48 protein-coding genes, 2 tRNA genes and 1 pseudogene (1 of these 51 running past the window's edge) are annotated in these 57671 nt (G+C 66.6%); 32 read left to right on the top strand and 19 right to left on the bottom strand.

Going from position 1 to position 57671, the window contains the following annotated elements; genetic code table 11:
- Both acs and A37U_RS0113695 read right to left on the bottom strand, forming a co-directional pair.
- Window positions 1–1396, bottom strand: partial view of an acetate--CoA ligase gene (gene acs, locus A37U_RS0113700; protein ID WP_020497213.1) — the 5' portion only. 593 nt of this gene lie to the left of the window's left edge; the window shows 1396 of its 1989 coding nt (coding positions 1–1396); the start codon lies at window positions 1394–1396; the stop codon falls past the left edge of the window.
- Window positions 1397–1452: 56 nt separating this feature from the next.
- A complete protein-coding gene (locus A37U_RS0113695; RefSeq protein WP_020497212.1) occupies window positions 1453–2034 on the bottom strand; it encodes an acetate uptake transporter in 582 nt (193 codons plus the stop codon).
- Between the two features lie 159 nt (window positions 2035–2193).
- Between A37U_RS0113695 and A37U_RS0113690 the strand changes: the two genes are divergently transcribed.
- Both A37U_RS0113690 and A37U_RS0113685 read left to right on the top strand, forming a co-directional pair.
- On the top strand, window positions 2194–2934 hold the full coding sequence (locus tag A37U_RS0113690) for a Fic family protein (protein WP_020497211.1): 741 nt from the start codon (window positions 2194–2196) through the stop codon (window positions 2932–2934).
- A 67-nt stretch (window positions 2935–3001) separates the two neighbouring features.
- Window positions 3002–4060: a hypothetical protein gene (locus A37U_RS0113685; protein WP_020497210.1), complete on the top strand. Its 1059-nt coding sequence runs from the start codon at window positions 3002–3004 to the stop codon at window positions 4058–4060.
- A 21-nt stretch (window positions 4061–4081) separates the two neighbouring features.
- On the opposite strand, the gene murQ is transcribed toward A37U_RS0113685, so the two are convergent.
- From murQ to A37U_RS0113660, 5 genes are read right to left on the bottom strand one after another with little or no spacing between them, the layout of a single operon-like run.
- Entirely contained in the window at window positions 4082–4996 is a 915-nt protein-coding gene (gene murQ, locus A37U_RS0113680; RefSeq protein ID WP_040587611.1) for an N-acetylmuramic acid 6-phosphate etherase, read from the bottom strand.
- 2 nt (window positions 4997–4998) lie between these two features.
- Window positions 4999–5943: a MurR/RpiR family transcriptional regulator gene (locus tag A37U_RS0113675; protein WP_020497208.1), complete on the bottom strand. Its 945-nt coding sequence runs from the start codon at window positions 5941–5943 to the stop codon at window positions 4999–5001.
- A 31-nt stretch (window positions 5944–5974) separates the two neighbouring features.
- Window positions 5975–7750 (bottom strand): serine hydrolase domain-containing protein, encoded by a 1776-nt coding sequence (locus tag A37U_RS0113670; RefSeq protein WP_020497207.1) that lies wholly within the window; start codon window positions 7748–7750, stop codon window positions 5975–5977.
- A 26-nt stretch (window positions 7751–7776) separates the two neighbouring features.
- Complete coding sequence (locus A37U_RS0113665) at window positions 7777–9057, bottom strand: exo-beta-N-acetylmuramidase NamZ family protein (RefSeq protein ID WP_020497206.1); 1281 nt, start codon at window positions 9055–9057, stop codon at window positions 7777–7779.
- Entirely contained in the window at window positions 9054–10871 is a 1818-nt protein-coding gene (locus A37U_RS0113660) for a glycoside hydrolase family 3 protein (RefSeq protein WP_020497205.1), read from the bottom strand. Before A37U_RS0113660 ends, A37U_RS0113665 begins: the two co-directional genes overlap by 4 nt.
- A 1035-nt stretch (window positions 10872–11906) precedes the next feature.
- On the opposite strand from A37U_RS0113660, the gene ssd reads away from it, so the two are divergent.
- From ssd to A37U_RS0113620, 7 genes are all read left to right on the top strand, one after another.
- Window positions 11907–12977: a septum site-determining protein Ssd gene (gene ssd / locus A37U_RS43615; RefSeq protein WP_020497203.1), complete on the top strand. Its 1071-nt coding sequence runs from the start codon at window positions 11907–11909 to the stop codon at window positions 12975–12977.
- Window positions 12977–14155, top strand: a complete 1179-nt coding sequence (locus A37U_RS0113645) for a TadA family conjugal transfer-associated ATPase (RefSeq protein ID WP_157182817.1) — start codon at window positions 12977–12979, stop codon at window positions 14153–14155. The genes ssd and A37U_RS0113645 overlap by 1 nt, the downstream gene beginning before the upstream one ends.
- A complete protein-coding gene (locus A37U_RS43610) occupies window positions 14149–14961 on the top strand; it encodes a type II secretion system F family protein (RefSeq protein ID WP_020497201.1) in 813 nt (270 codons plus the stop codon). The genes A37U_RS0113645 and A37U_RS43610 overlap by 7 nt, the downstream gene beginning before the upstream one ends.
- Window positions 14955–15647: a type II secretion system F family protein gene (locus tag A37U_RS43605; RefSeq protein WP_020497200.1), complete on the top strand. Its 693-nt coding sequence runs from the start codon at window positions 14955–14957 to the stop codon at window positions 15645–15647. Before A37U_RS43610 ends, A37U_RS43605 begins: the two co-directional genes overlap by 7 nt.
- 62 nt (window positions 15648–15709) lie before the next feature.
- Window positions 15710–16051 carry a DUF4244 domain-containing protein gene (locus A37U_RS54860; RefSeq protein ID WP_020497199.1) on the top strand — a complete coding sequence of 114 codons (342 nt, stop codon included), beginning with the start codon at window positions 15710–15712 and terminating at the stop codon, window positions 16049–16051.
- Between the two features lie 17 nt (window positions 16052–16068).
- On the top strand, window positions 16069–16422 hold the full coding sequence (locus tag A37U_RS0113625) for a TadE family type IV pilus minor pilin (RefSeq protein ID WP_040587609.1): 354 nt from the start codon (window positions 16069–16071) through the stop codon (window positions 16420–16422).
- Window positions 16388–16780: an Rv3654c family TadE-like protein gene (locus A37U_RS0113620; RefSeq protein ID WP_026197197.1), complete on the top strand. Its 393-nt coding sequence runs from the start codon at window positions 16388–16390 to the stop codon at window positions 16778–16780. Before A37U_RS0113625 ends, A37U_RS0113620 begins: the two co-directional genes overlap by 35 nt.
- A gap of 9 nt (window positions 16781–16789) precedes the next feature.
- Here A37U_RS0113620 and gndA read toward each other — a convergent pair whose 3' ends face one another.
- Complete coding sequence (gene gndA, locus A37U_RS0113615; RefSeq protein WP_020497196.1) at window positions 16790–18229, bottom strand: NADP-dependent phosphogluconate dehydrogenase; 1440 nt, start codon at window positions 18227–18229, stop codon at window positions 16790–16792.
- A 253-nt stretch (window positions 18230–18482) separates the two neighbouring features.
- Between gndA and A37U_RS0113610 the strand changes: the two genes are divergently transcribed.
- Window positions 18483–19166, top strand: a complete 684-nt coding sequence (locus A37U_RS0113610) for a bifunctional DNA primase/polymerase (RefSeq protein ID WP_338055010.1) — start codon at window positions 18483–18485, stop codon at window positions 19164–19166.
- A gap of 158 nt (window positions 19167–19324) precedes the next feature.
- Here the strand turns inward: A37U_RS0113610 and A37U_RS0113605 are convergent, their stop codons facing one another.
- A complete protein-coding gene (locus tag A37U_RS0113605) occupies window positions 19325–21661 on the bottom strand; it encodes a DEAD/DEAH box helicase (protein ID WP_020497194.1) in 2337 nt (778 codons plus the stop codon).
- A gap of 206 nt (window positions 21662–21867) precedes the next feature.
- Here A37U_RS0113605 and A37U_RS0113600 point away from each other — a divergent pair, with 206 nt between their 5' ends.
- Complete coding sequence (locus A37U_RS0113600) at window positions 21868–24132, top strand: sodium-translocating pyrophosphatase (protein WP_020497193.1); 2265 nt, start codon at window positions 21868–21870, stop codon at window positions 24130–24132.
- 67 nt (window positions 24133–24199) lie between these two features.
- Complete coding sequence (locus A37U_RS0113595) at window positions 24200–24805, top strand: hypothetical protein (protein ID WP_026197196.1); 606 nt, start codon at window positions 24200–24202, stop codon at window positions 24803–24805.
- Here the strand turns inward: A37U_RS0113595 and A37U_RS0113590 are convergent.
- Window positions 24802–25332: a PadR family transcriptional regulator gene (locus A37U_RS0113590; protein WP_020497191.1), complete on the bottom strand. Its 531-nt coding sequence runs from the start codon at window positions 25330–25332 to the stop codon at window positions 24802–24804. The genes A37U_RS0113595 and A37U_RS0113590 overlap by 4 nt on opposite strands.
- Window positions 25333–25389: 57 nt before the next feature.
- Here A37U_RS0113590 and A37U_RS0113585 point away from each other — a divergent pair, with 57 nt between their 5' ends.
- The 6 genes from A37U_RS0113585 (at window position 25390) to A37U_RS51490 (ending at window position 30661) form a co-directional block, all read left to right on the top strand.
- On the top strand, window positions 25390–26694 hold the full coding sequence (locus tag A37U_RS0113585) for a carotenoid oxygenase family protein (RefSeq protein ID WP_026197195.1): 1305 nt from the start codon (window positions 25390–25392) through the stop codon (window positions 26692–26694).
- Window positions 26695–26698: 4 nt separating this feature from the next.
- Complete coding sequence (locus tag A37U_RS0113580) at window positions 26699–27361, top strand: VC0807 family protein (RefSeq protein WP_026197194.1); 663 nt, start codon at window positions 26699–26701, stop codon at window positions 27359–27361.
- Window positions 27362–27386: 25 nt separating this feature from the next.
- Window positions 27387–28346 (top strand): helix-turn-helix transcriptional regulator, encoded by a 960-nt coding sequence (locus A37U_RS43595; protein WP_020497188.1) that lies wholly within the window; start codon window positions 27387–27389, stop codon window positions 28344–28346.
- 96 nt (window positions 28347–28442) lie between these two features.
- On the top strand, window positions 28443–29240 hold the full coding sequence (locus A37U_RS0113570) for a DsbA family protein (protein ID WP_020497187.1): 798 nt from the start codon (window positions 28443–28445) through the stop codon (window positions 29238–29240).
- Window positions 29241–29319: 79 nt separating this feature from the next.
- Window positions 29320–29392 (top strand) — tRNA-Ala (locus tag A37U_RS0113565).
- A gap of 1032 nt (window positions 29393–30424) precedes the next feature.
- The gene (locus tag A37U_RS51490; protein WP_157182815.1) at window positions 30425–30661 is read left to right on the top strand and encodes a hypothetical protein; all 237 of its coding nucleotides are present in this window, start codon (window positions 30425–30427) and stop codon (window positions 30659–30661) included.
- Between the two features lie 419 nt (window positions 30662–31080).
- Here A37U_RS51490 and A37U_RS0113550 read toward each other — a convergent pair whose 3' ends face one another.
- Both A37U_RS0113550 and A37U_RS48305 read right to left on the bottom strand, forming a co-directional pair.
- Window positions 31081–34152, bottom strand: a complete 3072-nt coding sequence (locus tag A37U_RS0113550) for an SNF2-related protein (RefSeq protein ID WP_083933475.1) — start codon at window positions 34150–34152, stop codon at window positions 31081–31083.
- 15 nt (window positions 34153–34167) lie between these two features.
- Window positions 34168–35766 (bottom strand): hypothetical protein, encoded by a 1599-nt coding sequence (locus A37U_RS48305; protein WP_157182814.1) that lies wholly within the window; start codon window positions 35764–35766, stop codon window positions 34168–34170.
- Window positions 35767–36315: 549 nt separating this feature from the next.
- Here A37U_RS48305 and A37U_RS43585 point away from each other — a divergent pair.
- The 4 genes from A37U_RS43585 to A37U_RS0113525 all read left to right on the top strand — a co-directional run bounded on the left by A37U_RS43585 (window position 36316) and on the right by A37U_RS0113525 (window position 40402).
- Window positions 36316–37398 carry an exonuclease domain-containing protein gene (locus tag A37U_RS43585; protein ID WP_020497182.1) on the top strand — a complete coding sequence of 361 codons (1083 nt, stop codon included), beginning with the start codon at window positions 36316–36318 and terminating at the stop codon, window positions 37396–37398.
- 5 nt (window positions 37399–37403) lie between these two features.
- Entirely contained in the window at window positions 37404–38423 is a 1020-nt protein-coding gene (locus tag A37U_RS48300; protein WP_157182813.1) for a hypothetical protein, read from the top strand.
- A 725-nt stretch (window positions 38424–39148) separates the two neighbouring features.
- A tRNA-Lys gene (locus A37U_RS51485) sits at window positions 39149–39218 on the top strand.
- A 581-nt stretch (window positions 39219–39799) separates the two neighbouring features.
- Complete coding sequence (locus A37U_RS0113525; RefSeq protein ID WP_020497179.1) at window positions 39800–40402, top strand: hypothetical protein; 603 nt, start codon at window positions 39800–39802, stop codon at window positions 40400–40402.
- Here the strand turns inward: A37U_RS0113525 and A37U_RS43575 are convergent.
- The gene (locus A37U_RS43575) at window positions 40388–40849 is read right to left on the bottom strand and encodes a MerR family transcriptional regulator (protein ID WP_020497178.1); all 462 of its coding nucleotides are present in this window, start codon (window positions 40847–40849) and stop codon (window positions 40388–40390) included. The genes A37U_RS0113525 and A37U_RS43575 overlap by 15 nt on opposite strands.
- 53 nt (window positions 40850–40902) lie before the next feature.
- Between A37U_RS43575 and A37U_RS43570 the strand changes: the two genes are divergently transcribed.
- The 4 genes and pseudogenes from A37U_RS43570 (at window position 40903) to add (ending at window position 45660) form a co-directional block, all read left to right on the top strand.
- Window positions 40903–42159, top strand: a complete 1257-nt coding sequence (locus A37U_RS43570; RefSeq protein ID WP_063712788.1) for a multidrug effflux MFS transporter — start codon at window positions 40903–40905, stop codon at window positions 42157–42159.
- Window positions 42156–43071, top strand: a pseudogene (locus tag A37U_RS43565) (IS481 family transposase); the annotation flags it as partial. The gene A37U_RS43570 and the pseudogene A37U_RS43565, both read left to right, overlap by 4 nt.
- Before the next feature lie 220 nt (window positions 43072–43291).
- On the top strand, window positions 43292–44359 hold the full coding sequence (locus A37U_RS49650) for an IS110 family RNA-guided transposase (RefSeq protein ID WP_083933473.1): 1068 nt from the start codon (window positions 43292–43294) through the stop codon (window positions 44357–44359).
- 248 nt (window positions 44360–44607) lie between these two features.
- Window positions 44608–45660, top strand: a complete 1053-nt coding sequence (gene add / locus A37U_RS0113495; RefSeq protein ID WP_205622924.1) for an adenosine deaminase — start codon at window positions 44608–44610, stop codon at window positions 45658–45660.
- A gap of 189 nt (window positions 45661–45849) precedes the next feature.
- On the opposite strand, the gene A37U_RS0113490 is transcribed toward add, so the two are convergent.
- From A37U_RS0113490 to A37U_RS43555, 3 genes are all read right to left on the bottom strand, one after another.
- Window positions 45850–46179, bottom strand: coding sequence for a hypothetical protein (locus tag A37U_RS0113490; RefSeq protein WP_020497173.1), 330 nt, complete (start codon window positions 46177–46179; stop codon window positions 45850–45852).
- 608 nt (window positions 46180–46787) lie between these two features.
- On the bottom strand, window positions 46788–47999 hold the full coding sequence (locus tag A37U_RS43560; protein WP_083933472.1) for a lanthionine synthetase C family protein: 1212 nt from the start codon (window positions 47997–47999) through the stop codon (window positions 46788–46790).
- A complete protein-coding gene (locus tag A37U_RS43555; RefSeq protein WP_169526863.1) occupies window positions 47996–51058 on the bottom strand; it encodes a lantibiotic dehydratase in 3063 nt (1020 codons plus the stop codon). The genes A37U_RS43560 and A37U_RS43555 overlap by 4 nt, the downstream gene beginning before the upstream one ends.
- A 172-nt stretch (window positions 51059–51230) precedes the next feature.
- On the opposite strand from A37U_RS43555, the gene A37U_RS51480 reads away from it, so the two are divergent.
- Entirely contained in the window at window positions 51231–51407 is a 177-nt protein-coding gene (locus tag A37U_RS51480; protein ID WP_020497170.1) for a hypothetical protein, read from the top strand.
- 177 nt (window positions 51408–51584) lie between these two features.
- The gene (locus tag A37U_RS48295) at window positions 51585–52316 is read left to right on the top strand and encodes a GNAT family N-acetyltransferase (RefSeq protein WP_020497169.1); all 732 of its coding nucleotides are present in this window, start codon (window positions 51585–51587) and stop codon (window positions 52314–52316) included.
- Between the two features lie 536 nt (window positions 52317–52852).
- Here the strand turns inward: A37U_RS48295 and A37U_RS49645 are convergent.
- Entirely contained in the window at window positions 52853–53488 is a 636-nt protein-coding gene (locus A37U_RS49645) for a site-specific integrase (protein ID WP_083933470.1), read from the bottom strand.
- A gap of 586 nt (window positions 53489–54074) precedes the next feature.
- On the opposite strand from A37U_RS49645, the gene A37U_RS52890 reads away from it, so the two are divergent.
- The 4 genes from A37U_RS52890 (at window position 54075) to A37U_RS0113440 (ending at window position 56145) form a co-directional block, all read left to right on the top strand.
- Window positions 54075–54308, top strand: coding sequence for a plasmid pRiA4b ORF-3 family protein (locus A37U_RS52890; RefSeq protein ID WP_205622923.1), 234 nt, complete (start codon window positions 54075–54077; stop codon window positions 54306–54308).
- Window positions 54309–54655: 347 nt separating this feature from the next.
- Window positions 54656–55024 carry a VOC family protein gene (locus A37U_RS48290; protein ID WP_020497165.1) on the top strand — a complete coding sequence of 123 codons (369 nt, stop codon included), beginning with the start codon at window positions 54656–54658 and terminating at the stop codon, window positions 55022–55024.
- A complete protein-coding gene (locus tag A37U_RS0113445) occupies window positions 55024–55506 on the top strand; it encodes a GNAT family N-acetyltransferase (protein ID WP_020497164.1) in 483 nt (160 codons plus the stop codon). Before A37U_RS48290 ends, A37U_RS0113445 begins: the two co-directional genes overlap by 1 nt.
- A 54-nt stretch (window positions 55507–55560) precedes the next feature.
- The gene (locus A37U_RS0113440) at window positions 55561–56145 is read left to right on the top strand and encodes a P-loop nucleotide/nucleoside kinase family protein (protein ID WP_020497163.1); all 585 of its coding nucleotides are present in this window, start codon (window positions 55561–55563) and stop codon (window positions 56143–56145) included.
- 157 nt (window positions 56146–56302) lie between these two features.
- Here A37U_RS0113440 and A37U_RS51475 read toward each other — a convergent pair whose 3' ends face one another.
- Together A37U_RS51475 and A37U_RS48285 are read right to left on the bottom strand one after the other, a co-directional pair.
- Window positions 56303–56539 (bottom strand): hypothetical protein, encoded by a 237-nt coding sequence (locus A37U_RS51475; RefSeq protein WP_169526861.1) that lies wholly within the window; start codon window positions 56537–56539, stop codon window positions 56303–56305.
- A 325-nt stretch (window positions 56540–56864) separates the two neighbouring features.
- On the bottom strand, window positions 56865–57671 hold an 807-nt coding region (locus A37U_RS48285), incomplete at its 5' end, for a phosphotransferase (RefSeq protein WP_020497161.1).

Raw genomic sequence — 57671 nt, 5'->3', positions numbered from 1 at the left:
CGCCACCACCGCGGCCGACGTCGTTGCCATCGTCGTCCACGACCTTCGCCGAGATCCCGGGAAGCGGGGTCTGCGCGGAACCGGGTTTGAGCGCGGTGACCCCGGGAAGCGGGGAGATCATGATCGCCCCGGTCTCGGTCTGCCACCAGGTGTCCATGATCGGCGCGCTGCCACCGCCGATGTTGTCCCGGTACCAGATCCAGGCCTCCGGATTGATCGGCTCGCCGACGCTGCCGAGCACCCGGATCGAGGACAGGTCGTGCTCGGCCGGGATCTCGCGCCCCCACTTCATGAACGTGCGCACCAGCGTGGGCGCGATGTAGTACACCGAGACCTTGTACTTCTCGATGATCTCGAAGTGCCGGTGCTCGTTCGGGGTGTTCGGTGTCCCCTCGTACATCACCTGCGTGGCCCCGTTGGACAGCGGGCCGTAGACGATGTAGCTGTGCCCGGTCACCCAGCCGATATCGGCGGCGCACCAGTACACATCGGAGTCCGGCTTGACGTCGAAGATGTTGTGGTGGGTGTACGAGGCCTGGGTGAGGTAGCCGCCCGAGGTGTGCAGGATCCCCTTCGGTTTCCCGGTCGTGCCCGAGGTGTAGAGGATGTAGAGCGGCTGCTCGGCGTCGAAGGCCTCCGGGGTGTGCTCGGCGGACTGCTTGCCGACCGCCTCGTGCCACCACAGGTCCCGGCCCTCGATCCAGGGGATCTCGGTCTCGGTGCGCTTGACGACGAGCACGTGCTCGATCGTCGGGGTGTCCTTGGTGGCCTCGTCGGTGTTCTCCTTCATCGGGGCGGGTTTGCCCCTGCGGTACTGCCCGTCCGAGGTGATCAGCAGCTTCGCCTCGGCGTCCTCGATGCGGGAACGCAGCGCGGCCGGGGAGAAACCGCCGAACACCACGCTGTGCGCCGCGCCGATGCGCGCGCACGCCAGCATGGAGACGACGGCCTCCGGGATCATCGGCAACTGGATGGCGACCCGGTCACCCGCGCGGATCCCGAGCTCGGTGAGCGCGTTCGCCGCGCGGGAGACCTCGTCCTTGAGATCCGCGTAGGTGATCGTGCGGGTGTCGCCGGGTTCGCCCTCCCAGTGAATGGCGACGCGGTCGCCGTTGCCTGCCTCCACGTGCCGGTCGACGCAGTTGTAGGCGACGTTGAGCTTCCCGCCGACGAACCACTTCGCGAACGGCGCGTCCGACCAGTCGAGCACCGTGTGCCACTCGTCCGCCCACGAGAGCCGCCGCGCCTGCTCGGCCCAGAACGCCTCGCGGTCCGCGTCGGCCTGCGCATAGAGACCCTCGCCGGCGTTCGCCTGGGCGGTGAACGCTTGACTCGGCGGGAAGGTCCTGCTCTCGGTGAGCAGGTTGTCCAGGGCTGGGCTTTCTGACTCTGCCATGGCGTGGCTCCTTTGCGCGGGTGTTCGTAGTGTCGAACTTAGTGGTTACGTCCGGTTCACGACAGCGGCCGCACCGGCAGCACATCGCGCTTGAACGTGGCCTTCAGGATTCCTGCGAACGAGGTGTACCAGGCGAGGATCGCGGTGAGCAGACCGAGCCAGCCGCCGATCTTGCCCAGTGCCTCGGCACCGAACTCGCCGATGGTCAGGAACAGGAAGGTCAGGAACAGGAAGAAGAACACCGCGAGCAGCGCAGCGTTCGTCTTCAGCGCCCCGATTGTCATGTAGGCGGTGAAGATGGTGAAGACGAGCAGGAAGAGCCCCGTGGCGACCGCCGCCTCGTTCTCCGGGATCTTCGCGCTGAACACCCAGACGAACAAAGCGAAGGCCAGCCAGAAGGAACCGTAGGTGCCGAACGCGGTCGCACCGAAGGTGTTGTTCTTGCGGTACTCCCACATACCGGCGAGTAGCTGGGCGAGTCCGCCGTAGAACAGGGCGAGTGGGAGCACCACGGGTTCCACGGACTTCGGCACGAGTCCGGCGTTGACGAGTGACAGGACAAAGGTCGTCGCCGCGAAACCGGCGAGACCGAGCGGACCGGGGTCGGCGATCTGGGCGCCTTCCTCATTGCTGGCCATTTCTCACTACCTCCTTTGGTAGCTGCGTTGTTCGCCGCGATAGTTGCGACCTGAACAATCTGTGCTATGCACCTATCTACTGCGTGTAGCTCGCGAGCACAACTGGTCATTGCTCCAATCGGCGGAGTAATCGATCAAGGAGGGGATACGGTGTCGTCCATGGCGTCCGCAACCGACCCCCTGGCTCCGCTACTCGACCTCGAAGGCGTGGCCGATGCCGTCGAGTCCGCCCGTGCCGCGGTCGACGAGGTGCACCGGCATCCGGCGAACCGGCGCGGCTGGGCCGCCACCGCCGCCGAGGCCTCGGTGCGCGCCGCCCGGGCCTCCGCCGCGCTCGACGGGGGCAGCCCAGCGCTTCCCGAGGACGCCGATGTCGAGGATCCGGTGCTCGCGGGCGCCTTGCGGGTGGCCGAGGCGCTCGGGCCGTTGCTGTCCACCTGGGAACGCGCGCCGCTGCAAGCGCTTGCGCGGTTGCACGTGCTCGCCGCCGCCGACCTCGTCGAGGACGTCGACAGCCTCGGCAGGCCGAGCATCGAGGATCACGGTGGACGGCTCGACCTGCTCGCCCGGCTGCTCACCGGGGCGACCTCGGTTCCCGCGCCGGTGCTCGTCGCCGTCGTGCACGGTGAGCTGCTCGCCCTGCGCCCGTTCGCCGTCGCCAATGGAGTGGTCGCCCGCGCCGCGACCCGGTTGACCGTGATCGGCACCGGGCTGGACGCCAAGGGCCTCATCGTGCCCGAGGTCGCAGCCTTCCGTGCCGGACCGCGCTACGCCGCCCTTGCGCAAGCGTTTGCCGAAGGCGGCGCTGAGGCACTGCGTGAATGGGTGCTGTTCAACTGCGAGGCCATCGAGGCGGGAGCCCGCGAGGCGAAGGGAATCGCGGACGCGACTGCCGGGTGAGCGGCGCGGTCCGTCCCGGATTTCCGGGCGCCCGGTCAGTGGAGCGCCCGCGCCGTGTCCCTCCGATATGTGGCGAAAGGATGCGAACCCCATCGACGCGGTACTGGGACTGGTCACCGATCCCGACCTGCCGACGACGATCGGCACCAAACTGACCGAGGACATCACCGAGTGGCTGCGCGAGCGGACCGGCCGCTCCTGGCGCGTCGACCTCATGTCCGATCCGGTGGCCGCGGGGGAGGCGGACAGTGCGCGCATCCTCGACGCGGTGACCGAATACCGCGAGGCGCAGGACTGGACGTACGCGATCTGTGTGACCGATCTTCCACTGTTGCTGCGGGACCGGCCGTTGCTCGCCGAGACGGACTCCGGACGGGGGACCGCGATGATCTCCCTGCCCGCGGTCGGCGGGCTCGGTGCCCGGCGCGGTCTGCGCCAGGTGGTGCTGCGGCTGCTCGGTGATCTGCTCGACGAGACCGCGCCCGCGCTGCGGTCCTCGGTGCGGCGCGCGAGCCTCGAAGAGGGGCACCGTTACACGGTCGCTCCCGGTCCTGGCTGGCCCCGGCTGATCGGCGGCATGGTGCGCGCCAACCGGCCGTGGCGGCTGATCTTCGGCCTGTCCAGCGCGCTTGCCGCGGCCCTGGCGACCAGTGCCTTCGGCCTGTCCTCGAGCACCATCTGGCAGATCGGCGACCTGCTGGACCCGGTCCGCCGAGTACTCGCGGCCGTGGCCTCGGTGGTGCTGCTCGTGTCCTGGCTGATCGCCGCCCACCGATTGTGGGAGCGGGGCAAGCACCGTGCTTCCGGGTTCCGCAGGCTCGCGGTGCTCTACAACGCCTCCACCGTGGTGACCCTGTTCGTCGGTGTCGGCGTGCTCTATCTCGGCCTGTTCGCCATCAACCTCGGGATCGCGGCTTTCCTGGTGCCGGAGTCGCTGTTGTCCAGCACGCTGGGGCACCCGGTGGGCACGGGTACATATCTGAGCCTGGCCTGGGGTTTCACCACCATGGGAGTGATCGCCGGGGCGATGGGCTCGAGCCTGGAATCGGATGCCGCGGTCCGGCAGGCCGCCTACGGTTACCGGGAGGAGCAGCGCAGGCGGGAGTACCGGTCCCCGGAGAGCTGAGTCGTCGTCCCGCCGTCGTCATTACAGCGCAGCGAGCGCCTTGCGCACGTTCCCGTCGCTGGCGCGCAGCGCGTCCGAGGCGTTGGCGCTGCTCACCTCGGCGAGCAGGGTGACGAGCGCGGTCTTCATGTCACCGTCCACCTCGGCCAGCGCTTGCGCACAGCGGTGCTCGTCCGCGTCGGTCGCCTCCTGGAGAATGCGCAGGGTGCGCCCGCGCAGTTTGGCGTTGGTGGCTCGCATGCTGACCATGAAGTTCGAGTAGGTGTGCCCGAGCTTGATCATCACGGCGGTGGAGAAGGCGTTCAGGATCAGTTTCTGCGCGGTGCCCGCCTTCATTCGGGTACTGCCCGCGATGACCTCGGGGCCGGTGTCCACGGCCAGCGCGACGTCGACGAGTGCGTTGCCCTCGGCCTGCGGGTTGGCGGAGATGAGCGCGGTCCGCGCACCGAGTTCGCGCCCGGCCCGCAGCGCGCCGAGCACATAGGGGGTGCGCCCGGAGGCGGCCAGGCCGACCACGACGTCCTTGCCGGTCGCCGATCCGCGGATCTCGGCGGCCCCGTTCTCGGTGTCGTCCTCGACGTTCTCCGCCGCGGTCCGCAAGGCCTGCGCGCCACCGGCATGGTGCGAGACGAACAGATCCTCGGGAACGTTGTAGGTGGGTACGAGTTCGGCGGCGTCCAGCACCGCGAGCCTGCCGGAGGTTCCGGCACCGGCGTAGTGCACCCGCCCGCCCGCGCGGATCGCCTCGACGGCCGCGTCGACGAGGACGGCGAGTTCGTCGAGCACCGCGGCCACGGCGCGCGGGACGAGGGCGTCCTCATCGTTGATCTTGCGCAGGACGTCCACTGTGGACAATTGGTCGATGTCGGTGGTGCGCGGGTTGCGTGCTTCGGTCGGGGCCTCGACCCGCACTTGTTCGGCGCCTTGCTGGGGCATGCTCACCGGTCCTTCGTCTCGTGCGACTCGCCTGGGTGGCGCCGTCGTCCGTCGTAACGTTCGTCGAGCCGGTGCGCGCCGACCGCGCTACGGGTCGCGTCGAGCGCGTTCATCGCCGTGCCCATGTGCCGCTGCGCGATGCCGACGAACAGGCAGTCGATGACGGTGAGCTGGGCGATCCTGCTTGCCGTCGCGCCGGAGCGGAAGGTGGTCTCCCGCGCGGCCGTGGTCAGCACGTGCTCGGCGACGGTGGCGACGGGGGAGCGCGGGAAGTTGGTGATCGCCACGGTCGTCGCGCCGTGCCGTGCGGCGAGCCGGAGCGCCTCGACCGTTTCGGCGGTGGCCCCCGAATGTGAGATGGCGACCGCGACATCTCCCGGTCCGAGTACCGCGGCCGAGGTGAGCATGATGTGCGTATCGCTCCAGGCGAAGCTGATCCGCCCGATCCGGTGCAGCTTCTGCTGCAGGTCCAGTGCCACGAACGCGCTCGCGCCCACGCCGTAGACATCGACCCTGCCTGCCGCGGCCATGGCGGTCACCACACGGTCGAGTACTCCGATGTCGATCTGGCCCGCGGTCTCCTCGACCGCTCGCGCGTCCGCGTAGCCGAGCTTGCCGACCACCTGGCCGAGATCGTCGTCCGGGGTGATGTCCGCGCCGAGGTCGTTGTTCGGGCGTGCCTCGGTGCGCGCGCTCTCCGCGGCGAGCGCGATCCGCAGCTCGGGATAACCGCGCAGGCCGATCGCCTTGCAGAACCGGGTGACCGTGGTTTCCGAGGTGTTGGCGGCCTCGGCCACGTCGGTGATGCTGGTGCGGGAGACCGCGGCCGGATTCGCGAGCACGACCTTGGCCACCCGCTGCTCGGCCTTCGCCAGCCCGGGGACGAGTGAACGGATCCGCACGAGTGGGCTCGCGGTCCCGCCGTCGGAAGGCCCGTTGGTGGTCACGTGGGAAACTTACTAACCCGTTTCCACAGGGTCAATGTCGTGCCCTGGCCCAGCCGTCGCCGGTCACGGCGCCGGGGTCGTGTTCCAGGTCGAACAGTTTCTGCCTGCCCGTGTACATGAGCGCCTTGTCCACGCAGACGCCGCGGCCGGTGTACTGCTTGTCGGTGGTGTACCGCCAGCGCACCTGCATCCGCGGGGCCCGCGCGGCCTCGGGGATCGATGCGGTGACCCGCCACCAGCGCCGATGGCCGTGCCCGGAAAGGCTGGGCACCGAGCCCTCCGGTGCCCCCGGCCCGCTCGCCGTGACCGCTCGCGGGGTCCAGGTCTTGCCCGCGTCGGTGGAGAACTCGACCGTGAGCGGGTCGCTGACCTCGGTGTCCACGAAGGCGTGGAATTCGAGGACGGCCGAACGCAGCCCGGTGTCGAACGGAACGGTGGTCAGCGTCGCCGTGCTGTCGTCCCCGATCTGACTGGTCCAGTAGTCGTTCCCGGCGACCGGGGGCACCCGCATGGCCCGCGCGAGTCCGGTCGCGACCCGCTGGCGCGCCGGGTTGATGCTGTCCCCTTCGCGGTTCGGGTGCACCCGGTTGGTGAGCAGCAGCGCGATCGAGCGGGAGAGCCGGTCGATGACGAGCGTGGTTCCGGTGAATCCGGTGTGCCCCGCGGTTTCCGGGCTCGACAGGGCGCCCATGTAGAACATCTGGTCGAGTTCGAAACCCAGCCCGTGCGCGTCATCGGGGAAGGCCGTGTTGACGTTCGTGAAGATCAGTTCGGCGGTCTCCTCGGACAGCACCCTGGTGCCCGCGTAGGTGCCGCCATTGAGCACCATCTGCGCGATCACGGCCATATCGTGCGCGGTGGAGAACACCCCGGCGTGACCGGCGACCCCGCCGAGGGACCACGCGTTCTCGTCGTGCACCTGGCCCCACACCAGGCCGCGGTTCGAGGAACCCTCGCCCACCTCGTACTCGGTCGGTGCGATCCGTTCGCGCAGCCGCGGCGAGGGGTTGTATCCGGTGTCGCGCAGCCCGAGCGGCCGGACCACGCGCTTGTGCACCTGGTGGTCCAGCGATGTCCCCGTGACGTGTTCGATCAGCAGCTGCATCGAGAGCATGCTCAGGTCGGAGTATTCGTAGGCCGTCCCCGGTTCGGTCTTGATCTTGGTGGCGAGGATGGCTTTCTTGCGTGCCGGGATGTCCGGATAGCCTTGCCACAGCGTGGGTTTCGGGTCCGGTGGCAGCCCCGCGGTGTGGGTGAGCAGCATCTTCGGGGTGATCGGTGCCTTGCCGCCGGTCTCGTACCCGGGAAGGTATTTCGCGACCGGGGTGTCCAGCGCGATCGCGCCCTCCTCGAGCAGGCACAACGCGACGAGCGTGGTGAACAGCTTCGAGATCGAGGCCATGTCGAAGATCGTGTCCGCGTGCATCGGGATCCGGCTGGCCACCGGGAGTTCGGTGCCCTCCCGGTCGGCGTAGCGCAGCGCCCAGCCGGTCGGTTCCTCCGCGAGGATCGTGCCGTGATGGGCGAGCAGTGTCACCGCCCCGGGGAACAGCGGGATTCCGTTGTCCGGTTGGGTGTAGCCGGTCACGGCGCGCAGGGTTTCGGCGATGGTATGGGAATCGAGACCGAGGCCGGCGGGGCTGCCGTGCCGCAGCCGGGTGGTGGCCGGTGCGAAGCCGGACTGCGGCAGGTCGAACCGGCCGAGGGCGGATGATCCGGACGTGGCCACCGCGGGCAGGCTACCTGCGGTCAGCGCTGCGGTTCCGGCGAGCCCGGACGCGAGCAGGAACGTGCGCCGATCGAGCATTCATCTCCCTTTCTCGCGGGACGGTCTCAGGAGTACAGCAGGAAGGGACGGCGGGTGCGGCGGAACTCCTCGAGTTCGGGCTGCCAGGCGCCGACGATGTCCTCGGTGTCCGCGCCCTTGTCCAGCATCGTGCGCAGCCGCGCGGATCCGGTGAGTTTGTCGATCCAGTTGTCCTTGCGCCAGCCGAACAGGGACGGATAGGTGCGTTTCGCGGTCACCAGCATCGCCACCCCGGTGCGGATCGGATCGAACCGGTGCGGCGTCTGCACGTGCAGGGCGACGCCGCCGCAGGTCTTGCCCGCGAAATCGGAGAAGGTCGGCACGAAGTAGGTCTCCGCGAAGCGCACCCCGGGCAGGTCGAGCGCGTTGAGCGCCTGCGCCCAGCGCCAGTCGATACCCGGGGCACCGATGATCTCGAACGGCCTGGTGGTGCCACGCCCCGTGGTCAGGTTCGTGCCCTCGAACATGCAGGTGCCGGGGTAGACGAGCGCGGTGTCCGCGGTCGGCATGTTGGGGCTCGGCATGATCCACGGCTGACCGGTCTCGGCGAAGAACCGGTCCCGCCGCCAGCCCTGGCAGCGGTGGATCTCCAGCTTCGCGAGGCCGCGTCCCTCGTCCCCGGGGAGGAACCGCGCGTCGAACAGCTTCGCCAGTTCGGCCACCGTCATCCCGGGCTGCTGGGTGATCGGTTTGAGACCGACTCCGCTGGCGAACTCCGGGTCGAGCATGGGCCCGAATGCCTGGCCGCCGATCGGGTTCGGCCGGTCGAGCACCACGAAGGAGGCACCGGTGCGCACGGCCGCGCGCATCGCGGTGTACATCGACCAGATGTAGGTGTAGAAGCGTGCGCCCACGCTGGCGATGTCGAACACGAGCGTGTCGATACCCGCCTTGTGGAAGTATCCGGCGAGTTTGTCCACGCTCGCCCCGTACGCGTCGTACACCGGGATTCCGGTGCGCGGGTCCTTGTAGCCGCCCTCCGAACCACCGGCCTGCGCGGTGCCCCGGAAACCGTGCTCCGGGCCGAACGCGGCCAGTGGCCGGTGACCGGCTTCGACCATGTCGTCCACGATGTGGCTCAGGTTCGTGAGCGCCCCCGTCGGATTGGCGAGCACCCCGACCTTGCGCCCGGCGAGCGCCTGCCACCGGTCCGCGGCGAGCAGGTCGGCGCCGGTACGGACCGGAACGGCGGCTTCCCGTCCCGGTGCCTCGGCGGTCGCCCTCGTGGACTGGGCCAGTGCGGGTGCGGCGATCGCGCCCCCGGTGAGTGCGCTCGTGGTGAAGAAGGCGCGGCGTCCGATGCTCACCAGTGCAGCCCCGTTCCGAACGGGTACTTGATCTTCGTGGGGTCGCCGCCCGCAGGGACGTCGACGGGCAGTTTCCCGCGCGGGGCGAGCTCGCCGTAGATGACCTTGGTCAGCGACTCCATCGAGGCAGCCGAGGAGGAGTAGGTGGCCAGCCAGGTTCGTTGCGCGTCCGCGAACCCCGTGTCGTATGGGCGCTGCGCGGCGACCGCGATGACCGGTTTCCCGGTGGCGATCAGCTCGGTGAGCAGTTGTTGTTGCTGGGGTTGCATTCCCTTCGGATCCCCGTTGGTCAGCACCACGGTCAGCTCGGCGGAGTTCGCCGCCCCGACCGCTTCGGTGATCTGTGCCTTGCTCGGTTCGGTCCCGGTCGTGAGCACCCGGGTGTTCGCCCCGCGCTTGCCGATCGTGCCGGCCAGGTTCTCGGTCGTCGTCTCGCCCCAGCCGGTGACCAGGACCGAGCGCGGTTTCTTGCGCAGCGGAAGCAGCTTCGCGTCGTTGCGCACCACGGTGATCGTGTGATCGGCCATGGCCTGCGCGCGGTCCCGGTTCGCCGCGGTGCCCACGCGGCGGGGCAGTTCGGCGAGCTCCACCGGCCGGTAGTCGGCGAGCCCACGCTGATACTTCAGGCGCAGGACCCGGCGCGCCGATTCCTCGATGCGCGATTCGGTGAGTTTCCCGTCCTGGACTGCCTCGAGTACCGCGTTGATGGCCAGGTTGAGGTTGACGGGCATGAGCAGCTGGTCGATGCCTGCCTTGAGGGCGAGTACCGGGATCTCGGCGTCCGGATGCAGTTCCCGCACGCCCTGCATACGCAGCGAATCGGTGCTGATCAGGCCGTCGTAGCCGAGCTCATCGCGGAGCAGTCCGGTGATCATGCGCGGGGAGAGGGTCGCCGGTTCGCCGGAGGGATCGATCTCCGGCATCACGATGTGCGCGCTCATCACTTCCTGCACGCCTTCCTCGATCGCCGCACGGAACGGGACCGCGTCGATCTTGCGCCACTGCTCGAGGCTGCGCTTGATCGTGGGCAGGCTGGTGTGACTGTCACCGGAAGCGCCGCCATGGCCGGGGAAATGCTTCACCGCGGCGCTCGTCGTGCGATCCGGCGGGCCGCTTTCCTGGTAGCCACGCACCGCCGCGCGCACCATCTGGGCGGCCAGCTCCGGGTGATCGGAGAACGAGCGGAGCCCGATCACCGGATTGGTCGGCTCGGTGTTGACGTCGGCATCCGGCGCATGGTTCTGATTGATCCCCATGGCGCGTAGTTCGGAACCGAGGATGGCGGTCTCGGCGTAGGCGTCCGCGGTGCTCCTGCTCGCCCCGATCGCCATGTTGCCGGGGACCTCCGTGGCGTAGGGCTCGGTGATCCGCGCGACGTACCCGCCCTCCTGGTCGGTGCTGATCAGCAGCGGCAGTCCGGCGTTCGAGGAAAGCGCGGCCTCTTGCAGGCCGTTCGACAGGGTCGCGATCTGCCGCGGGGTGTCGATGTTGTCGAAATCGCTGTTGTTGAAGTAGATGACCCCGCCGACCGCATACCGCTCCACGATCTGTGCCGGGGTGTCGACGCCGAATTCCTTGCGGTTCTTGGGATTCACCTCGTCGGCGGACTGCCCGTTCACCGGGGTCACGAACAGCTGGCCGACCTTTTCGCGCAGGGACATGCTGCCGAGTTGCTTCTCCACCCAGTCCGCGATGCCCGGTGCTTCCGGTGTTCGTCCTGCCGTGGAAGCGAAGGACAACGAGGGTAGTGCGGCCGCCGCGGCCACCCCGGCGCCGAGCGCGCAGGCCGCGCGCCTGGACACACTCTTCGACACGTCTGCCTCCACACCCACTTGACGGAGTGGGCACCGTCTGTGAAAACGAATTCCCCAGTAGGGCCGGTGAAAGCAAGTTACTCACGCGCGGAGTCGGCAGTCAACGACCCGAACGTCGCTTGTGGATGGATTCCCCCGGCTGTGGATAACCTGCCCCAGACAGCGCCGAGGTGGAGACGGCAAACCCGGCGAAATAAACAAGGCGGCGCCCGCTTCATCGGTGGATGCCACGCGCATCACCTAGAAGCGGCCGCCGCCTTCGCGCGGATTCACGGGTTACCAAGCTGCAACGAATGTCGAACTGTTCGTGGTCCAGGGGTCCGGCGTCCCGATACCCGGTCCATCGTCGACAAGCCTCCCGCGGCATGCTGAGCGTGGGTGCCTGGAATCCGCGCACGGACTCCGACCGGGGGTGAAACAACCCTTATCTTCGGGAAGTTCCTGGCCGTATCGCCGTCCGCACCTCTATGTGTACCTAGTGATCGGCGTCACTTCAAGTGCTCGATCGGGTGCACCGTTTCAGCAACTGCTCGTAGTCGTCCGGCTCGTTCGGCCGGGATGCGCCGATCGGCTCCACGTATCGTCGTGCGGCGATGACAATCCGGTCAACCAAGGGGAATTTGACCGTAAATTTGTCGAGAATGCAGCGGTTTCCCGGGTTGCCGTTATACAGTGGAAGCAACGAGCACATCTCAAGACCGGTTCAGCTCGACCCCCCGGGGCTGAACCTCCGACGACCCCCGTCCCTCCCCCCTGGCGGGGGTCGTCCTATGTCCACGCTCTGTTTCGTCTGTATGCGCGGTTATCCACAGCGTGGGCCGTTGTCCACAGATTGTGGTTGCCGTGTTGCTGTGCCTCTCGTCGAGGTTCACGGTTGAGGCAGGTTCGTCAGCAGGCGAACGTGAACCCGGGGGTTCGTCGCGTGCGGTGCACACCCGCGACTTGGGGGCTCCCTGTGGAGAAAGTGTTGGTGTCGCTGTGGTTTCGTCGTCACGTCGGGATAATTCGCGCCCAGAGCGGTCCCCTTCTGTCGCGGTGTGTTCGGTCGAGGGCGAACAGCTTCGCGGGCACGTGCTGCGCTGCGCGGCCGCCGCGGACATCGCCGTCGAGCAGGTGGACGGACAGTCCGCTGCCCGTGCGGCCTGGCAGCGGGCCCCGGTCGTGGTGCTCGACGAGGTGATGGCCAAACGCCTTGCCATGGCGGAATTTCCGCGCAGAGACCGGATCGCCGTGGTGTGTGCGAGCGAGCCCGGCCCGCGCACCTGGGCGGCCGCGCTCTCCCTCGGGGCGCGGATCGTGGTGACCCTGCCCGCCGAGGAACCCGAACTGTCCGCGCTGTTCGCCGAATCGACGCAGCGATCGGATACCGGAGCGGGCACGGTGATCGCCGTCCTCGGCGGCTGCGGTGGCGCGGGAGCCTCGGTGTTCGCCGGTGCCCTCGCCGCGATCGCCGCGCGCCGGGGCCGGGACACCCTGCTCGTCGACTGCGATCCGATCGGCGGTGGACTCGACGGCACAATCGGCCTCGGCGAGCTCGACGGGATGCGCTGGCCCGATCTCCGCCTCGCGGACGGCAGACTCACCGGCGGTTCACTGCGCTCGGCCTTGCCCGCACGTGTGGTCCGCAGGGCGACGGTCGCGGTGCTCGGCTGTCGGCCCGGTGCCACACCACCCGGTGAGCAGGCGGTGGGTGCCGTTCTCGACGCCGGAGTGCGCGTGGGGAACACCGTCGTGTGCGATATCGGCCGCAGACTCGATGCCGGCGGCCGCGCCGCGCTGAGCCGTGCCGACCTGTGTGCCGTGCTCGTCCCCGCCCGGCCGCGTGCCTGCGCGGCCGCGAAGGGTGTGGTCGGTCAGGCCATCGAAGCGGGCGCCGAGCCGTGCGCGGTGGTGCGCGGGCCCTCGCCTGCAGGGATGCGGCCCACGGAGGTCGCCGTCGAGGTGGGTGTTCCCCTGCTGGTGGCGATGCGCTCGGAGGCCGCGCTCCCGGCGACCGTCGAGGCCGGAGGGCTACTCGACTATGGAAAGGGGCCACTCGCCTCCGCGGCACTCGTCGTGCTCGGTGCTGCGGTCCGGGACCTGCCCGCGGCGGGGAACGCGGCATGATCGGCCAGGAACTGATCGAACGGGTGCGGGACCGGCTCGCCTGCGATGGCGTCAACCTCGACCCGGCCCATATCGCCGAGGCGGTGCGCGCCGAATACGGCGGGGTGGCTGGGGACACCGATGTCCTCACCGCACTGCGCGTGCTCGATTCCGAATTCACCGGGTTCGGCAGGCTCGAGGAACTACTGCGCGATGACCAGGTCAGCGATGTGCTCGTCACCGCCCCGGACGAGGTGTGGGTCGACGGAGCGGGTGGCCTGCGCCGCAGCGGGGTGTGCTTCCCCGGCGAGGACAGCGTGCGCAGCCTCGCGCAGCGCCTCGCGCTCGCCGCGGGGCGCAGGCTCGACGAGGCGGTCCCCTATGTCGACGGCTGGCTGACCGCCGGTGGCAGGCAGGTGCGGTTGCACGCGGTGCTCACTCCGGTCGCCGCGGACGGGACCTGCATCTCGTTGCGGGTACTCCGGCAGGCCCGGCACGATCTCGATGAGCTGCGCAGGCTCGGCACCTTCGATGCGGCCACCGCCGAGTTGCTGCGCGCCATCGTTTGCGCGCGATTGGCGTTTCTCGTCGTCGGTGCCACCGGATCGGGCAAGAGCACCCTGCTTTCCGCGCTGCTCGGCTGTGTTCCGGCTGGGGAACGGATCGTGTGCGTGGAGGACGCCGGGGAGCTTGCCCCCGATCATCCCCAGTTCGTCCGGCTGATCGCGCGGCAACCCAATGTCGAAGGCGCGGGCGAGGTGACCCAGCGCGACCTCGTGCGCCAAGCCCTGCGTATGCGCCCCGACCGGATCGTCGTCGGTGAGGTGCGCTCCGTCGAGGTCGGCGATCTGCTCAGTGCCCTGAACACGGGGCATGACGGTGGGGCGGGCACGCTGCACGCGAACGCCCCGGAGGAGGTGCCCGCACGCCTCGAAGCGCTTGCCGCTCTCGCCGGGCTCGACCGTGCCGCCTTGCACAGCCAGCTCGCGGCGGCCGTGCAGCTCGTGTTGTTCATGCGCAGGGACGGCACCGGTTCCCGGCGGCTCACCGAGATCGCGCTGCTTACCCGGCGCGGAGCGTATGTGCGCGCCGTACCCGCCTGGCGGCTGGACACCGCGGGCGGGGCCGACTGGGCAGCGGGGAAGGACGAGCTGTTGCGCCTGCTGGCGAACCGGGGCGCCGGGGTGATCGCGTGCTGAGCCTCGGACTGGCCGCGGGTGCGTCCGCGCTGCTGGTGTTTCCCGCGCGGTCGCCGGTCCTGAGGCGGGGTCTCGGACGTGTCGACCGGGCGGCGTGTGCCGCGTGGCTGTCCGGTATCGCCCTGCGCTGGCCGGCAGCGGTCGCGACCGCCTGTGCTGCACCGCTCGCCGTGGCGCGTGGACCGCTCATCGGCGCGGCACTCGCCCTCGCGGTATTCGTGGCCCTGCGCCGGTGGCGTGCCGCGCGCGGTGTGCGAGCGCGAACCAGCGCGACGCAACGGTTCGCCGAGGCACTGCAGGCCATGGTGGCGGAATTGCGCAGGGGCGCGCATCCGGCGCTCGCGGCGGCCAGCGCCGCCGAGACCGCCGAGGTCGGTCCCGTGTTCGCGGGCATCGCCGACGCGGCGGGGATCGGTGCGCGGGTCGCGGACACACTCGCCGCACGCGCGGCGGAGCTACCGCAGCTCACCATCGAGCTCGAACGGTTCGCCTCGGCTTGGCGGCTCTCGGTGACACACGGCCTCGCGCTCGCCGAACTTCTCGCCGCGTTGCAGCGCGATGTCGAGCACCGCGTGCGTTCCGCGGCGAACCTGCGTGCCCAGTTGTCCGGTGCGCGCGCCTCCGGATGGGTGCTCGCCGCGCTTCCGGTAGCCGGGGTCGTGCTCGGTCAGGCGATCGGCGCCGATCCGCTCGGCCTGCTCGGCCGGCAGGGGACCGGGGGAATGCTGCTGCTCATCGGTGTCGGCCTCATCTGTGCGGGCCTGACCTGGACCGCGCGCCTGACCGAGCGGGTACTGCCATGTTGAGCAGCCTCGCCGTGCTCGCGCTCGCACTGAGCGTGGCGAGTTGGCCACCGGTACCGATCCGCGCCCGGAGGCTGCTCGCGGTGCGGCTGCCGCGCTATGGCCTCGCGGTTCTCGCCGCGATCGCCGTGGGAACCCTGCTGGCCACCTTCGGCGCGGGAATCGGCCAGATCGTGCTTGCCGGGCTCGGTTCGGGTGTGCTCGTGGAACTGCTGCGCCGGAGGTCGGCCCGGCAGGCTGGACGGGTCTCGCCGGTACGCCTGGCCGCCAGCTGGGATCTGTTCGCCGCCTGCCTGCGGGGTGGGCTCGACGTGCCCCGCGCGGTGACCGTGATCGCGGGGAACCTGCCGGATCCGGCCGCCGGTGCGTTGCGGCGTACCGCGGATCTGCTCGCCCTCGGTGCGGACGCCGAACAGGCCTGGCGGCCCGCGCTCGCCGAACCCGCCACGGAGGCGCTCGGCAGAGCGGCGGTGCGCAGCGCGCGCTCGGGTACCACGCTCGCCGAGGTCGCCGCGGCGCTCGCGGTACGCATGCGCGCCGAATCCGAGGACGCGGCGAATGCCGAAGCGCAGCGCTGCGGGGTGCTGGTCAGCGGTCCACTCGGCTGCTGTTTCCTCCCCGCTTTCTTCTGTCTCGGTGTCGTCCCGGTCGTCCTCGGGCTCGCGGGCACGATGCTCGGCAGTTGGTAGTCCGCTGTGGACAGTCAAGGTTCGGACAGTCAAGGAACAGAAACAGAAAGGACGGTGCCGCCATGTCGGCTCCATCGCTTCCCACCGGAACCAGTGCCGATCGCCTCGCCGAGGTGATCCCGATCCGCTCCGGAATCGAGCTCACCGGAGCACCGCCCGGCCGGTTCGTGGCCTGGTGGCGCAGGTTCCGGCGTTGGCTCGCGCTTCGTATCGCCGGAGGGGAACCCGAGTCGGACGAGGCCGAGCCACGGTTCGACGACGCGGGGATGTCCACCGCGGAGTACGCGATCGGCACGATCGCGGCCGCCGCGTTCGCCGCCGTGCTGTACACGATCGTCACCGGAGATTCCGTGCTCAGCGCGCTGACCTCGCTCGTGCAGCGGGCGTTATCGGTGTCGTTGTGAGCGTTCGGTGCGTGCGCATGGCCCCCGGACGAGGGGACCAGGGCATGGTCACCGTGGAAGCAGCGGTCGCGCTCGCGGCCTTCGTCGCGGTGCTGATGTTCGGGATCGGTGCGGTGCTCGCCGTTCTCGACCAGGTCCGCTGTGTCGACGCGGCGCGGGAGGCGGCCCGGCTGCTCGCCCGCGGTGAGCCGGAGCGGGCGCAGCTGGCGGTGCACCGGATCGCACCGAAGGGCGGGCGGCTGAACGTCGAGACCTCCGGTGACGAACTCACCGTGCGGGTGCGCGCCGAACCGGTCGGCGGCCTGCTGCCCGGTGTGCACGAGGAGGGAGTGGCGTATGCGGTCCGCGAACCGAACGCCAGGAGCGGATGAACCGACGCGCGACGGCGGGGTGGCGACACTGTGGACAGTCGGCGTCCTCGCGGTCGTGTTCGCCGCCGTGCTCGTCGGCGTGTGGCTCGCGGCGGCGACCGTGACCAGGCATCGCGCGGTGAGCACCGCCGATCTCGCGGCGCTCTCGGTCGCGGCCGGGGTCTATGCGGGTGCGCCGGATCCGTGCTCCCGCGCCGCATGGGTCGCGCGCGGGATGCGCGCGACTCTCGGGCGGTGCACGGTCCGGGGCTGGGACGCGTTCATCGAGGTCACGGTGCGCCCGGGTGGTCCGCTCGGCGAATTCGGCGCCGCCTCGGCCCATGCGCGCGCCGGTCCCGCGGCGCCCCGTGCCCCGTAGAGGTGTCCCTTATGCCGGGTGTTCCGGGCGGCCTTCGGCGGCCCACTCGGTGTGGAAGGAGCCCGGTCGGTCGGTGCGACGGTAGGTGTGCGCGCCGAAGAAGTCCCGCTGCCCCTGAACGAGTGCCGCGGGCAGGCGCTTGGCACGCAGCGCGTCGTAGTAGGAGAGGGAGGTGGAGAACCCGGGAGCCGGAATGCCCAGCCGCGTCGCGGTGGAGACCACCGAACGCCAGGCATCCTGCCCATCCTCGACGGCACTGCGGAAGGTGCCACTGGTCAACAGGGTCGGCAGGGTCGGCTCGGCGGCGTAGGCGGAACGGATGTCATCGAGGAACTTGGCCCGGATGATGCAGCCGCCGCGCCAGATCGAGGCGATCGCGCCCAGATCGAGATCCCAGCCGTACTCGGCACCGCCGGCCTGGATCTGGTTGAACCCCTGCGCGTAAGCCACCACCTTGGAGGCGTACAGGGCCTGCTCGACATCGGCGGCGAACCGCTCCGCCTCGGCCCCGCTGAGCAGGGAGGCCTTCGGCCCGGCGAGATCACCGGCGGCGGCCCGGAGGTCGGCGTGCCCGGAAAGCGAGCGGGCGAAGACGGCCTCGGCGATCCCGCTGATCGGTACCCCGAGGTCGAGCCCGATCTGCACGGTCCAACGGCCGGTGCCCTTCTGTTCGGCCTGGTCGGCGACGATGTCGACGAACGGCGCCCCGGTCGCGGCGTCCGTGTGGGCGAGCACCTCGGCGGTGATCTCGATCAGATAGGAGTCGAGGCGGCCGGAGTTCCAGCCGCGGAACACCTCGGCGATCTGTGCGGGGGAATACCCCAGCGCACCGCGCAGCAGGTCGAACGCCTCCGCGATGAGCTGCATATCGGCGTACTCGATGCCGTTGTGCACCATCTTCACGAAGTGCCCGGCCCCGTCCGCGCCGATGTGGGTGCAGCACGGTTCGCCGCCCACGTGCGCGGAGATGCTTTCGAGCAGCGGACCGAGCGAGGCGTACGACTCGGCCGAACCACCGGGCATGATGCTCGGACCGTGCAGCGCGCCCTCCTCGCCGCCGGAGACACCGGTCCCGACGAAGTGCAGGCCGCGTTCACGCAGGTCGGCCTCCCTGCGGCGGGTGTCGGCGAAGTGCGCGTTGCCCGCGTCCACGATGACATCGCCGTTGTCCAGCAGCGGGGCGAACTCCTCGATGACGGCGTCGGTCGCGGCACCGGCCTTGACCATGATCACGATCTTGCGCGGCCGTTCGAGGGCGGCGACGAACTCCTTGGCCGTTTCGGTCGGGACGAACTCTCCCTCGTGGCCGAACTGGTCGACCAGGTCGCGGACCCGTTCCGGCGAGCGGTTGTGCAGCGCGACGGTATGTCCCGTGCGCGCGAGGTTGCGTGCGAGGTTCCGGCCCATCACCGCGAGGCCGGTCACTCCGATGCTCGCCGCCTTGCTCATCCCTGTCTTCCTCTCCTTGAGGTACACCTGCGCCCTGTCTACCAGAGCGGTGATAGGGGCGGGCGGTCGATGAGATGCGACGAACGGCCTTCAGGTCGGTAAGCGGGTGCCGTTGAAATACGCCCATCGGTCCGGAGGGGTACAGCGCGTCGCCTTGATCGGGGCTCGTTCGTCGTGCCTCGGCTACCGGTTATCGACTCCGGGTTTCGGTGAAGTTGCAACTTGCCGTTGAGTGGTGTGAGTCACCGAGGTAATGCGAGACACACCGGGACGCACCGAGCCCGGAAGGGAATGGAGGAAGACTTCGATGGACTGGTCGGATAATTGGCGAGACGCCTTCCGCATCGAGTTGCGTGCTGAGGCCGTTGGTCTCGCATGGCGCGGGTGGCCGATCATGCCTGGCACCTATCCGACCGGCGAGGTGTGGACCGACGGCGAGCGCGACCGGGTGAACGGTCCCGAGCCGGTGGACTCCGACTGGAAACTGCAAGTTGCAGCAAAGCCGGAAGAAGTGGCGAGCATCTGGACCGGCCGCCCGTACAGCCTGCTCGTGGCCACCGGAACAGTGCTCGACGCGGTCGAGGTCCCGGCGGCGATCGGCATGCGTGTCGCGGGGTTGCTGCGCACGGTCGGCGTGGTCGCGCCGATCGCGGCGACCCCGGAGGGCCGTTGGATCTTCCTGACGACCCCCGGTCGCCGGATCAACCCCGAACTGCGTGCACACCCCGAGATCAAGGTGCGCGGTGCGGGCGACTGGATTCCGCTTCCTCCCTCGTCCTGCCAGCACGGCATCGTCCACTGGAGGGTCAAGCCGCAGACCTGCGGCTGGCAGCTCGCGGAGGCCGGTTTCGTGCAGGACGCCATCTCGCAGGTGCTCGGCCAGGTCGACGTGGACCACGCCGACCGGGTGCTTGCGACACAGCGTCTTTCGGCCTAGAGCTCCCCTGCTGGTCGACCGAGCACTACAACACAACTGGATACTTGGCCGTGTTGGGCGTCTGGATTCTCGGCCCGCGCAGTGAGCCGAAACGCTCGGGTACCCCGTACCCACCCCCGAGGGCGTTGACTGGATCGCACCATCCAGCCGGATCGCTGTCAGGTAACACCGCTCCGTAATACGGGAAGCACCGCGCCCAACACGGCCATCGCACCCTGCTTGTCCAGTGGTTCGTTACCGTTCCCGCATTTCGGTGACTGCACACAGGACGGGCACCCGGCCGGACACTCGCAGGCTGAGATCGCCTTCCGAGTCGTGGCCAGCCAAGGGACCAACGCGGCGAAGCCGCGGTCGGCGAACCCAGCGCCCCCAGGGTGACCATCGTGCACGAACACCGTCGCCTCCCCGGTGTCCGCATGCAGCGCGGTGGACACCCCGCCGATGTCCCAACGGTCGCAGGTCGCGAAGAGCGGAAGCAAGCCGATCGCCGCGTGTTCGGCGGCATGCAACGCACCGGGGATACGTGCTGGATCCAGCCCAGCACCCCCCGGTGCGTTGTTGCGCAACAGATCCTCGCCGATGGTGTACCAGACCGCGCGAGTGCGCAGCACCTGCTCGGGAAGATCGAGCGGAACCTGGTTGAGGACCTTTCCCGAGGGCAGCTTGCGCAGATATCCGATGACCTGCGAGGTGACCTCGACCGAACCGAGGCAGCTGGTCACCCCACCGCCGTGATCCTGGCGGACCAGGGTCTCGAGCACCCGGATGTCGACCACCTCGCGCGGCGTGGTGATCCAGTCCGGACGCTCGGCGTGCACGAGCGCGATCCCCTCGTCCAGATCGAGCGAATCGACCACGAACGACTCGCCCTGATGCAGGTGCACCGCTCCCTCGTGCACACTGTTCGGCGCCGAGCCCGCGTCCACGGTGCCCAGCAGCCGCCCGGTGTCCCCCTCCACGACCGCGATCTGGCCACCACCCGAACCGCGCAGGTCGACCGTTCCGTGTGGGCGGTCCCGACTGGACCAGAACCATCCGTGCGGGCGGGCGCGCACCACCTTCTGCTCGGTGAGCTCGGTCAGCAGCGGCTCGGCCGTCTCCGCCCCGCCGAACTCGGCGAGCCCCGCACGGGTGAGCGGCAGTTCGGCGGTCGCGCAGGCGAGATGCGGGCCCAGTACATAGGGATTGGCCGGATCGAGCACGGTGCTTTCCACCGGCCGGTCGAAGATCGCCTCCGGGTGGTGCACGAGATAGGTGTCGAGCGGATCGTCGCGCGCGATGAACACGACGAGTGGTTCGTCCTCGCCCGCGCGGCCGGCCCGCCCCGCCTGCTGCCAGAAGGAGGCCAGTGTTCCGGGGTACCCGGCGACGAGTACCGCGTCCAGCCCGGCGATGTCGATGCCGAGCTCGAGCGCGTTGGTGGTGGCGACCCCGAGCAGTGAACCCGAGTCGAGTGCGGATTCGAGTCCCCTGCGGTCCTCGGCCAGGTACCCACCGCGATAGGCGGCGATCTTGCCCGCCAGCCGGTTGTCGACCTCCCCGAGGATCCGTTTCGCACCGAGCGCGGTGAGTTCGGCGCCGTGCCGGGAACGCACGAAGGCCAGGGTGCGTGCTCCCTCGATGACCAGGTCCGCCAGGACCCGCGCGGCTTCGGCACCCGCCTGCCTGCGTACCGGGGCACCGTGCTCCCCGGTCTCGGATTCCAGCGGCGGCTCCCACAGCGCGACCGTGCGCGCCCCACGCGGCGAGCCGTCCTCGGTGACCTCGGTGACCTCGAGCCCGGTGAGCGCGGATGCCGAGCGCCCCGGCTCGGCGGCCGTGGCCGAGGCGAGCAGGAACACCGGGTCCGCGCCGTAGCGTGCGGCGATCCTGCGCAGCCGCCGGATCAGCAGCGCGACGTGCGAACCGAAAAGGCCGCGGTAGGCGTGGCACTCGTCGATCACCACGAAGCGCAGGTTCCGGAAGAACCGTGCCCACCGTTCGTGCCGGGGCAGCAGGGAGAAATGCAGCATGTCCGGATTGGTGAACAACCAGTTCGCGTGCGCGGCGGCCCAGTCGCGCTCCCCCAGAGGGGTGTCACCGTCCACGGTTGCCGCGCGCACCGCGGACAGGCCGAGCTCACCGACCGAACGCACCTGGTCGGAGCCGAGGGCCTTGGTTGGCGCGAGATACAGCGCGGTGTCCCGCTTCCCCTCAGTGAGCGCGGTCAGCACCGGGAGCAGATAGCAGGCCGATTTCCCGGAGGCGGTACCGGTCGAGACCACGACGTGCCGCCCGGACCAGGCGAGTTCGGCGGCCCGGGCCTGATGGGTCCACGGTGCGCGCATTCCACTGGCGCGCAAGGCGTCGACAACTTCCTCGGCGGCGAACGACGGCCACTCGGCATGGTGCTCGGCCCGCGCGGGCGTCAGCTCCACATGGGTGAGCGGTCCGGCCGATTCGTCGAGTCCCGCGAGAATTCTCTTCAGTAACCGTTGTCCGTCGTGCTCACTCACCCACTCAGTATCGCGCGCCCCTCTGACATGGCGTCGATGAGCACTCTGTGCACTTTCCGCATACAACACGTCGGTAACGAGATGGGCACTTCAGATGCCGGAAAGTTACGCTCGGTGCCGTGGTCAAGACAGGGGCGACAGTGACGGATATCTCTCGCTAGACTGCGCGCCCATCAAAGCTAGCTACCGATGAGATCGGAGGGCTTATGACCGAGTTCCTTGCGGCGAGTGGCGAATTATCCTTCACCGGCGGCGACCGCCTCATTGTGATCGTGGTCGGCGTCATCGCACTGGCCGCGCTCGGTGTCGGGTACGTACTCCTACGGCAGGTCATGGGCGCCGGAGCGGGCACGGCGAAGATGCAGGAGATCGGGAGAGCCGTCCAGGAAGGCGCATCCGCGTTCCTGAACAGGCAGTTCCGTACCCTCGGCATTTTCGCGGTGGTCATCTTCGTGCTGTTGTTCGCGCTCCCCGCCGCCGATTGGGGCGAACGAATAGGGCGTTCCCTTTTCTTCATCGTCGGCGCGGCGTTCTCCGCGTGTATCGGCTATCTCGGCATGTGGCTTTCCACCCGCGCGAATCTCCGGGTCGCCGCGGCCGCGCGGGAATCCGGTGGCAAGGAAAAGGCGATGCGGCTCGGATTCCGCACCGGTGGTGTCGTCGGCCTGATGACGGTCGGACTCGGTCTGCTCGGTGCGGCGGTCGTGGTGCTCGTCTACGTCGGTGGTGCCCCGAAGGTCCTCGAAGGCTTCGGGTTCGGCGCCGCGATGCTGGCCATGTTCATGCGTGTCGGCGGCGGCATCTTCACCAAGGCCGCGGACGTCGGTGCGGACCTGGTCGGCAAGGTCGAGCAGGGCATCCCGGAGGACGATCCCCGTAACGCGGCCACCATCGCGGACAACGTCGGCGACAACGTCGGCGACTGCGCGGGTATGGCCGCCGATCTCTTCGAGTCCTACGCGGTCACCCTGGTCGCCGCGCTGATCCTCGGCGCGAGTGCGTTCGGCACTCAGGGACTGCTGTTCCCGCTGATCGTACCCGCGATCGGGGTGCTGACCGCGATGCTCGGGGTGTTCATCACCCGGGCGCGTAGCGGAGAGAGCGGGCTGACCGCGATCAACCGCGCCTTCTACATCTCCGCGGTGGTCTCGGCGGTGCTGTGCACCGTCGCCGCGTTCGTCTATCTGCCCACCAGCTTCGGTGATCTCACCGGCGGGGTGCGCGGAGTCGGCGGCAACCCGGCGCTGATCGCCACCATCTCGGTGATCATCGGGATCGCGCTCGCGGCCATCATCCTCAAGCTGACCGGGTACTTCACCGGGACCGAGGACAACCCGGTCAAGAGCGTCGGCAAGTCCTCGCTCACCGGTCCGGCGACGGTCATCCTCTCCGGGATCTCGGTCGGTTTCGAATCGGCGGTGTACACCGCGATCGTGATCGGGGCCGCGGTGTTCGGCGCCTATCTGCTCGGTGGCGCGATCGCGCTGTTCGCGGTGGCCATGGCGGGCACGGGGCTGCTGACCACGGTCGGGGTGATCGTGGCGATGGATACCTTCGGGCCCGTCTCGGACAATGCCCAGGGCATCGCCGAGATGTCCGGGGATGTGGAGGACGAGGGCGCGCAGATCCTCACCGATCTGGACGCGGTCGGCAACACCACCAAGGCGATCACCAAGGGCATCGCCATCGCGACCGCGGTACTCGCCGCGACCGCACTGTTCGGCTCGTATTCCGAGGCGATCCGCGAGGCGGGCGGCACCCTGATCGCGAGCATCGCCGCGCCACAGACCCTTGTCGGCGTGGTCATCGGGGCCGCCGTGGTGTTCCTGTTCTCCGGGCTGGCGATCAACGCCGTCTCCCGGGCCGCGGGTGCCGTGGTGTTCGAGGTGCGCCGCCAGTTCCGGGAGATCTCCGGGATCATGGAGGGCACCGCCAAACCCGAGTACGGCAAGGTGGTCGACATCGTCACCAAAGACTCGCTGCGTGAACTGGCCACCCCCGGCCTGCTTGCGATCTTCGCGCCGATCGCGGTCGGGTTCGGCCTCGGCACCGGTGCGCTCGCCGGGTATCTCGGTGGGGCGATCGCCACCGGAACCCTGATGGCGATCTTCCTCGCGAACTCCGGCGGCGCCTGGGACAACGCGAAGAAACTCGTCGAGGACGGCCACCACGGTGGCAAGGGATCCGAGGCGCACGAGGCGACCATCATCGGGGACACCGTCGGCGATCCGTTCAAGGACACCGCCGGTCCTTCGATCAACCCGCTGATCAAGGTGATGAACCTGGTCTCGCTGCTGATCGCCCCGGCGGTGGTCACGTTCTTCGCCGGCGGGACCGGTTACACCACGGTGCGGATCGTCATCGCGCTCGTCGCGGTCGCGATCATCGTCACCGCGGTGGCCGTGTCCAAGCGGCGTGGCACCGCGATCGCGGAGGAATCCGAACCGGCACCGAGCCGGGCCTCGGTCTGAACACGAACGAAGCAGCCCGTTCCCGCCATTGGGGGACGGGCTGCTTGCGTTGTGACACCATGGTGCGATGAAGTTTCCGCGAGTGGCGACGGCCCTGATCTGTGTCGTAGCGCTCGCGCTCGGCATCGTCGTGCTCGTCACCGTCACCCAGACGGATTCCCGCGCCCACCAAGCGAATCTGAACCGCTATGCGGACACGGTGTGCCGCGGGCTCGCCGCGCCCGCCGCCGCGTACCGCTCCATGCCCGGGCACGGCCAGGACGACTCGCTCAAGGCTTGGTACACCCGGTATTTCGCCACCCTCGGGCGCACCGTGCACGAGACACTGTCCGCAATGGACAAACTGGGGAAGGTGTCCGACCCGGTGTCCGCGACCGATCAGGAGCTGCGCCGGTTCTTCGGTACGGCACAGCTCGCCGCGGCCGACGGCGGCAAAGGGGTCGCCGGGCTCGATCCTGACGACCCCGCCTTCGATGCCCGCATCGACAAGCTCACCGGCGGGCCGATTGCGCCGGAGCGGTTCAACGACATGCTCGACCGGGCACATAAGACCCCGCAACTGTCCAAGGCGATGGTGATCGCGCCCTCCTGCGAACCGGCGACCCAGGACATGCAGCTGGTCGTACAACGGAAAATGCTCGATCTGCTCTTCGGCGGCAATACGCCGACCTAGCTCTTTTCCTGGCTCTTTTCCTGTTCGGCGATCGCCCAGCGGGCCCATTCCTGGGTCGAGGCGAGGGTCAGCATGCCGAACTTGGCCGCGTACGCACCCGAGGGCAGCGGCCGCTCGCCGTTTCCGAGGTGCTCGAAGATCGCGCTGACCGCGGAATGCTGCTCGGTGGCCCATTTCTCCAGATCGCGCAGTAGTTCGACTCGCTGCTCCGGCTCCAGCGCGGAGAGCATGAACATGCGGAGCAGGAACTCGTTGCGGACCGCCCCGCCACGCGGTTCGGAGTACAGCCAGGTGCGCAACTCCTCGAGCCCGGCATCGGTGATGCCGTAGACCCGTCGCCCGCGCGCGCCCTCCTCGACCACCTCGATCAGGCTTGCCTCTTCGAGTTTGCGCAGTTCGGGATAGATCTGACTGTGTTTGGCGCTCCACGCGTACAGCCCGATGCCCGCGGCGAACCGCTGCGTCAGGTCGTAGCCGCTCGCCGGCCCGTCGTGCAACAGGCCCAGCAGTGCGTACCTCAGTGACATGACCAAAGCTTACCTGTCGGTGTTGACATGTAAATTTCGACATGTCATCTTCTACCTATGACTGAATCACTGGAGGCCGTCGGACACCTTGCTCCGGTGCCCGATGAGATCGAGGCTTTCGAGCTGGAGGTGGCGGGAGCGCTGCCGCCCGAGCTGTGTGGCCGGTACCTGCGTAATGGCCCGAATCCACTGCTCGGTGAGGATCCGGGGCACTGGTTCGCCGGGCACGGCATGCTGCACGGGATACGGCTGCGTGCGGGCCGTGCGGAGTGGTATCGCAACCGTTGGGTGTGCACCGACAAGCTCGCTGGACGGTCCGGGTGGCACGACGGCATGCGCGACCTGCGGGTGAACTCGGCGAACACACACGTCATCGAGCACGGTGGTGCCCTGCTCGCGTTGTGCGAGGGCGGTTTGCCGTATCAGGTGACCGATCAGCTGGACACGGTCGGCGCCTACGATTTCGGGGGCCGGCTGCGCACCGCGATGACCGCGCACCCCAAGGAGGATCCGGTCACCGGTGAGTTGCTGTTCTATGGATACTCCTCGCATCAGCCGTACCTGACCTTCCACATCGCCGACGCGGACGGCACGCTCGTGCACAGCGAGCCGATCGAGGTTCCCGGGCCGACGATGATGCACGATTTCGCGATCACCGAGAACCACGTGCTGTGGCTGGACCTGCCGATGGTGTTCGACCAGCAGCGGCCCGGCATGCCGTTCGGCTGGGATGATCACTACGGTGCGCGGATCGGGGTGATGCCCCGCACCGGCGGCCCGGTGCGCTGGGTGGACATCGAGCCCTGTTACGTGTTCCATGTCGGGAACGCCAGCGAGGACTCATCGGGGGCGATCGTGCTCGATGCGGTGCGGTACCGGCCGGAGGACATCGTGACGCTGTGGCACGGGCCCACTATGCGCGGCCGTGAGGTCACCGAGGCGGGCAAGGCGATGTTGCACCGCTGGCGGATCGATCCGCGCACCGGCACGGTTCAGGAGCAGCAGCTCGACGACCGCGCCGTGGAATTCCCGACGTTGAGCGATGCGCTCATCGGGCGCGCGAGCCGGTACCTCTACCTGGTCGCCGGTTCCGGGATCGCCAAACACGACAACCGAACCGGTGAGATCCGCGAATACCGCGGCACGCCGGGGGATCACTTCGGCGAGCCGGTGTTCGTGCCCGCTGCCGGGGCACGCGCCGAGGACGAGGGCTGGCTGCTCACGATCACCACTCCCGCGGATGGCTCGGCCTCGGCGCTGCTGGTGCTCGACGCGAGCGATCCGGCGAACGGGCCGGTGGCCCGAGTGCGTTTGCCGAGGCGGGTTCCCGCCGGATTCCACGGTTCCTGGATCGAGGACTGACGAGATGACTACTACTACTACCGCACAGCAGAGCTCGGTGCCCCGGATTTTCACCATTCTCTGGGGACTGTTTCTCGATGTGGGATTGGGCCTGATCGCCTATTTCGGCATGCGGCTGGCCGGATTCGAAGCGTATTACGCCCTCTTGACCGCCGCTGTTGTCGCCGGACTGCGCCTGGTGTACGGATTGCTGCGGGCGCGCCGGTTCGAAGGGTTCGCCGCCTTCATGTGTCTGGGATTTCTCATCGGCATGGGATTGGCTTTCGTCACCGGGAGCGATCGATTCCTGTTATTGAAAGACTCGTTCACGACCGCGATTCTCGCTCTTGTCATGTTCGCGAGCTGTTTCATCGGGAAGCCGTTCATGTTCCACGCCTCGAAACGGTTCAACGCGGCCGGTGGAATGGAAGGCGCGGAATGGGAACGGAAATGGCGGGAATTCGCGGGGTTCCGGCGGCTGTTTCGGTTCGTGACCGTGGTCTGGGGGCTCGCTTTCCTGGCCGAATCGCTGGTGCGCATCCCGATCGTCTACGGGCTGCAGATCGACCTCGCCGCGACCCTCGCCGGGCTGCTCATGCCCGCGATGCTGATCGGCCTGCTCGCCTGGACCCTGCGCTATGCCCGGCGCCAGGAAAAGCGACTGAAGGCCGCAGCGGACGCATCCTGACCGCAAAGGTGCCTATCCTGGGGGTATGGGCACCTATCCGTCCGCTCGGCTGTTCCGGGTGCTGTCCCTGCTCCAGGCGCGGCGCGTGTGGTCCGGGGCCGAACTCGCCGAGCGGCTCGGGGTCACCGAACGCACCGTGCGCCGGGACATCGACTGCCTGCGCGAACTCGGTTATGTGATCGACAGCCTCACCGGGACCGCGGGCGGATACCGGCTCGGTGCGGGGAATCGCCTGCCTCCGCTGCAGCTCGAGGACACCGAGGCCGTCGCGGTCGCGGCCGCGCTGCTCACCGCGGACCGGGTCGGCGAACCGGCCACGCGGGCGCTCGCGAAACTCGAACAGGTATTGCCGAAACGGCTGCGGCCGAACGTGAGCGGGCTCGCCGCGAGCACCGTCATCCTGCCCGGTGGTCAGCGCGAATCGGTCGACCCGGTCGTGCTCGGCGCACTCGCCGCGGCCTGCCGGGACCACGAAATCCTGGAGTTCGACTACACCAGGATGGACGGAACTCAGCGGCAGCGCACCGTCGCGCCGCATCACCTGATCGCCGGATACGGGCTCTGGTACCTCATCGGGCACGACGAGGATCGTGCCGACTGGCGGGTGTTCCGGGTCGACCGGATCCGCGAGCCATTGCCCAACGGCCGCCGGTTCACCCCGCGGGCCCTGCCGGTCACGCCCGAGGAATACCTGCGCACCGCGCTGCGGGACACCCCGTATCCGTACACCGCGCAGGCCGTGGTCGATGCCGATTCCGCGCGGGTGGCCGCATGCCTGGTGGCCCCGCAGCCCTGGCGGGTCACCGCGCTCGGCGAACAGTGCAGCCGGGTGCGGTTCGGTGCCGTCGAGCTCGACGCGATCCTCGGCGAGATCCTGTCCATCGCCCGGCTCGCCGTGCCCATCCAGATCCAGGGGCCACCCGAACTCACCGAGCGGCTGCAGGGGGCCGTGGCCGCCCTCACACGGTCCGTGCACGGGCGCTGAGCTCGGCTTTACACGGCATCGGTACCCTTGCGTACTTACAGCGGTATTGCCTGTTCCGGTGGGTCGTACGCCCGCCGATGCCGAAAGGACTACGAAGTGGGCGGCGCACAGCGCAACCAGCGCAAGAAAAACCAACGAAACGCCAACCAGGCAACGAAGGCCATCGCGTCCGCGCGGGGGGCGAGCTCCGGGCGCGCCAAATGGATCGTCTCCGCCGTCGCGGTGATCGTCATCGCCGGCGCCATCATCGGGGGCGTGCTGCTGACCAACAGCAGCAAGCAGGCCGCGGCCAACGACGTCATCCCGACCGCGGATGTCAAGTCGAACTACCAGGTCAAGCCCAATCCGGACGGCACGGTCACCGCGGGCAAACCGGATGCCAAGGTCAAGCTCGACTTCTACGAAGACCTGCTCTGCCCCGCCTGCGGCCAGTTCAACAAGCTGTACGGCCAAGAAGTGGAGCAGAAGCTCGAGTCCGGCGACGTCCAGGTCAAGTACCACGTCCTGCCGTTCCTCAACGAGAACTCCAGCCCGCCCGGGTACTCCGAGCGCTCCTCCGCCGCCCTGTACTCCGTCGCCGTCAACTCGCCGGACAAGTTCGCCGCTTATGAAAGCAGCCTCTACAAGACCCAGGCCCAGGAACAGACCGCCGGCTACAACGACGACCAGCTCATCTCACTCGGGAAACGCCTCGGCGTTGGCGGCAGCTTCGAGCAGGACGTGCGCAGTGGCAAATACAAGGACCTCATGAACAAGAGCCTGCAGAGCGCCGGCCAGGACATGCAGAAAGCCACCGGCAAGCTCGCCACGCCAACCATCCTGCACGATGGCAAGAACGTCGAAGTCAGCCAGAAGAACTGGCTCGAAGACCTGATCAACAAGGCCAAGGGCTGAGCACCGACCCCCGCGCGCGGCGCCGCGCACGGGGTAGGTATGCTGTTCACGTCACGTTCGGCAAGCCCGGACGCGACACGGGGCTGTAGCGCAGCTGGTAGCGCACCACACTGGCAGTGTGGGGGTCACGGGTTCGAACCCCGTCAGCTCCACTCCGAATCGTCACCCACCGCAGGCCGCATGGCCTGCGGTTTTTTCGTGTTTCGTCACAGGTGGTCGACTGTCCCTTGTGGACTGTTCAACGTTCAACTGGAGCAAATCTGGAGCAGTTGATCATGAGGGGGTCAAATGGGGTCACGACCCTGGAGCAGGATTGGGTGCTCCAGTCGGGTGATTCTGTCCGGACGGATGGGCTTCTCTGGGATGCGCTGTGACGTGCGATTCCGATCGCACCGGGGTCTGGGACCTGGGATAGGGGAGTGGTGTGGTGGCGGTGCCGTTGGGCGCTGTTGCGTGCGGTTGTGGCTAGGGGGCGTGAGACCCGATTCTGGGGGTCCGCGGGCTCAGCAACCGCGCGGAACGAGCATCCAACGGTCGTGTGTTGCGGTGAATGGCGTCGTATGGCTCGGTGATGCATGATCTTTTCGGGGCTGTGGACCACGGGGGTGGCGTCAGATTACGGCGCTGGGATGGTGAGGATTCGCTGCGTCGGTAGAGGTATAGGGCGCTGTTGAATCCGAACCATTGCGGGATTGGCACTGTGTGGACCAACGTGAACCGGGATTGATTGTTGAGCAGTTGGTGGAGGTGGGCGTCGTCAGTGCAGTCGCTGGCCGCTCGGCCGACGTAGCACACTGTGTCGCCGGTGTAGCGTTCCACTGCTTCTGCGGCCCAGGGTTTGTCGTAGCTGGGTCAGACGAGCAGCAGGGTGCGATCGCCGTGGCTATCGACGGTGGTGTGGTCGTCGACGAGTACTTCGGACCAGGCGTGTCCGTCGCGCGATCTCGATGGCGCACTGGGAGGGGCGGGGTCGTAGGCAAGTATGTCTACGCCGCGTTCACGTAGCAGGCGGCCTAGTAGCCATTTCCGGCGCCGAGCTCGAGCACTCCGTGTGGAGCGTGAGTACGATCGGAGTGAGGGCTTCGTCGTTCGGCATCGTCCAGGCAAATCAACGACTCCGCGCAGAGCTTGCCGCGCGGAGCACTGAGGTCTCCGAGGCAGCGGACGTGGTTCGCCGAGCGCGAATGATCATTCGCGCGTTCATCGTTGAGGCCGCAGGATTCGACGCCGGAGACGCCATGCCAATCCAAGCCGAACAGCTGTGCCACGAACTGGCAGCAGCCGATTCCCTTGCTGACGGCATCTACCAATCGATCCCAGTGAGTAACGACCAGACTCCGCAGCCGCAGCGGTCCACGCCCACCCACCCGAACTTCGGGCCGGGACCGATAGATGGTCTCGCCGTGGAATTGAAGGAATAGCTCCTTGTTGTTTAGTGGCATGGAATGAACGGTTGGCTTAGGCAGGCTATACTGCCTAAGTCATTCCGCCTACGCGGTGATGTCGTGAGTGAGGAGTGGGGCGCTGTGTGACGGCGCCCCACTCCTCACATGTTCCTCGCGAGATCGCGGTCAGAAGATAGTGCTGCTACATCGGCGTTTTGCCGACTATCAGATAGAAGCTTTACCCGATAGAAGGTTACATACCGTGTGGCTAGCGGTTTACTCTGATCACGGAAACCCTCTGTCGCATAGCGGTGTTTGTTGAATGCTGTGACCTGTGTGTCGACGGTTCTTGGAGGCTGCCCCCTGGGGCGGAGTTCGAGCAGTTGTAGCGTTCGGGAATGAGCGGTGTCGGGGTGCGGGGGCTATCTGAGGTGCGACGCCGCTCAACTTGGTTGTTATCGAGCGCTTCGGTCGTGGAGGGCTAGCCAGGTGATGAGCGTGATCTGGTCGTCGGAGTCTGTATCGGCGATTTGGTGCTGTCTGGCAACGAGCTTGCGTGCTTGTTTCAGCGCTGGCCATAGTTCGTGGAACACGGTCGCTGGCATGGATCCATTGGGCTGGACGGTCTTTGTGGGGTGATGAGTTGCGGTGGCCATCCAGCGTCGCAGATCGACGGCTGCCTCGGTGAGGCACTGGGCCTGTTCGACCAAGGTCACGCCGTTGGTGAACACCGTGCACAGCACGGCTTTGTTGTGTAATTCGGTGTGCATACGGAAGCAGAACACGAAGCCTCGTAAAGCTCGTTGCCCGGCGAGCCCACCGGCTTTGCGTGGGAAGTTGCGGATGGCCTCACCTAGTATCGGTGTCCGCAACGCTGTCGCTAGCATTACTCGGTAGTGTTCTATGTCGAATGCGGGGAAGGTGTCGACAGGTTCGTCTGTCGTGAGTACTGCGGAGGTGAAGTCCCGTAGTTGCACTCTGGATCCGGGAAGGATCTCGTTGGGCACGCCGACAGCTGCCGCAGCGACGTCGATCTTTCCATACAGGCGGTCCAGTAGCCGGAGGATCGCGTCGAGGCCGCGGTCGGGGAAAACTGACCAGCAGTTGACGTTGGTGTAGGGCGAGCCCAGTCGGTCGACGCGGCCGGAGCGTTGCCAGATCATCATCGGGTTCCAGGGCAAGTCGAAGTGGATCACGAAAGCGGTCTGTTGCAGATTGATCCCTTCGGCCAGCATGTCGGTGCAGACGAGCAGATCGTGACGGTTGCTGGGGTGGTGTCCGCGCAGCGCCCCGGGCATTCCATGAGCGGCTTGAGGCGCGAAATCTGCGGTTACGCGTTGGATCTCTTTTTTGGATGGTGGTTGTGATCGGGCCAAGCTGGCGAACCGGCCGCGGTAGGCGGCCAACTTCGGATTGGTCTTGATTTGTTGTTCCAGGAACCGGGTGAGATGTTCACCGGTGGCGCGGGAGCCAGTAAAGATGACGACCTTCGGCCCGTCCTCGTGGGCGGCGATGCGCGTCAGGCATTCCGCGATAGCCGGGAGTTTGGGGTCGAGCGGAATCAGTTCTCTGGCCGTATTTTTCAATCGTGTGAGCACGTCGAGGTCGTGGATCAGGTCGGTGCGTAGTTGGGCGATGTCGAATTCGTTCGCTGGTCGTGCGACTTTGGTGATCCCGCGCTGACGCGTGAGAACATCGTCTCCCTCTAATTCGGCAATGGTGTTCTCGTCCAAGGCATGGTTCCACGCCCAGCGTGCGTCCGGGGCGCTGCCGCTGGCGCACCGGGCGGGCACTCCGACAACTCCGTTGTCCAGGTCGGTGACCACTTCGATGCAGCGGTTGTACATCGCATCGAGTGTGGAGGCGAGGGCGGCGATAGAGGACTCCAGTCGTTTGCACAGCAGGAATTCGGTCAGCCTGGTCCAGTCGGCACCACCGAGGTTCGGATTGTCGGCTTGGTGCAGGATCTGGTAGTCGCGTGGGTGATAGGCGGCCATGGTCAATGGGGGCGGTGGGGGGTGATCGGGGGCGAGGTTGCGGAAGTCGTGCAGTGCCCGGGTGGGGAGCCCGGCGTTGTCGGCGTCCAGCGTGGCTAGCACGTCGCGCACCAAGGTGCGTATTGGTCCGGGCAGATGGTAGACGATTTTGTCCGCGATTTGGTGGGGAAATGTCAGCTCTGCTTTGGCGGTGTCCTCCGGATAGTCGTCTTGGATGAACCTGCGCGTGCGGCGTACCATTACGGATTCCAAGCGGCGGTGCAGTGTGGCCAGTTGCGCTTCGTCGAGCCGATTGGCTTGGCGGCATAGCTCGGTCAGTTCGCGTCGCTGCTGCGCCGGAAGTAGCGGCAGAGTGATTGTGAGGATCTCCGCGAGGTCGTGGCCGCGGTTCTGGATGGGGGTTGCGGTCAGGCTGAATACCCGAGGCGGCGATGATGCGACAGATGTCAGAGCGGTGCACAAGGCGTCCCGCCAGGTAGTGTGGTTGCGTAGCCAGTGCGCCTCGTCGAGCACCACCACTTGATAGGGAAAAGTGTAAGGGCTGGTCGTGGTTGCTGCGTTGATCTCCTTGACCAGCATGTGATAGCTCAGCACGTCGGCATGGAGGTTCCAGTCGGCGAGCCGCCTGCGCCACATCGGCACCAGGTTGGCCGGGCAGACGACCAGGACCTGTTCGTCGCGATCGCGGACTGCTCGTCGGATGATCTCACCCGCGATATAGGTCTTGCCCACGCCGACGTCGTCGGCGATCAACGCACCGCCGTACTGGCGTTCGATCTCCAGCGCGCGTGCGACTGCGTCACGCTGCCAAGCGGTGAGCCCGAGCTTGTCGTCGGCGTTGACATCTTGGCCGAACAGTTCGAACAGCATCCGCAGGAACACCAGCTCATGCGGATAGCAGGCGAACTGCTCCTCAATCAGGCCGGCGAGATCGAAGTCGGTTGCCTCGTCCCACACGGCGCTCGCATATTGGGCTGCCTTCCACGCGCTGGCGCCGGTTAGTGTCACGCTGCATTCTTCGTTGCGTTCCATGCCTCCTAGAGTGAGGTTGGCTGAGCCCACCACTGCCAGCGGCGTGAACCTGTAGCCGTGTTGCGCGAATACCTTGCTGTGCACGAACGCTTTCTCGTGCCGTCGGCAATGGAAACGAGGCTGGCGCAGGATGTCGGCCAGTCCGAGCAAAAGGGTCTGATCGTCTTGCGTCATGGGAACCTGCGCCAGTTCGGCGCGGAGGTAGTCGATGTTGCGATCGAGTCGGCGTCGCAGTGCCGTGGCTGTGTCGGTGAATGGGTCGGGCAGCGTGATCTCAATGGCCTCATCGTAGGAAACGGCCAGCAGAAGCCGTACCTGGCTGCCGTGCTTGATGGCGGCACGCAGTTCAGCCTCGGTCCGTAACAGGCCGTGCAGGCTGACGTATCCCGCGACCAGTGTCACCAGTGGCGGATAGGTTGACGAGCCTGGCGTCAGCCATTGCGCCAGGCTTCGCGCGACAGTCTGGCCGGCGCGGTTAAGCCACAGTGCAGACATCATTTCTCACCGTCCTGGCTAAAAAAGGTTGCCCTGTTCGATGCCTTCCCTGCCAGGCAACGGCGGGATGGTGCGCAAGTAGGTGTCGATCGTCTGGGCGAGTAGCCCGGGTCGATACTCATCGAGCCGGTCCCGTGCGTGTCGTTCGTCCAAGCTCGGCTCGGGTGGAGCCAGCTGATGAGCGTCCAACACCTGTGGCGTGGGGCGCAGCTCCTCGTACGCTTGGCGCGTCCAGCCGTGCCCGCGCTGTATCGTTGCGGCAGTGCCTGGCGTCATCAACGCGTAGTGCGGCAGATATCCTTTGACCGGGTTGATGACCAGGTTGTGCAGCGTCATCTCCCGGCTGGGGAAGGTCACTCCGTTGTCGCGCAGGTCCGCTACCAGCCCCACGGTCTTCGATGCGGACGCCAACGCATGCAGACATGCCGGGCTGCCGAACCGGCCGTTGGCCATCGGCATCACCCGTTCTGCGGTATACGGTGACGGGCGACCTACCGGCGCGAACTCCGACAACGCGAGTACGGCCTGCTTATAGCTGGTGGACCGCTCCAAGGCCTTCAACTCGCGGTGAACGCCCCGTGCTCCACCGAACACCTCGCCGGCGATCATGTGTGTTAGCCAATGTCCGAGAAACTGATCGGTCATCGACTCTGCCGGATACCGCGCCAGCATGGCGGCGAATACATCAATCATCGACGGGAATGGCAGCAGGTCCTGATGCACAATGCCCAGCCGCTCCAGATAATCCAACGACCTGGTAACGCTCTCGACAACTTGTAAGGTGATCTCCTCTACTAGTTGTGCGTCAGTGTTGCGTGCCCGCGCTCCTCGCAATTCTGATGGGAGAAAATGCTGGTACAGCCGGTTCACCGAACGCGGGTTCACCACCTTACCCATATTGCGGACCGTTGCCTGCCGGAGAAGCGGATTGACAAAATCTCGCTGAAGTGGACGGAACCGAGAGGTCAGCAATGAGATGTGGAATTGCTCCGACTTGAGCGCCGTATGTGTTACTTTTTCGTTGCGCCGGAGAAAACAACGTTCAGCCTGCTCTTCGGTACCGGTTATCCATTCAACACGAACCTCGAAGTTGTTGATCTGACTGGCAGTGTCGGCCAACTGCTGCACGAGACCTTTACGCTGCTCGATTCCGGCGCGCTCCAGTAGATCCTCAATCGGGGCACCAGCCAGCAACGCGCCCAGCGGGATGTCGCCTTGTACATTCCAACTCGTGGGGCGGAACCGAACCCCACCGTGATGGGTTATACCAACACTGACGGCCAAGTTCGGACCATTCATCGCAGACCACTCATCTTCAGGAATATACGGTGGCCGCTGACCGATCGACGCTACCAAAGCCGTTGAACGTTGATTGCCATCGATCAGGAAGTACTCAGCGTCAGTAGCCTGAAGATAGCGGCCACCCTGCGGCCGGTTCTGCTGGTCGGGTACCCAGAACAGCAGGGATCCCCAAGGACAGTCCTCGATGGTTGATTCGATCAACTGTGCCACCCAACCCGCATGGCGCTGGAACACGCGCTGGCACTCTAAGACATCGACACGCCCGCTCATCAACAATTCAACGAGTTCACCGATCTTGTACGTATGTTGACTCATGGTCGAACCTCCAGTGCTGAGCTTGTAAAACTGGACGTCCAAGAACCTAAAGTGGCCCACCGACAGACCGACGATGCTGCGCGGTATTCTCGTCACAGCTTGTGAAAGTTTCGCCAATCAATCAGGCGAAACGTTAACATTGATGTTTCTGTGAGTTACGTGCACTGGACCATCGCGGCAGCGAGGTATCGTGCGGGAAGTGTGTCACTCGAATGGGTGTAACCGAAGGTGTACGGTCAAACTCTGACTTTCGATGGCTCAAGCCCATGTTTCTTAGGCGTCGCCTGCTAGAGCTGCTGTTCGTCTCAGCGGTCGTCTAGCTGGCCTCGCAGGGCTGCGACATCGGCTTGACTTGGACCTCGACCCGAGGTCCTGTTCGTGCCATCCCGTGTCGGTTTGGATCGCCAATGATTGGAGGCGCAGTGTGATCGGCACACTGCGCTCAACGGCACCGTCGCCAGGTAGCTGAAGCGACCATTCGGGCGATGTCGATCAAGCGCCACGCGCGCGCGGCCCGAAACTGTCGGCGCCCGGAGTTACCGTGCGCGTATGACTCAACTCGCTGCATTATGGAGTGATGGTCCGATCGTCGCGCTTGACCTGGAGACCACCGACGTCGACCCGCACCGGGACCGTATCGTCACCGCGTCCGTCGTTACGGTCGCCCCGCAGCCGGGGCAATCGCCGGCTGTGCACAGCTACACCTGGCTTACCGATCCAGGAGTTGAGATACCAGCGGACGCGACCGCCATCCACGGCATCACCACCGAGCAGGCACAGCGCGATGGCCGCCCAACCGCCGAGGTCATCGCGGAGATAACCGCCTACCTGGCTGAGGTATGGACCCTGACTAGCCCGCTGTGCGCGTTCAATGCCCCCTTCGACCTGACCATGCTCGACGCCGAACTCCGGCGCCACCACCAACGCAGCCTTGCGTTGAGCGGCCCGGTGATCGACCCTCTGTGCATCGACCGCCACCTCGATCCCCGCCGCACCGGTCGCCGCACTCTCCGCGACGTGTGTGTCCACTACGGAGTACGCCTCGACCAAGCCCACGACGGCACCGAAGACGCGCTCGCCGCAGCTCGGCTAGCCTGGCGGCTAGCGACGAGTCGCCCCACCCAGATCGGCCTGGTCGCACCGCGCGAACTCCATGGACAGCAGTCCCGCTGGTTCCGCGCGCACCAGACAGACTTCGCGGACAAGCTCGACTGGCGTGCCCGCAAGCTCGTCAACGAGGGAGCCAACGCGACCGAGGTCGCACGGCTGCGTGACCATGCTACCGACACTCGCGCGGCAGCGAAAACCTGGCCGTTGCTGCCCGAACGAACCGTGGCAGCACAGCCAACGCGTCGTCGTCTCCCACCTCGCCCCGGCGGACCCCGCCTGTCCCACGCGAGCTGGACCCGTGAAGACGAAGCAGCCCTCCACGATCAGTGGCTCAGCGCCAGCACCACAACCGACGCAGAAGCGTTACGTGTCGAACTCGCGGAACACCACGGCCGCTCGCCCGGCGCGATCCGTTCCCGCCTACTCAAACTCCGCTGTGATCCCGAAATGCCCGGACACACCTGCGACGAACGACGCGCCGCCGAACTCAAACAACGCTACGACGCAGAATACGGGCGGTGAAACCGATGACCAATGAGATCGACATCCGCCTGACTGGCGGGTGGCCCGCATTAACCGAGGCCCTGAAACTGAAGGATTGCCCGCTCAAGTCATGGTTGGTTGAGCGCTTCCCGTCCACGAACACGAAGGCCGTGTTCCAGGCGTACAAGAACTCCGTAGGCCCGATCCGGGTTCCTGCCAGCGCGGAACCTGCCGGTGGTGGCAGCGGAGCAATCGGTGGCAGCTTCGATTACCTGGTGCGCTTCCTCGTGGACCCGCACCCGGACATTGAGCTGCCCGCGGCCGGGGCACGCCGGTTCGGCGGTCGAATGCCAACAGCCGTGGCTGAACTCGCGGCACGCGTTGGTGCTCAGCCACCGCCTCTCGGCGAGTCGACGAGTGACACCGCCGCGACCCGATTTGACGGACCCTGTGTTCCCGAGCCCCGCGATACCGAACTGCTGGCGCGTAGCTGCTGGGCGCTATCCCTGCTCACCGAACTGTATCGGGGCGTGCCACCAGAGCGTTCGCCACTGGCCGTCGCGGTGAATCCCCACACCGTTGACGCCGAGGCGCTGCTCGCTCTTGCCTCGGCCGCCGCGTTAGACCAACTCGCCGCCCTACGAGAGCAAGCCGAGACGATATTGCTGCCTGCGCTCGCTTCCAAACGCGGCCCCTGGGCTGTCGGACCGGTATTTTCCGGTTCCGCTCTGATGAACGCCGACGCTGATCTCATCGCCGCCGGAACCTTGGTAGAGATCAAGACCTTACTCGGCAGCAAACGTCAGGACGGCACCCGTTACGCGACCCTGGACGCCCAAGTGCTATTCCAAATGCTCGGCTACGTGCTCCTGGATTTCGACGACGAATTCGGCATCCACGAGCTGAAGCTGTTCAACGCGCGCTATGGGCACCTCGCCACCTGGCCAATCCAAGAGCTGCTGGACATACTCGCTGGCCGTCCCATAGAGCTGGCCTCATTGCGCGCTGAATTCAAGCAGTTCCTCCGGACCGGAGGCCAGCAAGCAATCCGGGCGCGCGCGTAGCCAACGACCTAGCCAGACCGCGTGCGGGCCAGACCGCCACTCACAGCGGTGTGGCCTGGCCCCAGGCAACGCCGCCACAGTGGTCGTGAACGAGCAGCACAGCATGGACATTGAGTAAACCAACAGCCGTTTCGGTGTCGTGGATGAGCTGTTACTCGGGCGACCCACTGGCCTTTCGCAGAGATATCAACTCTGACGTGTGATCGAGCGCTTCCGTCGTACTCGCGTCCTGTTCCTCTTTCGGTAACCGGACCAAGGCAAGCTTCGACTTGCACTGCTCGCGTAGGGCGTCGCGGTCAAACCAGCGCAGCGGATGACAGGGGTCAGTCGGGTTGTAGAATCCCTCGACGACCACTTTCCATGACCTGGATGCGTTGTTGTTGGACAGGTCGTGCTGGCCCCAAGCGAGTGCGGTGTTGATACTGCCGGCAACAGCGCTGCCTTCGCGGCTACGGCCATATCGATCCTGGAAGGTGGTGTTCGTGGAGACCTGTCCGACGGAGATACTGACGTCCTACCGATGAGCCAGCCTTCCATGCGGATAGGTGCTACAGATTCGCTACAGGCGTCGCTGTCACAACGGTATCTGTCCACTTAGGACTAAAGTGCGGGGGCACCGGGCTCCATCTGGGCTCGTGTGTCGAAGAACTGCCGGCACAGGTTGGCGCCACGGGAACGGGATCTACCGTATGAGCTGCACAAACCGGCATGGGTCGGCACTCGGCGGCGCTACCTGAAAGGTGGAGCTGCGGACTTTTAATCCGTAGGTTCTGGGTTCGAGCCCCAGGCGGCCCACTCGCAAACACCGGGTTTGACCTGGTTTTTCTCTGGTTTGATGATCATCTTTGCTGGTGTGAATGGCGCTGTGGTGCTCCGTGGGTGCTCAATTTTCACTGGTGTGCTGGCGCTGGTCCGGAGTGGACAGTGGTCGGCGTAGGTGAACGGCGTTGACTGGCCTGCCTTTCTGGTTATCGACAGTGACTTCGTGGTGGTGAATGCTTGTCGGGGCTAGTTACGGACGGTATGCCTCGTTGTGTCGTCGTGGCCCGGGCTTGCACTTTCGGAGCGTGGGTCTGTCGGCGGTGTGTGCGGGACTGTCGGTGCGTCGATTGATGGGGCAGGGGTGCGTTATCGCTGGTTGATGGGCTTGCGCTTTCCTGGCAGGGAGTTGCTGCGGACAGGTTTCCAACGAGTTCACGGTAGTTTCGGTGCTGGTTGCCTTGGAACGATGCCGTCGCATGGTCGGGTGTTGCCGGGTCGGGGTCGTCTGTAATTCCGGGAACTGTCAGGGCTGGGATGCACAATCGGCGCCGCAGGACAACATCGGTCGTTGGGAGATGGCGTGCTGTGCCTATCAGTAAGAGGTTCGTCGTGATATGGCGCGGGCCGAGGGCTTCATGGTTGTGACCACGGTCTGCATCGTGTTGGTATCTGGAGGGCTGTGGCATCTGGGTACCGTCTTGACGGGCGAGGGGACTCTGCTTGCGTGGCTGGCGGCGGGACTGGTCGGTGCGCATGGGGCGTTGATGATTGCCTGGGGGAGCACCTTCGTGTTCCGGGTACAGCGCGCGAAGCTCCGCGTAGCGCTCCGGGACAATCGTCGTGATTTGTTCTTCGGGATACCTATTGCCGGGTTGGGGTGGGCAGGTCTGCTCAAGGACTACGTCCACGGCTGGTACTTCGTGGGCAGTGCGCTGCTGTTTGTCGTGGCGGGTGCTGCTGCCTGGTATCTGTACGTGTTGCCGATTCCGGCTATCGTGAACCGGTTTTACGACGACTTCTTCGCCAGCCGTATCACCCCGGAGCGCCGTGCTGCGCGTCGCCAGTACATGCGGCACCAGTTCGGGATCGGTCATGACAAGACTACCAAGGTAGGGCGGCGGGCTCGTCGTCAAGCGAGGCGTTCCGAACGTGCCGCTATGCGGCGTCGAATCTCGAAATACAAGACGTCTAATCGTTGCGGGTCAGGAGGTTGTTGACGCGTCCTCTTGGTTCGGTTGCGGCTGGAGTTCGATGCGGCCTTGAGTGGAAGCTGGTAGGTCTTGCCCGTCGCGGACTCGTCGCAGGTTCCGGCGATAGGCGTCGATCTTGAGGTCGATGAGTTCCAAGTTGCTCTTGAGCTGGTTGATCGAGTCGATGACCTTGCCACGGTGCGCGGTGAGCAGCTTGAGACGTTCGTGTTCGGTCTCGGTGCCCTCACGTAGTAGGGCCGCGTAGCGGCTGAGGCTCTCTATCGGCATCCCTGTCTCACGCAGTCTGCGACAGACGATGAGCCATTCGATGTCGTTTTCGGTGTAGCAGCGTCGCCCAGTCGGGCTTCGTTGAGGCTCGTCGACGAGCACACCCTCTGATTCGTAGTAGCGCAGGGTGTGGATGCCCAGTCCGGTCTCGCGGGCGGCTTCGCCGATGGAATACGTGGCAGGCATTCAGCCCCATCTCCTTGATCTAGAGTTGACTCTAGATTCTAGCGTCCGGGTGCATGGATGCTTCGCGACCAGTCTCCACCGGTGGATGGCGCGCTCGTGGTGGCCGCCTGCGGCTTGCAGCGCTGTTGGGCGCGCTGAGTGCGGCTCCGTCGCTGGCCATCGACATGTATATTCCGGCTTTACCGAACCTTGCGGCCGATCTGCGCGCCTCGCCGGGCCAGGCACAGCTAAGCCTGACCGGATTCCTCGTGGGCCTCGCGCTGGGTCAACTGGTCGCAGGACCAGTCAGCGACATGTTGGGACGGCGCAAACCGATTCTGGTCGGTATCTCCGCCTTCGCCGTTGGATGTGCACTGTGCGCCGCCGCTATTAATGCGCCCATGCTCGTCATCGTGCGCGTTGTGGCCGGTCTCGTGGCGTCTGCGGGGTTGGTCATCGCGCGTGCCGTCGTTACCGATCGATATCAAGGACCGGACGCCGACCGCTTCTTCGCCGCGCTGCTGGCGATCGCTGGCTTGGCACCATCATTGGCGCCTCTCGCCGGTGGCGTGTTGCTGCAAGTGATCGATTGGCGCGGTGTTTTCGCCGTGATCACTGTCCTTGCCGTAGCCATCGGAGTCGGCTCGTTCGTGTGGCTCCCGGAATCCCTGCCCCGCGAACGGCGCAGGACCAGCTCGGAGCAAGGAACGCGGGCTTCGACACGGTCCCTTCTCACCAACCGGGACTTCGTGAGATTCGCCGCCGCAGTGGGACTAAGTTTTGCGTCCTTGTTTGCAGTGATCTCTGGAGCTCCCTTCTTCCTAGAACAGACATATGGTCTGACGGCACTACAAACCAGTATCGTGCTGGCGATCAACGGCCTCGGCATCGTTCTCGCGGGGCAAGTCAGCACTCGATTGGTCACCCGAACCGGGCCGTGGAAGCTGGTGTTGGCCGGGTTCGCCGTCTCGGGTTCGGGCGGGATCATTCTCCTCACCGTCCACGTGATGCATGCCGGTCTGTGGGCGGCGTTGATCGGGCTGTTCCTGGCGATGTCTCCGGTCGGGCTGGTGCTGCCGAACGCGACGAGCCTCGCTATGGCGACCCGACCAGCGCGAGAGCGAGCCGGCACAGCCTCGGCTGTGATCGGCGTCGCCCAATTCGCATTCGGCGGGATCGCAGCACCACTTGCCAGTGCCGGCGGCGCCACGGCACTTCCGATCGCCACAATGGCCCTCGTCTCCGTGGTCGCTGGTATCGGACTAACAACGAGCCGAATCGCTGCGCAACACGACGGTAGGCTCAACGACGACGCGGGGAACCAGGCATGACGCACGCCAACGCGCCACTGTCAGTTGAAGGGCGTCGCCGGCTTGTGCAACGTTGCCGGACTCGGCCGATCGCTCACGTCGCCGCGGAGATGAGCATCTCCCGTGCTTGCGCGTCGAAGTGGGTCAATCGGTGGCGACGACACGGCGACGCGGGGCTCACTGATCGTTCCTCGACACCCCACCGGAGCCCGCAGGCGGCACCAGCATGGATCATTGAGCAGATCGAGGTCTGGCGACGCGAGCACAAGTGGCCCGCGCAACGCATCACGGACGAACTCGCCGACCTGGGCCACAAGTTCAACCGCCGCACCGTGACTCGGCACCTGAATCGACTCGGTCTCGGACGGCGTCGGTTCATCGACCCAGGCGGGGACAACAACCGCAAGCCCGGCAAAATCACCGCCCGCTGGCCTGGGCACATTATGCACCTAGACGTGAAGAAGGTCGGCCGGATCCCGGACGGAGGCGGATGGCGAGTCCATGGCCGCGACAGCGACCAGGCCAGGGCCACAGGCCGCGCCAAATCAGCCGGAGCAAGACGCGGCTACATCTATCTGCATTCCGCTGTTGATGGTTTCTCCCGGCTCTCCTACACCGAATCCCTCAACGACGAGAAAGGACCAACGGCCGCCGCGTTCCTGGCCTGCGCGAAGGCCTGGTTCGCCGCCCACGGCATCGCCCACATCCACCGCATCGTCACCGACAACGGCGCGTGTTACCGCTCTAACGACTTCGCACGGATAGTCGGGCAACCAGACGCGGCATCAGACGACTCGGCCGTACACCCCACGCCACAACGGGAAAGTTGAGCGCTACCAACGCATTCTGGCCGAGGAACTGCTCTACGCCCGCGAGTTCTCCAGCGAAACCGCCCGCACCGCCGCGATCGCCGTATGGAACATCCACTACAACTGACGTGGTCATTTGACGTTGGGTCCTGGCGCTGCAGGCTTGGGGCCAAGGGACCACGGTCGGATCGCTCGACTACAACTTGCCGCCGCGTGGCTGGCTCACTGGTAGCTTGTGTCCGCCGTGGTCCCGCCGCGCGGAGTGGCCCAAGAGAGGTCTGCTGTGCTGGACGTCAGTCTGCCCTCCGCGCTCCCACTGAACATGTAGCGAGAGGGAAGTGCATATGGACCACGATGTCGTCATCGGAATCGATCCGCACAAGACCAGTTGGTACGCGGCGGTCGTTGACGGCCGTCACCGACTGCTTAGCGAACTCCGTGTGTCCGCGAGTCGTGTCGGTTACCGAGAACTACGGCGCCTTGCCCGCCGCTGGCCAAATATCCGTTGGGCTATCGAGGGCAGTAGCGGCCTCGGCCGCCCGCTGACGCAACGCTTAGCCGACGACGACATCGCTGTTATCGACGTGCCATCGAAGCTAAGCAGTCGGGTCCGCGAACTGGCCACCGGACATGGCCGCAAGACCGACCAAGTCGATGCCCGCTCAGTCGCTGTTGCCGCCCTCAACGGCAGCGACCGTCTCCATCAGTCCGACGAGCAGGCCGAGACCTTGCGGTTGCTCAGCGAACATCGTGACGAATTGGTCCGACGTCGCACCCAGGTCGTCAATCGGCTCCATGTGCTGCTCTCACATCTCATCGATGGTGGGGCGCCGACCTGGCTCACCGCTGACCGCGCCGCTGCGCTGCTTGGTCGGGTTCGGCGCGCCTGCGGGGCCCGAGCCACCCGGCGCACGCTCGCGGTCGACCTGGTCGCCGAAGTCCGCCACCTGAACAAAAAGATCAGCACCGCCGAAGTCCGCGTGTCGAATGCTCTTGATCAACTTGAACCATCGCTGCTGCAACTCCCCGGAGCTGGGCCGGTCCTGACCGCCCGCATCATCGGCCGGGCCGGATCCCTCGCACGTTTTCCCAGCGCGGACCACTTCGCCTCCTACTGCGGCACCGCGCCCATCGAAGTGTCCTCTGGCGACGTAACCCGACATCGCCTCTCCCGCGCCGGTGACCGTCAACTCAACCACGCGTTACACCTCATCGCGTTGAGCCAAATTCGCTGCCACGAACCAGCCCGCGCCTATTACCAGCGGAAACGAGAATCCGGCAAAGGACACCGAGAAGCCCTACGATGCCTCAAACGACGACTTGCCACCGTGATCTACCGCCACCTCGAAGCTGATCAATCGGACAAAATTCCAGCAACCAATTGGCAGAGAGGGACTGACGCTAACAACTAGCAAGATCGAGATGTAATGTTGACCGATCACTTGTAACGTTGGCACACAGCTCGGCGAACGGTTGCTCGTACTGGTCTGTGGCGGTTAACTTGCCGCTGGTGAGTTGCAAGTCGCGGGTGTTTCCGCTTTTCGGCGCCGATCCCGTGCGCCGCGATGCCGCTCCATGTATCTGACCAGAGTCGGCAAGGTGACCTGTGTCCAGTGTTCGGACTTCGTGTCCGGTCTTGTTGCTACGTGGGAGTGCTTCCTTGCAACCGAATTACTCGACGCGATTGTCCCAAGACGCGAACGATCACCCGCGGCGCGACGCGCCGTTGCAACGACGGCGATCGCTGGTCGAGCTGCCCAAGGCGCACCTGCATGTGCACCTGACCGGCATGATGCGGCCACACACGCTGGCCGAGCTGGCCTCGCGTCACGACGTGGCCGTACCGGCGCCGGTGGAGGACTACCCCAACTTCGATGAGTTCGTCCGTGCTTACCGCGCGGCCCGATCTGTGCTACACACCACCGAGGAGCTGGCCCGGTTGGTCGAAGAAATGGTCGAAGATGCTGCCGAGGACGGGGCAGTGTGGATCGAACCCTCTCTGTCGCTACGTGGCTACCGACCGATCACCGGGGGTGATCAGGACACGCTGCAGGTGGTGCTCGATGCGGCGCGGCAGGCCAGCGAGCGATTCGGCACCGGTGTCGGGGTGATCGTTGCCGCCGAGCGGGGCGACGACCCGGTCGAGGCCGAACGGGCCGCCGTCGTGGCCGGCGAGTACGCCGACCGCGGCGTGGTCGGGTTCGGCCTGGGCGGCGACGAGCGCCACCCGCCCAGTGGGTTCGCCCGCGCCTTCGCCTTTGCCCGCGAATCCGGGCTGCTATCCGTGCCGCATGCCGGCGAGCTCGACGGCCCCCAGTCGATCCGGGCCACCCTCGAACAGCTGAGCCCGCACCGGATCTTGCACGGCGTCCGCGCCGCCGAAGATTCCCAACTCGTGGAGCAGCTCCACGAACAGCAGGTGTGTCTGGACGTGTGCCCGAGCTCCAACCGCGCGCTGGGTGTCACGCCTGACCTGGCAGCCCACCCCCTGCCTACCCTGGTGCGAGCCGGAGTGGCCTGCAGCATCAACACCGACGCAACCCTGCCCTTTCGCACCACTCTGGCCCGCGAGTACGAACTCTGCCGCGCCCAGCTCGGCTTGACCGACCACGAACTCGCTGACGTCGCACGCGCATCCCTCCGCGCCAGCGCCGCACCCGCGCAATTAGCGTCCACCGCCATACACGCCATCGACACATGGATCAGCCGCTGACACCAATCCAGTGCCAGTTGCCGAACCGATTCCGTACGGTGGTGGCCGGTTGAGGATTCGCTAGTGCTGTGACCGCATAGGTTCGCCGGGGCGGTGATGTCTGACCAGCACCACCAGCCCGCGCTGAGCTGCCTGCCTCAGCGCGTCGCCACGCGGTGAAACTGCTGGCAGCATGTGCCCCCTCGCGCGTCATGGCGACGCGTTACACGTCACTCCGGAAGTCTTGTCGATCAAGCCGGGGTCATTGCCGTTGATACCGACACTGACCTGGCCTTGGCCGGGGGGCATTGGAATGCTCTGCGGTTGGTTGGGCGGAAAATTCCCGGATGGGCCGCCGGCGACTTCGTACATCCCCGGCTGGCTCCCATAGACGGTGACATTGAGCGTCACGCCACGGGAGCTGCCGCAGTCCCAGAAGTAGGTCTGCTGGTCAAGCGCGCTCGCTTGCCCCTGCACGACTCCAGCCACGGCTACGGTCAGCACCAACGTGACGAAGCCCCGGCGCATGAAGGTCTTCACGGCGCACCGTCACAGTAAACCCGGGTGCCGGGCCCAAATCCGCCGTCATTACTCGTGAATATCGCGGCGTTGCCGCTCGAGCCGCCATCAAACCGCTCGGAGATACTCCCGCTTCGAGTCTCTTCTCGCGACGGCCCGTTGTCGGGGTTGACTATGACCCGAATGTTTTGGCCAAAGGCTTCTACGAGGATGCCACCACTGCGTGAGGAACCGCAGTCCCAGAAATAGGGGTTCCCCGGTCCGATGATCTCTGCGTGTGCTGTCCCGGCCAGTGGCACGGCCAGAACGCACGAGGCAAAGACCGCGAACGCGCCACCTGTCAGGTGCCTCATGTCCTCAACCTCCCCAAATGTCAACATCGCACTGCTGCATCGTGGCAGCCGAAATGCACATGACGCAACAGGCATGGTGTGGAACAGTAGCCGCGGTAAGGAAGTCGGCAAGAGCCGCCAACGCTCACATCATGGCAGGTCAGCGACGCAGCAATGGGCAGGCACGGCCACCTATTCGGTACACGATCGTGGCCGGGAAGCAGGCGTGACCAACAGCGGGAGTGTCAGCCGTGCTGACGGCGCGCTTGCCGAATCGGCCGGGTCTATCGCATGACCTCATCCGATCAGCAGCACACCGTCCCATCCGCTGCTCGGCGCAGTGCCGGTGCCGTGGGTGTGTAGGGCGAGTGCCGCTCCTGTGGTGCCGGTCAACAGTCCGGGATCCTCGTTCCCGTCATCGGCGAGTGTGGCGGCGGTGTGCTCGGCGAGCCGGTCCGCCAGGGCGGTGAGTCCGCAGGCGGGGTCGTCGGCTTGCATCCGCACGGCCAGCTGCAGCAAGCCTGCCGTGCCATGGCAGACTCCGGTCTCGGTTTCCGGTTCCGGCAGATCATGCACTGCCTGTCTGGCCAGCGCGAGCCAGTCCGGCCGGCCCGCGGCCAGCCCGGCGAGCTGTACGGCGCGGGCCACGCCGGGGGCGCCGTAGCACCAGGCGGGCCGGGGACGCGGCAGCGCAACGGGGCGGTCGGTGTAGTCGGCGATCGCCAACGCGGCGGGCCAGTACCGGCCGCGTTCGTCGGTGTCCGACCAGGTGCGGAGGAACTCGACGATGGTTTCGACGGTCTCGATGTGTCTGTCCACACGCACCCCGTTCCGCCACGCTACGGCCAGCAGCGCCAGCGGACCGGGGATGCCGTGTGCCATGCCGAGGTTGGCGTGTCCGGCCCCTGGTGGCGCGCTTGGGTCGGGCGCGCAGGCCACCCACCAGCCGGGCAGGCGGCGGTCGGTTACCGGCCGCACCAGCAACCGGTAGTAATCGAGGATCTCCCGCAGCAGCGCTTCTGCCTGCGCGCTCGCCGGACACCTGCACAGCAGGTACCTGCCTAGCCCGGCCAGCCCGGCGAGCAGGTCGAAGCGGGTGCTGTCCGGCGCCACCGTCCCGCTGGCCAGCCGCTTGCGCTCTTCGTCGAGCAGGGCACCGACGATACCGAAGATCGCGGCGTCCAGCCCGGCGAGCAGCGTGGCGTACTCACCGTCGCGGTGCGCGGCGGCGCACGCGGCGAAGGCCAGTGCCGGGACGCCCGCGGACAGGGTGTGCCTGCCGGTGCCGGACAATGCGGCGTTCGCGGCGGCGAGGTAGCGGTGGGCGACCGGACGCAGGCCCGGGTCGGCGTGCCCGAGTTCGGCGTAGAACAACGCAAGCCCAATCTGACTGTCCAGCGTCGGCCACCGGGCACCATCCGGACCCTGCGGGCAGGTGGTGGCCGGATCGGCTAGCCGCTCGGCGGTGGCGGCGAGCACCGCGCCGAGCCGCACGGACCGGGTACTCATTCGCGGCCTGCTCTGACGCGGCCGCGGTGGGCCGCGATCACCCTGCTGGCCACGGCGTTGGCCCGCTGTTCACTCGCACGGTCGATCCCGATCAGCCGGTTGTGGTGCATGTGCAGCATGCCATCGACCGCGCTGCGGTGCCTTCCGTCTTCCCCCACCGCGTGTAGGGCCGCGGCGTAGTCGCGTACGGCGGGAGCACGGTCCGCGAGGGCGGCGTGGACGGTAGGCAGGGGTGTGCCGGGCAACGCGCCAGCGGTATCGGAGAGCCGGCGCGCCAGCTCGGTGGCCTGCCGGACATGCCGGTGCATGCCGTCGTAGTGCCAGACGGCGCTGCCTCGGTACCAGTCGGCCCAGCCCGGATCGAGCAACCGGAGCAGGTCGACGAAGTTCACTGCGGCGAGCACTTCCGGTGGCAGGGGTTCGGCCGGGTCGTGCAGCAACGGCAACTGGGCCAGCGCCGCGGCACTGTCGGCGCAGAAAACGCGCTCGGCGGCGGCCAGCACGGCAGCGCCGCCGTACCGATCCTGTTCCGGTTCATAGGTGTCGATGGTGAGCCTGCGCAGCAGCCCGCAGGCGCGCAGATCCGTGGCCCACGCGTGCAGTCGCGGGAGCAGCCGCTGGTTGAGCAGCTCCGGCGGGCCGTGGAAACGCACCCGCACATGCGGATCGGGATCGGCGTAGCGAATGAAGAACCAACGAAGCTGCCCATCCAGGTCCAGTAGCCGCGGCAGGTGCTGGATGAGCAGCTCGTGGTGGCGCTGTGGCCTGCTGTAGAGCTTCGCGAACAGCCACTCGCCGCCGGGCGCGACGGCTACCCGCGTGGCCGCGGGCCTGGTCGCGGAACGAGTTTCTGCTCTGGCACGGCGGCGAACTCGCAGTGGCACCACGATCTCGTTGGCATGCCCGTGCAGCCAGCCGAGTTCGGACTCCTCCCGGTGGGCGGTCTCCACGAAGACCAGGTCGGGTTTGCGGCGCAGTTCATCGCGCAACAGCCGCCGGTGCAGCGGCATGCCGAGGTTCAGCTCGACACCGTGATCAAAGTCCCGAACCTGCACCAGATCCGGGACGCTGAGCTGCTTCTGCCACTGTGCCACCGCGGCGTCCCACTGCAGGTCATCGAAGCCAGTCCCGTCCCGCGCGGCCTCGACGAGCCTGGGCGCCGGTCGCCAGCGTGCGGGCGCAAGCACCGTGCGGCCATGGCGTACCCGGGGCAGGTAGGGCAGGCAGTCCACGCCGCCCCAGCGCCACGGCGAGAGGGTGCGCGTGCCGTATCCGCCGAGTTCGCGCACGAGGCGGGCAGCGTTCGGGGCGTGCTTGTCGGTGTCGAGCATCTGCGGGCAGGTGACGGTGATCAGCCGACCGTCGCGCAGCGAGGTCAGGAACAGCCCATCGTGGTCGGCGGCGATCCCGATGTCCTCGATGCCGAGCACGTCCGGGCGGTCGCGGTCGTCGAAGGTCCCGATCGCCAGGGTGTGGTCCACCGCGCGAGCCACCCGCATGATGTTGACATGCCGGGCAGCCGTCGGTTCGAAGCTGAGCTGACCGTGCAGCCGCGCGTCGCCGGCGAAGGGCTGCACCGCGGCAGGGTCGCCGCCCTCGACAAGATAGCCGAACCGGCCGAACAGCGCGCCCGTCCCGTTGGCCATCGCCGAGGCGCAGACCAACCGGAAATCGCCCCGCTCGACCGACGCTACCGACGGAGCGAGAAGCTGGAAGGTCAGCTCTGCCGTGGCCGGTGCGGGGGCTGGATCCCCAGGCGCTGCGAGCGCGGCGATCGTGGCCTCGTCCAGCACGATCTCGTCGGAACCAGACAGCAGCGCCTGTTGCACCAGCTGCCCGCAGATCCGGTCCCGCCGCCGGTCGTCCTCGGTGCCGGGCGCAGTGAACCGGCTGGCCGGCGGTTGCTGGTAGCCGGCTGGCGGGCCGATGCCCCGCTCCGGGTCCAGCGCGTCCTTGACCGGGACGCTGGCGCCGATCCCGTAGGCGTCGACGAACGCGTAGTACCACTGGGTGAGGTGCCCCGCCGCACCCTCCGGCGGGGACAGCCGCAGCAACGTCGCGGCGACCGACTCGGCCTCGGCCGCCACCGCCTGCGGCAGCCGCAATCGCGCGTCGGCACGCAGATCGACTTGGATCGGTGTGGTGCCGGCCGGGTGCAGTTCCCGTGCCGCGGAGGTTGCCGCATCCCATGCTGGCCGGCCCGCACCAAGCGATGCCCTGGCGTAGCTCTCGAAGAGGGCGGCGATCCGTTGCAGCTGCGCGGTTTCCGGTGCCGGGGTTCGGTGCAGTACCGCAAGCACCCTGCGCATCGGGTCGGGCGCGGTGAGCGTCGCGGACAGCTCGGTCTGCAGCAGCCCGGCATCGACCAGTCCCGCTACCAGGGCCACCGCTCGTTCCCTCTCCGTACCAGGGAATGCTTCGGCGAGCTGGTCGAGCAGCGCGGCACAACCGATCGGGGTGCGCGCAGCCGCCATCACCAACCACACCGGCGCAGTGGCCCGCACGGACTGTTCCTGCGCCGACTCGGCACCGAGACCACGACGTGCGACATAGGGCAGCACGAGTCGCCCAGCCCGCTCGAACACCAGGTCGTTGGCGCACACTCGCAGGCACCGCAACACCTCGGGGCGCCGCTGCAGCTGGGCTACCACCGCGGCGAGCCACTCGCCATCCGGGCGAACGCCCTTGCCGTGCGCCGTCCCGATCTCCGCCTCGCCCCGCTCGGCGAACTCCCCGACCGCGACTCCGGCGAGCACCCCGAACGGCGTCGGGCGCCCGCTCATCCGCAGCAAATACCGACACGCGGCGTACGCGGCACGGCGCAGCTGCGCGGTACTCAGCTCGATGCCCGAGTCCATCCTGCGCAACACGGTGGCCAGCGACTCGCTGGAGACCTCAAGCGCCTCCCGGACCACCGGATCAGCGACCACCGCGCGCAACAGCCACGCGTCGTCAACCGGCTCTCGGTCCCGATACGGCAGCGTACCGCTGCCGTACGGCAGTACCGGTGTCCGCAAGTAGACCACCCCCAATGCGGAATACCGTTCTTCCGTACCCACACAAATCCCCTCGCGACCCTCAGGCACCACCCCGGCGCTCCTGCGCAATACCGAACCACCGTTGTCAAGAGCAGACTAAATCGACCTGATAGCGAATCCGGGTGACTCGTGTCATGATGGCGATGCCATCGCGATCGGCACGACCAGCACACCTGCGATGAGAGTTGGGAATATGCAAAACACACTCGCCACCCGGAACCGGGACGAACACGACATGTTCGACCTCGAGCTGAAGGTCGTCCCGGCGGACGTGCAGCAGGCCGAGGCATCCAATGCGGATCCTTCGTTCAGCAGCTGCCCGGAATGCAGCAACCCGAGCTGGAAGTGCACCCCGCCGTTCCGTCGCTGACCACACAGAAAGCACCGAGACGAATCACCAAGAACCCTGGGGATGCTCGAAGCGTGCACAGCGGACAGCCGCTGAACACCACGATACGGGCGAAAAGCCCACATGACCGGTCCGCGCCGGACCGAATTCGCGGGAAGGACTCGGCCACCGGCAGCCACGCCTGGGAAGCCACGCGGAATGCATATCGGAGACTCCAGCACACACTCCACCGGCCGGGGTCTCATTGACGGCTGGGTAACCGGACTCGCGACCCGGATACGCCAGGCCCGGCCCGCAGATCTCCCCGCGCTCGCCGGGATCCTGGCATTGGCCGGGGTCCCGCTGCTCAGTGGTGTCCGCCACGCCGTCGAAGACGGCAGCGCCGCAACCGCGCTGCACGCCGGACTCGACGATAGTCCGCAAGCCTTCATCGCGGCCGCCGCCCCCGCGACCGGCGACCTTGACCGGGCCATCACCGAGGTCGCTCCGGCGGTAAGCCTTGTGCTCGTCGCAGAACACGATCGGCACGGCATAGTCGCAGGGCTAATGGCGGCACCACCAGTATATCTACTGGCGCATCTGCGCACCGACGCCGATGCCTCACGAGATCACGAACAACTGCGCACCTTACTGCTGCGCTGCACAAAAATCCAGGCAATGGCGGTCACCGAACCCGCCCGCGGGCACCGCCTCGGCGCCGCACTATTACACCGCTGCTGCGCGGTATACCGACGCTGTGGACACCGGCTCGTCTACGGCCAGACACCACCGAACCGGGATCCTGCCGAATATTACCGCCAAGAGGGATTCGACGTACTCGAACCGGGCGAACCACTCGACCTGGAACCCGCCTGCGGCCTCCACACCCAGCTCACACCAGCAGCCACCGAACGGATCTGCATCTTCCTGCAATCACCGCCGGGACTGTGAAGCGAAAACGAAGGTGAGTGGGCGGGCTTTGGGCGCGGTGTTCAGTGGTTACCGGCGGACCGGCACCACGCCATCGGATGTCGCCATGGGCCTGGTGAGGCGGGCTGCTTCTGGAGTGGTGAGCAGGGCGACGATGGTGACCGGAGCGCCGCAGTGTGGGCAGTCGCGTTGCGCGGTCGGTCTCGGCCGTGCGTCTGCTGAGGTGAGCACCGCCGGCGCTGCCGCCGGCTGATGATCGCGGGCGCCGCGTTCGCAGCGCGAAGCGGCGGCGCTCTTGCAGCGCGGGAGCAGTGGCGCCGGTTGACGGGAGTGTCAAGAAAACGGCAACGGCGCCTCTGGCCTGTGATGCTGGTAAGCGCTCGTGATCGACCGACCTGAATGCCTCGTTCGGGCGGAGGACGGTGTCACTGCTTGTGATCGTCACCGGGTGCGTAGCGGCTCCAGGTGCCGCCGGTCTCGGCGCGGAGCCAGGTGGTGTGCGTGTCGTGGTAGCCGAGCATGCTTGCGATAACCGGAGCTGGTGCCTGTAGCACGAGCTAGCGGAGCGCGGAGGTCCGGCCGGGCTGGACAGCGACCCCGTAGTGGCGCAGGAGCTCGCCGAGTGGTTGTGACCGCATGGGTTGACCTGCGCGACGGCCGGGGAACAACCAGGGTGTGTCTGCGTTGGGGCCCTGAAACGCCATGCGTTGGGCGCGGAGCTCGCGCAGCAGGCCGGCCAGGGGCTCGGGAACGGGTGTGGGCGGATCACCGATCCGCAGCAGGATGGTGGCCTCCTCGAGGATGAGGTCGTCGGTTCTGAGCAGCGCGATCCGGCTGACTGGTTGGGCGTAGAGCAACACGAGCAGGCCGACGACCCGTTCCCGCAGGGGGATCTCGCGACTCTCGACGAGCTTACGGATCACTTCTTCCTTGCGGGGTGTCAGATAGAGCTGTGTTGTCGTGAGCTGCGCGTGCCCGAGGACGAGCTGGACGTCCGTCAGCGGCAGCGACGGGTCCTCGGCCATGCGGTAGGCGGCGGTGTGTCGCAAAGCATGCAGGGTTGCCGCCGTGCCCGCCTGGTCGTTGACACGCTCGAACATGCGGTGCGCAGCGTGGTAGGTCAACGGCCGGACCGGTTTCCGCAGTGTCCACCACAACGGCAGTCGTCGGCCGCGTGGGATGACACCTTCCATCTCCGCTTGGTAGAGCCGTAGCCACACGAACGCGTCGGGGGATGCGGGGAATAGTTGCTGACAACCACCACAGCATGCAGTAGTATGTCCGAAAACTGATCCGTGAACCGGTCGTATAACTGCTTTTCAATAATTACTGTGTAGATATTTGAAGCTCTAGAACTTGATATTTCTAATAGCAAAGTAGAACTTCCAGATTCTTCTGATGACATTACCATGAATGCCGTAACGCAGTCGTTAAGTCATTTTTCTGACGCATAGAGACGAGCGTCTGACAGGTGCTTTTAGGACGTATTGTCCTTCAGCTCTTAGTCAAGGGCCTCCAGTCTGATTACCACATAATCGGGATTTCTACGTCAGCCTGCTGGGGTTCACAGTCGCTTTCGACAGCGACTGGTTCGTCAACCTCACCTCCGGATGTCAGTGGACAGTTCAGATTCCCCAAGGACGGCCAGTCGAATTCCCCAGTCTATGGTGACGTTCAGTAGTGTCCAGGATGCCAGAGTTTCGGCATAGTGTTAGGAGTCGGCAGGTGGCTCGCACGTGGTTATCTATCCAGGTTGAGTTGGTCTCGGGCGGAGGGCAGGTGATGTGGCCCCGACCGGGGCGGGTGTTCGCTGCCGCGCGCAGTCACTCGTTCGCGCAGCTTGCTGAAGCGGTCGACGCCGCGTTCGCCCGTTGGGATCTCGCGCATCTGCACATGTTCACCCTGGCCGAGGGCACGAACCTCTGCCGCGCGCGCGACTGGGACGGCGAACTTCCCGACGAGGCGCTGGACAGCGCAGCGACCAAGCTGAGCAGGCTCAACCTGGGCGAGTAGTTCGCCTATGTATTCGACCTCGGCGACAATTGGGCGCACCTATGCACCGTCGGTTCTGAGCGTATTGATCCGCTCAATACCGTGGGCAGCCAGCCGCAGAAACCGGTGCCTTACTGGGGCTGGGGAACGATCCCGGACCAGTACGGTCGACGCTGGGACAGTGACGACGGCGAAACCCGCGAACCCCGGCAGCCATCCAGCGAGTTCAGTGACCTGCCGCCGATCTTCCCGTGGTGGGGCCCGCAACGACGCCGGTAACCCGCCCGGCTGACAGTCACGGTTCGTAACGCTGGTGGCCGCCAGCGGGGAATCGACCTGTCCACGGTGGGGAGACGAACTGGCCGCGAGTGGGGAATTCCTACTGGCCACTGACATCCGGAGCCCTCGATCTTGAGAATGGGCACGGAACGCCGGCCGGTGATCTGGGCATCTGGCGGCGCGACCACGAGCTGATCCCCGAGCGGTTCCGTCAAGCACCAGCCGGTACGGTGCTTTCCTTCGTCGTTGATGATGTCGATGCGGTGTACGCCGAAGCGCAACGCCGGCAACTGTCGGTCGTGGCTGAGCCGCGCAATCTGTTCTATGGGCAACGGCAGCTGCTGCTCACCGACCCGAACGGGGCACTGGTGGACGTTTCGACCCCGGTGGGCATGTCCGGCGAGTTCGCCGCCACCCTCGTGCAAGATGGCCAGACCATTCGCCAGCAACATTCCTGATGGCTACCCTTCGGGATTACCAGGTAGGCGATGAACCCGCGGTCGTCGCGCTGGGGCTGCGCGCGTGGGAACCGGTCTTCGCCGCCATCGAGGAGCTGCTCGGCGACGAGTTATTCAGTCGGTTGCGGGGTGATTGGCGAGCGGGCCAGGCGCAGGCAGTGCGTAACGTGCTCGCCAATCCCGGCCAGCAGGTGTGGGTGGCCGAGCAGCCCGACGAGACGGTTATCGGTTTCGTCGCCGCACGGCTTGAGCATGCCACCGGCGTCGGTGAAATATCGATGCTCGCTGTCGCGCCCAGCGCCCAGCGCCAGGGGCTTGCAACGGCCCTGACTGACCGCGCTACCGACTGGCTGCAGCGCTCTGGCATGCGGGTGGCGATGGTCGAAACGGGCGGGGACCCTGCTCATGCTCCTGCCCGGCGGGTCTACCAGAACAGCGGCTACACCGCGCTGCCAGCTGTCCGGTTCTTCGAGCTCCTGTAGCCGACCAACACCGGACAGCTGTTCATCCGCACGGCTTGCGGTTCGGCCAGTACTGTGGCGACCCGTGCCGAACGCAAGCGGGAGGACGTGGCCGGGATGATCGGTGTCGTGGCTGTACTTATTCTGCTGGTCGGGTTGCCTGGTTCGGGCAAGACGACCATGGCGCGGCGGCTGGCCGGCGAGCGTGCCGCGTTACGGCTCAGTCCCGACGAGTGGATGCTGCCATTGTTCGGAGCCCCGGACCTCGACGGGAAGCGTGACGTGCTCGAGGGCCGGCTGATCTCCGTGGCGCTGCGGCTACTGGCGTTGGACACGAGCGTGGTGTTGGACTTCGGATGCTGGTCGCGCGACGAGCGGGCGGCGCTGCGGTGGCTGACCAACCAAGCTGGTGGCACGTTCGAGTTGGTGTATCTGCCAGTGGACCGAGCCACCCAACGACAGCGGATCGCACAGCGCCACCACGAAACGCGCTGCGCAAGCATGGTGTTGACCACGGCCGAGATCGATAGCTACGAGCAGATCTTCGATGTTCCCAACGCGAGCGAGCTGGCTGGCAACTACCCAAGTGCCCCACCACAAGGTTGGACCGATTGGCGGGCCTGGGCGATCCAGCGGTGGCCCTCGCTAACGGCAACATGACCCCAGCCGGGACCCAGAACGCCGACCTGCTGTCGCGAGGCTACTCACACCCGTATCCGCCCAATTTTCGGCGGATACTGCGGCTACCCGAAGTAGGCGGGGATCAGATGGGCCCGTCTGAAGTCGATCCTCGCTGCTGCTCCTAAATCCTCGCCCACTACGGCGAGGACGTCAGCAGCTCGTAGTAGTCACCGATGCATCCACTGGGACCCGCGTTCGGTGGACAACCGGCCACACCGGCGGGGACACCGGGGATCTCCTGGCACTGGTAGCTCAGGTTTCCGGGGCCACCCGCGGCGCCGACGGCGTTCTGACCGGCCACCTGGCAATCCTGGTAGCTGCGGTAGACCGGTGGAGGCGCGGCGCCGGCCGTTGAGGCCAGGGTGAGTGCCATTCCCGCTGTTGCTACTGCGACAGCCAATACCCGTTTGAACATGGCATCGACGCTACTAGGCTACGCAACAGTCGACGCGCTCCTGAGCGTGTCCTGAGGCGCAAGGTGGCACGTTTTCGCAGCTCAACGAGCTATGGTCGGGCGAACGGCGCACGTCGTCGCTGGCTCAGCACTCACCGTCCACGGCGCTTCCACCATGAACGATGTCTTACTTTGCACCGTGGGACACGTTCGGGAACGCCGGGCCAGGTAGACATGTCTCCGACCCTAGACACGGGTCCTGACAACCTGCGGACGTACGGCAGGATCCTCTGCGAGGTAGCGCTTAGGTCAGTGTCTGTTGGAGGTGGTCACGATGGTGGTCGAGCCATAGCAGGGAGCGGGCGATGTTGACGGTGAACCGCCCGCTGTCCCAGTGCCGCGCGGTATCAGCCCGCGGGCCGAGCGCGCCCGCAGCGACCCGGGCGGCTTGGTTGATCTGGACTCGAGCCACCTCGTCGAGCAACCGGCAGCGTTGTTGGCTGTCCAGGCCGCAGGCATCGGCAAAGATCCGCAATCGCCGAGGACGCTCGGCCAGAGCCGGTGGGGCAGCACCGTCGCCCATCAGCTCGTCATGCAACGGGGTCATGTGCCAGGCCGCATAGGCCACGTCCTCGATCGCCCGGCCCGGCCGGGCCGAGTCGAAGTCGACCAGCCCGCACAGTCGCTGGTCGCGCTCCAGCATGTTCCACGGCGCGATATCGTTGTGGATCACCGTGTCGCCGTGCAGCGGCCAGTCCTCCGGATTGCGCCACAGCGCTCCCGGCGGGGCACGGAAATCGCGCACCGCTTCGGCGAAGGTGGCGATCGCGCCGCCGACCTCGCGAAGCTGGTCGTCGCCGCGCAAGGTCGGCACCGGCACGCCAGGCAAGCGAGTCAGCACATCTCGGCCCTGCTCGTCGATACCGCGGTAGCGCGGCGAGTACGGATACCCTCGTCGCTCCAAGTGGGTCAACAGCGTCGCGACGGTATCGCTATGCGCACCGCGCTCGCGGCGCACCGTCTCGCCTACGATCCACAGCCGGTCCATCGACCCGCGGCCGACGATCTCGTGCTCCTCCATGGCCAGCATTGTGGTGCAGTCGCCGATCCG

The organism is Sciscionella marina DSM 45152 (assembly GCF_000379465.1).
GTDB classification, from domain to species: Bacteria; Actinomycetota; Actinomycetes; order Mycobacteriales; family Pseudonocardiaceae; genus Sciscionella; species Sciscionella marina.
Note: the sequence above shows the minus strand (reverse complement) of the source record. Positions and strands in the feature narration are given on the sequence as shown.

Bases quoted from the DNA above. Each gene is read 5' to 3' on its own strand.
- A37U_RS0113695 (WP_020497212.1), bottom strand. From the start codon at position 2,034: ATGGCCAGCAATGAGGAAGGCGCCCAGATCGCCGACCCCGGTCCGCTC.
- A37U_RS0113690 (WP_020497211.1), top strand. From the start codon at position 2,194: ATGGCGTCCGCAACCGACCCCCTGGCTCCGCTACTCGACCTCGAAGGC.
- A37U_RS0113685 (WP_020497210.1), top strand. From the start codon at position 3,002: ATGTGGCGAAAGGATGCGAACCCCATCGACGCGGTACTGGGACTGGTC.
- murQ (WP_040587611.1), bottom strand. From the start codon at position 4,996: ATGCCCCAGCAAGGCGCCGAACAAGTGCGGGTCGAGGCCCCGACCGAA.
- A37U_RS0113670 (WP_020497207.1), bottom strand. From the start codon at position 7,750: ATGCTCGATCGGCGCACGTTCCTGCTCGCGTCCGGGCTCGCCGGAACC.
- A37U_RS43605 (WP_020497200.1), top strand. From the start codon at position 14,955: ATGTTGAGCAGCCTCGCCGTGCTCGCGCTCGCACTGAGCGTGGCGAGT.
- A37U_RS54860 (WP_020497199.1), top strand. From the start codon at position 15,710: ATGTCGGCTCCATCGCTTCCCACCGGAACCAGTGCCGATCGCCTCGCC.
- A37U_RS0113625 (WP_040587609.1), top strand. From the start codon at position 16,069: ATGGCCCCCGGACGAGGGGACCAGGGCATGGTCACCGTGGAAGCAGCG.
- A37U_RS0113620 (WP_026197197.1), top strand. From the start codon at position 16,388: ATGCGGTCCGCGAACCGAACGCCAGGAGCGGATGAACCGACGCGCGAC.
- gndA (WP_020497196.1), bottom strand. From the start codon at position 18,229: ATGAGCAAGGCGGCGAGCATCGGAGTGACCGGCCTCGCGGTGATGGGC.
- A37U_RS0113610 (WP_338055010.1), top strand. From the start codon at position 18,483: ATGCGAGACACACCGGGACGCACCGAGCCCGGAAGGGAATGGAGGAAG.
- A37U_RS0113600 (WP_020497193.1), top strand. From the start codon at position 21,868: ATGACCGAGTTCCTTGCGGCGAGTGGCGAATTATCCTTCACCGGCGGC.
- A37U_RS0113595 (WP_026197196.1), top strand. From the start codon at position 24,200: ATGAAGTTTCCGCGAGTGGCGACGGCCCTGATCTGTGTCGTAGCGCTC.
- A37U_RS0113590 (WP_020497191.1), bottom strand. From the start codon at position 25,332: ATGTCACTGAGGTACGCACTGCTGGGCCTGTTGCACGACGGGCCGGCG.
- A37U_RS0113585 (WP_026197195.1), top strand. From the start codon at position 25,390: ATGACTGAATCACTGGAGGCCGTCGGACACCTTGCTCCGGTGCCCGAT.
- A37U_RS0113580 (WP_026197194.1), top strand. From the start codon at position 26,699: ATGACTACTACTACTACCGCACAGCAGAGCTCGGTGCCCCGGATTTTC.
- A37U_RS43595 (WP_020497188.1), top strand. From the start codon at position 27,387: ATGGGCACCTATCCGTCCGCTCGGCTGTTCCGGGTGCTGTCCCTGCTC.
- A37U_RS51490 (WP_157182815.1), top strand. From the start codon at position 30,425: ATGATCATTCGCGCGTTCATCGTTGAGGCCGCAGGATTCGACGCCGGA.
- A37U_RS0113550 (WP_083933475.1), bottom strand. From the start codon at position 34,152: ATGATGTCTGCACTGTGGCTTAACCGCGCCGGCCAGACTGTCGCGCGA.
- A37U_RS48305 (WP_157182814.1), bottom strand. From the start codon at position 35,766: ATGAGTCAACATACGTACAAGATCGGTGAACTCGTTGAATTGTTGATG.
- A37U_RS43585 (WP_020497182.1), top strand. From the start codon at position 36,316: ATGACTCAACTCGCTGCATTATGGAGTGATGGTCCGATCGTCGCGCTT.
- A37U_RS48300 (WP_157182813.1), top strand. From the start codon at position 37,404: ATGACCAATGAGATCGACATCCGCCTGACTGGCGGGTGGCCCGCATTA.
- A37U_RS0113525 (WP_020497179.1), top strand. From the start codon at position 39,800: ATGGCGCGGGCCGAGGGCTTCATGGTTGTGACCACGGTCTGCATCGTG.
- A37U_RS43575 (WP_020497178.1), bottom strand. From the start codon at position 40,849: ATGCCTGCCACGTATTCCATCGGCGAAGCCGCCCGCGAGACCGGACTG.
- A37U_RS43570 (WP_063712788.1), top strand. From the start codon at position 40,903: ATGGATGCTTCGCGACCAGTCTCCACCGGTGGATGGCGCGCTCGTGGT.
- A37U_RS49650 (WP_083933473.1), top strand. From the start codon at position 43,292: ATGGACCACGATGTCGTCATCGGAATCGATCCGCACAAGACCAGTTGG.
- A37U_RS43560 (WP_083933472.1), bottom strand. From the start codon at position 47,999: ATGAGTACCCGGTCCGTGCGGCTCGGCGCGGTGCTCGCCGCCACCGCC.
- A37U_RS51480 (WP_020497170.1), top strand. From the start codon at position 51,231: ATGCAAAACACACTCGCCACCCGGAACCGGGACGAACACGACATGTTC.
- A37U_RS48295 (WP_020497169.1), top strand. From the start codon at position 51,585: ATGCATATCGGAGACTCCAGCACACACTCCACCGGCCGGGGTCTCATT.
- A37U_RS49645 (WP_083933470.1), bottom strand. From the start codon at position 53,488: ATGGAAGGTGTCATCCCACGCGGCCGACGACTGCCGTTGTGGTGGACA.
- A37U_RS0113445 (WP_020497164.1), top strand. From the start codon at position 55,024: ATGGCTACCCTTCGGGATTACCAGGTAGGCGATGAACCCGCGGTCGTC.
- A37U_RS51475 (WP_169526861.1), bottom strand. From the start codon at position 56,539: ATGGCACTCACCCTGGCCTCAACGGCCGGCGCCGCGCCTCCACCGGTC.